Below are 57,219 nucleotides of genomic sequence, written 5' to 3' on the forward strand. Positions count from 1 at the left end.
AACGTCCGAACCAATCACGCCCACGCGGTGGTAGCCGCAGCGGCGACGCCGGAGCGCGTGATGAACGATTTCAAATCGTGGGCAACGCGGCGGCTTCGCGATTCGGGCCTCGTCGATCGATCGGCGAAGGTTTGGTCGCGGCATGGGAGCACACGCTACCTTTGGGACAAACGAGCCGTAGAGGCTGCTTGCTGCTACGTTGCCGAAGGGCAGGGGCCGGATTTGCCTTGAAACCGCGTTGGACGCTCCCTGACGGTCGCGGCTCGGCGAAAGGGTCTCTCGCCCAGCCGCGACGACCCAGCCGCGACGACCCAGCCGCGACCGACCGGCTCACCGACCTCTCCGATCCACCGTGGCTAGTCGACTTCCCTTCCCATGAGCCAACCGACCCCCTACCAACAGCTCGCCCTCTCCTCGCGCGTGCGGCTCGCGCTGGCCGCGGTGCTGGCGGTGGTTGTGTTCGTCCGCGCGTGGCAGCTGGCCGACCCGCCCGAGCCGCTGCGGATCTCGGAGGAAACGACGCTCATCACCGAGCCGCTCGCCGCCGACGGCTACCCCGACTACGTGGCCGCGCTGCTAGAGCGGATGGGCCGCGGCACGCCGCCGAGCCAGAACGCGGCGGTGGAGGTGTGGCGCGCGATCGGCTCCGGCGAGGTCGATCCGGAATACCGCGAAGCCCTCTTCGCGGAGATCGGATGCCCCGTGCCCCCCGAGGAAGGCCTGCTCGAAGACTTCCGCGGCGACGCCCTGCGGAACGAGATCGCCGACTGGCTAGACGAGGAGAACAAGGGGGCGTTCGACCGCGAGTTGTTGCTGGAACAGGCCGACAAGCTGCTCGACACCCTCACCCGACGCCCCCTGCCGGTCGACTGCCCGCCGCTCCAGGCGTGGTTCGACCGCAACCGCGAGGGTCTCGACCTGCTCGTCGAAGCATCACACAAGCCGGCCTACTATTCTCCGCCACCAAATCTGCTCACGAACCCGCCCGATCAGCTCTACGCCGCGCTGCTAACCGACAAATTCGGCTTACGTGATGCAGCGCAGCCGATCGCCTCGCGGGCCTCAATCCGCTTGGACCAGGATACGACGAGTGGTGCAATCGAGGGTACGTACGCCCTGCTTCTCCACGGCGACCAATTGATGCAACAGCCGCTGCTCGTAACCAACCTACTGGGCGTTTCAATCCGTCAATACGCCTTTAATTTTGCGAACATACTTGTTGATGGCTGCGATGACGCCGAAGTCCTAGAAGCTCTTTCAAACGTCGTAAGGGCGTCAGGTGTGCCGGATTTCGCAAAACGTGCCCTTGCCTTCGGGGAACCGGCCGCGTTGCTTGACGAAGTATCCGGCGTGCTTCTTCGACACAGACCGTCGGTTGATGAGTTGTTGACGCAGCAGCTACGCGCGTTGGACGAACTAGGCATCGAGCCAAACGTAGTCTTCGGCAATGTCCGCTCGTGGCTGAAACACTTGGAGTCGGCCGCTAGTTGCCCAGATCGGGTAAGGCGCAAGGAACTCGCCGAGCGTCGCGACGAAGAGTTAGACAGCATGATGGACCAGTTTGGAACCCGGAGCGGCATCCTAGCCCTGATCTCTCGCAAGAAACGCAGCGAGGTTGCCGCCCGCACAGTGATCGTTCTGCTTTCCCCAGTAGTCCGCGTAATCACCACCGCCGAAGACGAAACCTACACCCGCCAGCAGCTCACCCTCCTCGCCGCCGCGCTCAAGCTCCACCGCGTCGAGCACGGCGCGTACCCGGCCACGCTCGACGCGCTCGACCCCGAGCTGCTCGAATCGCTCCCCACCGACCCGTTCACCAACCGGCCCTTCCGCTACCAGCGCCGCGGCGAGGGCTTCGCCCTCTGGAGCCTCGGCCCGAACGGCATCGACGACGGCGGCACGGACGCGCGGGGCCACTTCGTCGACGGCGAGCACGCCCCCGTCGACTGGTACAACGAGCGCGAGCCCCGCGACGGCGCCGACGACCTCGTCGTCCGCCTGCCGATCCCGCCGATCGAGTTGCCCGACCCGCGGTAGGGCCTGCCCGGGGGCCCCGTGGTAGACTGTCGCGCCGGTTAACGGCCGCCAACTCCCCTCTCGCGGAGACTCTCATGCCGCGCTTGCTTGTGTTGACGCTGGCCGTCACGCTGTGTGTCGCTCACGCCGCCGCCGCGCCGACCGCGCGGAACGTGGTCCTCATCATGGCCGACGATATCGGCCTCGAGTGCTTCGGCTGCTATGGCAGCGAGCAGCACCACACGCCGCGGATCGACCGTCTGGCCGAGACCGGCCTGCGGTTCACCAACTGCTTCAGCCAGCCGCTCTGCACGCCCAGCCGCGTGAAGATCATGACCGGCCAGAGCAACGCGCGGAACTACGTCGGCTTCGGCTACATGGACCCTGCGCTCGAGACCTTCGGCCACCGCCTGCAAGCAGCCGGACGCCGCACACTCTGCGTGGGCAAGTGGCAGCTGCACGGCTTCAACTCGGCGCCCGCGGTGCGTCGGCTGGGCGCGGGGCTGCTGCCCGAGCAAGCGGGCTTCGACGACTACTGCCTGTGGCAGATCACGAACCGCCCCAAGCGCTACTGGAACGCGCTGCTCGAGACGCCACGCGGCGAGTTTGTCCTCGGCCCTAATGAGTACGGGCCCGACTACTGCGCACGGGTCGTGTGCGACTTTATCGACGCCCATGCCGACGAGCCGTTCTTCGTGTACTACCCGATGATGCTGGTGCACGCCCCGTTCCTCCCCACGCCCGACTCGCCCGACCGCGCCGAGCAGGACCGCCAGGAGAACTTCAAGGCCATGGTCGCGTACATGGACCGCCTCGTCGGCCGGATCGTCGACCGCGTCGAAGCAAGCGGCCTCCGCGAAGAAACGCTCGTGCTGTTCACCGGCGACAACGGCACGAACCGCAAGATCGTGTCGCGTCTGGAGGGCCGGACCATCCGCGGCGGCAAGGGCCTCACCACGAGCGCCGGCGTGCGTGTGCCGCTCGTGGCGAGCTGGCCCGGCGTGGCGCCCGCGGGCGGGGTGACCGACGCGCTGGTCGACTTCTCCGACTTCTCGCCGACACTGTCCGACCTGGTCGGCGCCGAGCACCCGGAGTGCGACGGCCACAGCTTCGCCCCGCTGCTCCGCGGCGAGTCGTTCGATGGCCGCGACTGGGTGTACTGCTACCACTGGCCCCGCCCGACCCGCCCCGACACGGCGCCGAAGCGGTTCGCGTGCGATGCGCGGTGGAAGCTCTACGACGACGGCGCCTTCTACGACACGTCCGCCGACCCGCTCGAAGAGACCCCACTCGACCCCGCCGACCTGCCGGTCGGCGCCAGCGCGGCCTATGAAAAACTCACCGAGGCGCTCGCCAGCATGCCGAGCGAGGGGCAGCGCGTCGTGCGCGCCGGGGAGTAGGGTGAGGATGTAGCGTGCCATCCCGCGAAGCGGGAAGGCGCCGCCTCGCTTACGGATAATCCCGTTGCTCAAACTCAACGAGCAACTGATCAGCCACTCGAATGTGAGCGAACGCCCCTTCTGTAACGTCGACTGACACGACGGCGTCGAAACCGCGACGATTAAGCTCGGCAACGGCGTCGTCGATCGAGCTGACACCAATCTCGATTGTGTGCTCATCCGTCGATAGAACGTGACGAACGAATGCGAACGACATACTACCGCGACTGAGGATGGCGTAGTCGTCCGTTGCCATATCGCCGGACTCGCTTGTCGTCACTGAAAAGCCGAGGACCCGTTCAAAGAATTCGACGTACGGCGTCGTTGTCCTTACACGCAACAGAGGTCGGCCGTAATTGATGTGCATTATTGTTCCCGAAACGGCCTGACTTCATCGGTGTAGGTCGTCATCCCGCGAAGCGGAATCGCACCATCCGTAAGGCAGAGCGATAATCGGTGCGATTCCGCTTCGCGGGATAGCACCCTACCAGTCACCGATTGCGTCGCTCAGTTCATCGCCACGTCCGGCGCGGTGCGGACCTTCGCGCTGTGGGCCTCGAAGTAGTCCGCCTGCTCGAAGCCGAACGCGCCGGCGATCAGGTTCGTCGGGAAGCTCTGGGCCAGCTCGTTCAGCTCGCGCACGTTCGCGTTGTAGAACCGGCGCGACGCGGCCAGGCGGTCCTCGGTGTTGGCCAGCTCGCGTTGCAGCGCGAGGAAGTGCGTGTCGGCCTTCAGGTCAGGGTAGTTCTCGACGACCGCCATCACCCGCTCGAGGCCGATGGCGAGCGCCGTCTCGTCGACGGAGCGGTCGGTCGCGCTGGCGTGCGGCGCCATCGCGCGGCTGCGGAGCTCGGCGATTTGGGCGAGCACCTCACGCTCGTGCTTCGCGTAGCCCTTGACGACCTCGACCAGGTTCGGGATCAGGTCGTACCGCCGCTTCAGCTCCACGTCGATGTCGGCCCAGCTCTCACGCATATGCGTGCGGCACCGCACGAAGCGGTTGAAGTTCACGATCAGCCACACCGCGAACAGCAGCAGCGGGAGCCCAACAACGGCGAGCATCACGATCGCGGGTTCCATCGCAACTTTCGATCCAACTGCGGGAGCGTTTGATCAAACTGTGGGAGGGGTCTCTTGACCCCGATTACGGTTCGCTAGCGGCTCTCGGAACCCCTGCCGTAATCGGCGCGTGGAGACGCCTCCCAGAGGGCGGATCAACTCCCTAGTACGTGACCTCGGAACTCAGGCGGTCGACCACGTGCCGCGGCCACTGGTCGAGGAACGCGCGGGTCCACGCGATGTTCGCCCGGAACTCGTCGGGCGTCCAGCAGCGGGTGTCGACGACGACCAGCAGCCGGCCGCGGTCCAGTTGCACCGAGCGGGGCGACTCGCGGAGCAGGAACTCGATCATCCGCGGGTCGATGACGTCGTACGCGAACCGCTGGTCGCGGCTCTTCACGTGGAAGCGGTCGCTGAAGGCCTTCGACTCGAAGTCGATGTCGTCGAAGCCGATCGCGCCGGCCACCTTGTCGAAGAAGTGCTCCTTACGAACCGCCAGCGTCGGCGTGGTGGCGAACGGCAGGTCGGCCAGCAGGTAGCTCAGGCGGTAGGTGGTCGTGGAGCGGTTCTTGCCGGAGTTGCGGGTGATCTTGTACCTGTAGTCGCCCGCGCACACGTCGACCGGCTTGCCGTGCATGCCGATCTGGCCGCGGAGCGTGTTGTACGCGGAGTGCGAGTGGCCTTGGTTGAGGTCCGAGAAGCGTCGCAGCCGGTCGGTCAGCGGGCCGTCGTGCGGGGGCTCGTACCGCCAGCCGACCTCGCCGGCCAGCCGCGTGAGCTCTTCGCGCCGCCGAACCGCTTGCACGTGCGCGTACCAAGCGATGAGGCCGCCTACCACGAGCAGGACGAGGATGACCGCGAAGGGCGCCACCGGCGGCATGTTGGTCGAAGGGAGGGGGCGCAGCGACTGGGACGACGCTGGTGATTCGTTGCGCGAGCGTGATTCTTGCCCGGGTTGCGGGGAGCTGCAACGGGTGATTCAGGCCGTGGGGCGGTTGGGTTAGACTTGCCAGGGGGCCGGCTCGGGCCGGCGCCCCTTCTCTCTTGACCTGTTCTCGTAAAGCCCTCGCTATGTCCCTTTGCCTGAGCCTCGGTCGGTTGCTGCTGCTTGTCGCGATGGTGGCCACGCCCGCCGTTGCCGCCACGGCCGGCGACGAACCGCCGAACATCGTGATCGTGTTCATCGACGACATGGGCTACGCGGACATCGGCCCCTTCGGCTGCGACGCCTACCCCACGCCCAACCTCGACCGGATGGCCGCCCAGGGGCGGGTGTTTACCGACTTCCACTCGGCGACGGCCGTGTGCAGCGCGTCGCGCGCGGCGCTGATGACCGGCTGCTACCCCGAGCGGGTCAGCATCCAAGGCGCGTTGTTTCCCGGCGCGCGGATCGGCCTGAATCCCGCGGAGGTCACGATCGCCGAGCTCTGCAAACAGAAAGGCTACGCGACCGCCTGCTATGGCAAGTGGCACCTCGGCGACCTGCCCGAATTCTTGCCGGCCGAGCAGGGTTTCGACGAGTACTTCGGCCTGCCCTACTCCAATGACATGTGGCCGTACCACTACGGCAGCCACGACCTGTCGGCCGGCGTCAAGCAGTTCCGCGGCGACGACTACCCGCCGCTGCCGCTCTACGAAGGAACCGAAATCGTCGACGCGGACGTCACGCCCGAAGACCAGGCGCGACTGACAACGCAGTACACGGAGCACGCCGTCGGCTTCATCGACCGGCACGCGGGCGAGCGACCATTCTTTCTCTACGTGCCGCACACGATGGTCCACGTGCCGCTGTACGTGTCGGACAAGTTCGCGGGCAAGAGCGGCGCGGGCCTGTACGGCGACGTCGTCATGGAGCTCGACTGGTCGGTCGGCCAGATCCTCGCGGCGCTCGAGCGCGGCGGCGTCGACGAGAACACGCTGGTCGTGTTCACCTCGGACAACGGGCCGTGGATCAACTTCGGCGACCACGCCGGATCCGCCGGGCCGTTGCGGGAAGGCAAGGGCACGATGTTCGAGGGGGGCTACCGCGAGCCGTGTGTGATGCGTTGGCCCGCGAAGATCCCTGCCGGCGGCAAGACCGACGAGCTGGCCACCACGATGGACCTTCTCCCGACGATCGCCGCTCTGATCGGCGCCGAACTGCCCGAACGCAAGATCGATGGCAAGGACATCCTGCCGCTGATGACCTCCGACGCCCCCACGCCGCACGAGGTCTTCTATTGCTACTACAACCGAGAGCTCCGCGCGGTGCGCGACGCACGCTGGAAGCTCCACCTGCCCCACCAGTACCGCACGCTCGACGGCCGCGAGGGGGGCGCCGGCGGTGTGCCGGTCGCTTACGACCAGGCGACGATCGGCCTCGAGCTGTTCGACCTCAAGAACGACGTCGGCGAAACCACCGACGTGGCGGGAGACCACCCGGAAGTGGTCGAGCGCATGCTCGCCCACGCCGAGAGGGCGCGGGCCGCGCTCGGCGACCGCCTGACCGACCGCGACGGATCGGAAGTCCGCCCCGCGGGCCACGTGCCGCTGCCGGAGCTAGAGCAGGCGACGGCCGGCGGAGAGTAAGGGGGGGCGGGGAGTAGGCCGGCTAGGGCGGGCGCGGTAGGTTGACATCTTCGCGCAATCCAATCGCCCTTCTGCGCAACGCGGCCAACCCGCCCTGCGCCCCACGCCCTATGCTCAAGCCCGAACAACTCCGCGGCGCCCACGTCGCGCTGGTCACGCCGATGAAGCCGGTCGGCGCCCTGATGGGGATCGACTTCGACAAGGTCTACACGCTCATCGACCGCGTGCTCGACGCGGGCGTGGCGGGCGTGCTGTTCGCGGGCACGACCGGACAGTCGGCCACCCTCAGCCACGACGAGCAGGTCGACCTCTGCACCCGGGGGATCGAGTACGCGCGGGGCCGCGCGGCGGACCTCGGGCGGAAGGTCGTGTGCCTGGCGAGCGCGGGCTCGAACTCGACCGACGAGGCGCTGCACCTGAGCGAGCGGATCACCCGCGCGATCCAGCCGGACGCGTTGCTGCACGTGACCGGCTACTACAACAACCCGCCGCAGGAGGGCCTCCGCGCGCACTTCACCGAGGTGGGCGACCTGGCCCAGCGGCTCGGCACGTCGGTCATCCTCTACAACATCCCGGGGCGGACCGGCAGCCGGATCGAGCCGGCGACGATGATCCGCCTGGCCGCGCACCCGGCGATCGTCGCCGTGAAGGACGCCACCGGCGACCTCGCGTCGCTCGACACGATCCGCGCCGAGACCGACCCCGACGCGTTCGCCCTGGTTTCCGGCGAGGACCACCTGGTCGTCGAGGTGATGCGCCGCGGCGGGGTGGGCGTGATCAGCGCGTCGGCCAACCGTTGGCCGGCCGAGTTCCAGCGGCTCACCGAGCTCGCCACGTCCGGCGACTGGGACGCCGCCGCCGAGCTGCAAGCGGCCCTCCAGCCGTGCGTCGACGCGGTGTTCGGCGTGAAGAACCCGATCCCGCTGCACCACATGCTCGGCGTCGGCATGCGGCGCCCGCTGATCCCGGTCGAAGAACTCGACCCGCCGAACCGCGACCGCGCGCTCGAGCTGATCAAGAAGGCCGAAGCGATCCAAGGATTTCCCCACGCCGCGCCGGCGGCGGTCTAGCTCAGGCGAACCCGACGCGGGTCGAGCGGGCAGCCGCCGATTCACCGCGTTCTCACCCGCGTCGGTCCTCTCAAATCCGCGTGAATCCGCCTCCCAACTTCCCATGACGGACATCCAATCTCTCGCCGAGCGTATCGACAAGGTCTGGGCCGACGAGGAGGCCGCCGACCTCGGGCCGGTCTTCGTCAAGCAAGCGCTCGACCTGCTCGACGCGGGCGAGGTGCGCGTCGCCGAGAAGCGTGGCGGCCAGTGGGTCGTCAACGAGTGGGTCAAGAAAGCGGTGCTGCTGCACTTCCGCTTCACCAACAACCGAGAGATGACCGCCGGGCCGATCGAGTGGTTCGACAAGGTCGGACTCAAGACCGGCTGGGAGCAGGCGCGGGTACGCAGCGTGCCGACCGCCATCGCGCGCTACGGCTCGTTCATCGAGCCCGACGCGGTGCTCATGCCCTGCTACGTGAACATCGGCGCGCGGGTCGGCTCGGGCACGATGATCGACACGTGGAGCACCGTGGGCAGCTGCGCGCAGGTCGGCAAGAACTGCCACATCTCCGGCGGCGTGGGCATCGGCGGCGTGCTCGAACCGCTCCAGGCCAACCCCGTCATCATCGAAGACGACGTGTTCCTCGGCGCACGCAGCGAGGTCGCCGAGGGCGTGATCGTCGAGGAGGGCGCGGTGCTGGCGATGGGCTGCTTCCTCGCGCAATCGACCAAGGTCTACAGCGTGCCCGAGGGCCGCGTGATCGAGCCGGGGCGGATCCCGGCCCGCAGCGTGTGCGTGCCCGGCTCGCTGGCGAGCAAAGACGGCTCGCACCACACCTACGCGATCATCATCAAGAAGCAACGCGACGCGAAGACCGACGCCCGCACCGCGCTGACGTCGATCCTGCGCGAGGGCCCGGCCGTCGCGTCGGAGTAGTCTTCTCTTTGTAGGGGGGCCCACGGATCGATCGAATCGCCGCGGATGAGACCCGCTTGGATTCGGTGGATTCGCGGGGGTAACCGAGTCCCGTGTGAGTGAACGCTCCGTGTCGATCCCACTCTTCCTCGCCGGTTTGCCGGGCAAGATGGCCGCCGAGGTAGCCACGCTAGCCGCCGCGTCGACCGACTTCCGCTTGCTGCCGCAAGGGCTCACCAGCCCGGTCCACGAGGGGGAGCGGCTCGCGCTGGGCGCCGACTGGGTCGAGCTCATCGGCGACGACTCGAGGGCGAGCGTGTCGCTGCCGGCCGACACGGTCGCCGTCGACTACACCACGCCCGACGCCGCCCTGGACAACGCCCGCTGGTACGCCGAAGCGGGCGTGCCGTTCGTGATGGGCACGACCGGGTTCGACGCGGCCGCCGTACGCGAAACGGTCTCACGCTCCGAGGCGTGCGCCGTCGTCGCCCCGAACATGGCCCCGCCGATCGTGCTGCTGCAAGCCGCGGCCCGTTGGCTCGCCGAGTCGTTCCCCGGCGCGCTGGCGGGGGCCGAGTTGTCGGTGCGCGAGAGCCACCAGCAGGGCAAGCGCGACACGTCCGGCACCGCCAAGGCGCTGGTCGCTTCGCTCAACGCGTTGGGCGTCGGGTTCTCGGTCGACGCGATCGACAAGGTGCGCGACCCCGAGCTGCAAAGATCCGAGATCGGCGTGCCGGAGGAGCACCTCACCGGGCACGCGTTCCACCGGTACGACCTCTCGGCCGCCGCCGGCACGGTCGGCCTGGTGCTCGAGCACAACGTGCTCGGCCGCCGCGTGTACGCCGAAGGGACGCTCGCCGCGGCGCGGTTCCTCAGCCGCCAGATCGGGTCCGGCGCGCGGGGGCGCGTGTTCTCGATGGAGGACGTGCTGCGCGGCGGGTAGCCATTCCGCCCCGCAGCAGCCGCCGTGGTATACTACGGACATGACCACCGCATCGCTGCTGGACCGGGTCTTCGACCCCCTCGCCGACGCCCTCACGCCCGAGGCGGCGGCGCGAATCGTCCAGATGCGAGCGGACGACGCGGTGCAGAACCGAATCGATCACCTCGCCGAGAAGTGCAACGAGGGCTTGCTCAGCGAGGAGGAGCAGCGAGAGTACGACGCCTACATCCAGGCGATCGACCTTATCAGCATCGTGCAGTCGAAAGCCCGGCAGGTGCTGAAGAGGGATCCCACCTAAATGGACTCGGCACGGCGCGACGACGTTCGAGAACGCGCCGGCCACCAGTGCGAGTACTGTCGCCTGCCTCAGTCGGCTCAGCCGTGGGCGCGGTTCCATATCGAGCACGTGATTCCGCGTCAGCACGGGGGCAGCGACGAAGCCGACAACCTGTGCCTCGCCTGCGGCCACTGCAACCGACACAAGGGACCGAACGTCGCCTCGATCGACGCGGTGACACAGCGGCTAACTCGGTTGTTCGACCCGCGCCGAGATAAGTGGACGGACCATTTCGAGTTCGCAAGCAACCTGGTTGTAGGAAGGACGGAAGAGGGGCGGGTAACGGTCGCTCTGCTGAAAATGAATGCTCCCAATCGCGTCCAGCTGCGCGTCGAGCTGGCTAGCGAAGCGCGAGAAGCAGACGGGGGTGTATGAATCGCCAAGGCGCGTCGCGCGAGTGCGGAAGCTTCTCATAACCGCGCCGTAACGTCGCTTCCTGCTGCCGTCCGGGGCGCCCCGACTGCTCGCACCGTTCGAGCTGACCGACACATTGCAGGTCAGGTATCTTTGGCGGAACTCCAAACGCCGGCTAATACCCCGACCTTCCCATGCCACAACCTCCCTTCCCACCCGGCGTCGTGCCGGTCGGCCATCCGAACCACGGCCCGCCGCACAAGCCCTTCTTGATCGCCTGGGGCATGTTGACGGTCGTTATTTGGTTCATTGGCTTCGGCCTCATGACGCTCGCCGGCGCGGCGGCGGTGGCGATCGACCCCGGCGGCGCGCACCGGGAGGCCTTCACCGGTTGGCGGTGGGGCGTCGCGCTGGGGGCGGTGCAACTGGTCCTCTCTTGCGTCGTTTTCCGCTGGATCGTGCAGAAGTTCGTCCTGCCATCGGCGTAGGCCGCCGGGCTGTGGCGCGCCGAATGCGTGGGGTGGCGCCCATCGCGACCCAAGGCCTTCGCCCCATCCCTGCCATGCTCACCTACCCGTGCCGCTGCGGCGCCACCCTGTTCTTCGAGAACGTCCGCTGCCTGGCGTGCGGGCGCGACTGCGGGTGGTGCGACGCGTGCCGGCGGGTGGTCGCCGTTGAGCCAACGGACAACGGCGCCTGGCGCTGCGCCGGCCAGGGCTGCGGCGCGACCCTGGCGTTCTGCAAGAATCGCACGCAATACGACGCGTGCAACGCGCTGGTCGACTCGCCCGGCTCGTTCTGCCGCAGCTGCCAGGCCACGACGCTCGCGCCGAACCTAGACGACCCCGAGCTCTTGGGCCGCTGGCGCGCGATGGAGACCGCCAAGCGTCGGCTGCTGTACGGCTTGGACACGCTCGGCATCGGGTGGGAGGCGAGCAACCCGCCGCTCACGTTCCGCTTCCCGGCCGACACCGCCGACGAGCACCACACCACCGGCCACCAGGACGGCGTCGTCACGATCAACCTCAAGGAGGCCGACTCGGTCGAGCGCGAGCGGGCGCGGCAGCGCTTCGGCGAGCCCCACCGCACGCTGATCGGCCACCTCCGCCACGAGGCGTCGCACTGGCTGTGGCAGGTCTTCGTCCAGGGCCAGCGCGAGGGGGAGTTCGGGTTCGTGTTCGGCGACCACAATCGCCCCCCCTACGCCGAGGCGATGCCCCGCTATTACGAGCAGGGCCCGCCCGACGACTGGCAAGAGCGTCACATCAGCCGCTACGCGGCCAGCCACCCGTGGGAAGACTTCGCAGAGACCGCCGCGTTCTACCTCGACATGCGCGCCGTCCTCGAGACGGTCGCCCACCAATTCGGCTACCACCCCCCGGCCGGCGACGACGCCGGCGCCCTGCTGGCGACCTACCAACAACTCGGCGTCGGCCTGAACGAGGTCAACCGCGCGCTGGGCCTCACCGACGCGTTGCCCGAGGTCGTCAGCAAGCGCGTGGCCGACAAGGTCGCCTGGGTGCACGAGTTGCTCTCTCAAAACACACCGGCTTGGCCCAACGGGGCCGGCACGGGCCGCGCCCCCGCGCCTGCCGCCGGGCCGTCGCGACGCGGCGCGGCGGGGCCGGGCCGGTAGCGCGTCGCGGCGCGCGACGGCCGGTCAGCGCGCGCCGCCGCGGCCGCTGCGGTCGTGGCAGGCCACCCCCGACACCGCCCGAGGAGGAAGGATGTCTTTGCTGCTGTACGCGGCCGCCGTGGTGTTGCTCGCCATCGCGCTGTGGGACGCGTTCGTCACGGTCTTCAGCGCGCAGGGCTGCGGCCCGGTCACGGCCTTCTGGACCAGCCGCCTGTGGCGCGCGGCGCTCGCGGTCCACGAGCGGCGGCCGATGCACCGGGCCCTCTCGATGATCGGGCCGACGATGCTCGTGCTGTCGGTCCTCGTGTGGTACACGCTGCTCGCCAGCGGGTGGGTCTGCCTGTTCATGGCCGACGCCGACTCGCTGATCGAAACGCCGAGCAAGGACCGCATCACCTCGTGGGGGCAAACGGTCTACTTCGTCGGCGTGACCCTGGCGGGCGTCGGGTACGGCGACTACGTGCCGGCGCACTTCCCCTGGACGCTGCTGAGCAACCTCGCGGCGTTGTCCAGCGCGGTCGTGCTCACGGTCGCGTTGTCGTACATCCTGCCGGTCGTGTCGGCGAGCATCGAGCGCAAGTACCTCGCGCGGCGCGTCTTCTCGATCGGAGATACGGTCGAGGCCTTCATCGACCGGTGTTGGTGCGGGCCAGACAGCGGCGCTCTGGACGACTACCTGCTCGACGTCGTGGGCGAGATCGACCGTCACGCGCACAAGCACCTCGCCTACCCGGTCCTCCACTACTTCCACAGCTCCGACCCGAAGGAGTCACCCGGCAGGGCGGTGCTGCTCCTCTCCGACGCCGTCTTCTTGATCGGCGCCGGTTCGGCCCGCGCGGCGGGCCCGCCCCGCTCGATGCTGAGGGTCATCAACTCGGGCATCGACAACTTCGCCGATCTGGCCACGACCGGCGCTTCCGGCAAACGCCCGCGTAGCGAGCGGGCCGAGCTCCCCGACGGGCTGAGCGTGCTGGAGAAACTGGGCCTGCCGACGGTCGATCGGCGGGCCTTCGACGAGCGGGTCGCGCAGCACGCGGCGCGCCGGCTGCGGCTCGTCGGACTGTGCCGTGGGGACGGCTGGCGCGACTGCTGATCGGCGGGTTCGCGACCCGTTCGCTTCTAGCGGCGGCTCCGGCGCTTGCCGGCGATCGCCTCGGTCGGCAGCGCGAGCAGGTCCACGGCGATGTCGGCCACGATCGCCCGCCCCTTGGTGAGCCACGCCGCGGCGAACGCCCACACCGCGACCCACTCCATCCAGAACAAGAAGTTGTAGCGGTTGAGCCACTGCTTCAGCCCGCCCGGCGGCAGCAGCAGGTAGCCGGCCATCGCCAGCGTGCTCAGCAGGATCACCACGCCGCTGCCGACGTACACGAGGTTCCGTTCTCGCTCGTGGGGGGCGGGCTCGCGCCGGTCGCCGCGCGACGTCGGGAAATGGTACAGCGAGTAGAAAGCGAGCGTCGTGAAGAACACGCCGCCGGCGAGCGAGTGGACCCAGCCGACCCAAGTGCCTTGGTAGAGCGGGTCGGCGCCCGCGTCGAGCGGGAACAGGGCCACGCCCAAGGCGGCGAGGCAGCCGACGTTGGCCGTCCAGTTCTCGATCCAGTCGTAGCCCTCGTAGCACCACAGGAAGATGCCGATCGCGAACAGCGAGCCGACGAACACGTCGCGCATCGGCGTGTGGTAGTAGCTGCTGAGGTTGTCTTGGATCTCCACGCCGTACAGCAGCCAGCCGAGCGGCCCCAAAGCGACCGGCAGCAGCAAGCCCACCGCGCCGATCGCGCGTCGCACCGCGCGGTACGACACCACCAGCGGGCCGGCGCCGGGCGGTAGGGGGGGCATGCGGCGAGGGACGGGGGACGAGGGACGGGGGACGAGGGACGGGGGACGAGAGCGGTGGCCCGGGCGGGCTGCGGGTGCGCTGCGGGTGGGGTGGCCTTTTGATGGGGCGGCGCGTCGGCCCGGCGGGATAATCTTGGGCCGCGGGGGGCGCGCTGGGCGGCGGTTGAGGCTTTACTCGCGCCGGGGGTGTAACGCATGCGCAAGGGCTTGCCTAGCAAGCGTTTAGGGTCGATTTCGTTACAGTTTAGCGTGACACCGACGTTTCGGAGTGTGTGTCGCGTTTCAAACGAAACGCAGGCCGCTTTTTTGCAATTGGTCAGTCTGTTCGCTACGGCGCGATGCGGTAGGCCTCGACTTCGAACGGGTTGTCCCGATACGCCCGCCCGCCCCGCAGCCACACCCAGACCGACGCGCCGAGGTACGCCGGGCCCATCAGCGGGCCCCAGCGTTCGAACTGACGGACATGGACCAACTCGTGCGTGTGGGCGAAGTCGAGCGAGTCGATCGTTTGCCCGAGCACGGTGTGGCCAAGTGTGAAAGCGGCCGTGTTCTTGCCGGTGGGCAAGCGGCGGACCACCCACTTGGCGAACCCGCCGGAGAACTCGAGCACGCCGTCGAGCCGCCGGACCCGACCGCCGGTCGCCAGCGCGACAAGGCCCACCGCCAAGCCGAGCGCCGTGTACGGCGAAGCCCACGCGTACCGCCCCGCTCGGCGGATCACAGCCCGTGCTCCTGAGCCAGGCGGGCGAGCAGCTCGTCGCTCGGGTACTCGCTCAGGCGCCAACGCTCGGGGTACAGGTCCATCGGCTCGAACCGGTCGGCGAGCTGTTCGCGGAACCGATCCCACGGCACGCGGGCCACCGGCTTGAGCCGTTGGTCGCTGAGCACCACGTACTCGACCTCCGGCAGCCACGCGCCGAGGCCGTACGCGAGCACGGCGAAGGTCTCGAGGCCCCCCTGCCGCTCGACGGCCTGGTAGGAGCTCACCATGGCGTCGGCGCCGTCGGCCTGGAGCTGCTTTTCGAGCCGGGCCTTCTGCTCCTGGTAGTCGCGGCCGATCGACTGCACCTGGAGCAGCCGCCACGCGGCGTAGGCCGGGTGGTCCTCGGCGGGCAGCCACGGCGCCCAGCCGTCGTCGGTCAGGCGGAACAGCCGGCCGGTGATGGCCCGCTCGTGCTGCAGGTCCTGCTCGACCAGCGCGGCCAGTTCGACGAGGCCTTGCTCGTCGTCGGCGCCGACCACGTACAGACGCTCCCGGTTGGGCACGGCGGCGATCGCCGGGCCGTCGGTCTCCATCTGCTCGATCAGGTCGGTCAGCAGCAAGCGGCTCGCGTCGTACGCGTCGCCCACGGCCAGCGCATAGAGAGAGCCGAGTTGGGCGTACTGGGTGGTGGTCTCGGCCAGGTTGTGCCGGGCCACCTCCATCGCCTCGTAGAACGAGACCCCCCACTCTTGGAGCTGCTCGGCGCTGACGGTCTGCATGGCGTGGGGCAGGTCGTACACGAGCGTGGCGGCGAGGTGCTCGCCGACGACCTCGTAGGGCAGCTCGGTCTGCTTGTCGCCGCCGGCGAGCAGCTCTTGCAGGGCCACCGCGTACGACCGGGCCCGCAGCGAAGGGAGCAGGTCCGCGCGCACGTCGGCGAAGTCGGCGGGCGCCTCGAGGCCGGCCGTGTGCCAGGTCGCCAGGAAGGTCCGCAGCACGGCCTCGCGGGCGCCGCGGTCGGCCCGACAGTACTCGGCGTACAGGTTGCCCAGGTAAGTCTGCCGCGACTCGCCGCGGAGCTGGAACGCCTCGCGGTCGTACTCCAGCGGCCGATTGTCGCCGGATTGGCGGATCCGCTTGATCGCCAGCTTCGCGAAACGGTCGGGACTCGGGGGCCGATCGGTCAGCCGGCGCCAGAAAGCCATCGGGTCTCCTCGGAGGGCGGGGCGGGCGTCGATGCGACGCGACGGGGGCAAGGCTTCACGACGGCCACAGCAGCGTGAACGCGGCCGCGGTCGCCGCCGCGTAAGCGACTCCGTCGACGAGGTCCATCAAGAACTTGCGCCGGAACCAGATGATCGTAGGCACGCCGGCCGCCGCGTGGGTGAGCACACCGGCGGTGAAGGTGAACCGGAACACGTCGACCGGCGCGGCCTCGCGCGGCAGAGCGATGCTCGCCAGGTAGCCGATCAAGAACGCGGCCAGAAGGAAGAAGCCGAGGGTCATCGCGATGTTCCTCGCCATGCTCGGCTGGCGCCGCCAGAGGATCAACATGCCGCGGCACTTGGCCGGGTCCTTGTCGTCGGCCGCCCCTTCGGACAACAGGAACTGGTCGCCGGGCCGGGCGCCTTGGTCCTGCAGGGCGGCGCCGAGCGGGCCGCCGGCCGGCAGGTGGCGCCACTCCGGCCGGTGGTGCGGCGCCACGGTCCAGGCGAGGGTGCTCAGCACGTGGACCGCCAGGGCGGCGGCGAGGATCGGCAGCCAAAGGTCCGAAGGGCTCAGCGGCGTCATGGGCGAGGGCTCCAACCAATAACGGCCGGGGGGAGACGGGAGGCCGACGCGGCCGCCGGTCGGCCATCATGAGCCATACGCGGCCACCCGGCCACTCCGCCGCCAGTTTACGGCCGGCAACAGTTCGACCTAGATTTGTGGGTCGGGCGGCCCGCCGGGCTGCTTTCCCGAGTCGACCACAGAACCCAGGACCCGCCACTATGACTCGCCCCACTTCCACGAGCTTCGCCGCCACGGCTGCGGTCCTGCTCGTCGCCGCGATGCTCGCCAGCGAAGCCGCCGCCCACTGCCAGGTCCCCTGCGGCATCTACGGCGACCAGCGTCGCTTCGAGGAGATGCTCGAAGACACCGAGACCATCACTAAGGCGATCGGCCAGATCGAGGAGCTCTCCGGCACGCACGACGCGACCGGCCACAACCAGCTCGCCCGCTGGGTCGTGACCAAAGAGGACCACGCCACGAACATCCAGCGGATCATCGGGGATTACTTCATGGCGCAGCGGATCAAGTCGGACGCGTCGGGCTACGGCAAGACGCTCGCGGCGGCCCACAAGGTGATGGTCGACGCGATGAAGGCCAAGCAGGCCGCCGACCCAAAAACGGCCGACAGCCTGAAGGAGTCGATCCTCGACTTCTACAAGGCCTACACGGGCAAGGAGTACCAAGCGGCCCACACGCACTAATCCACGCCGCCGCGCGGCCCACGCCGCCAAGGAGCCGCTGAGCGTGCCGAAGGTCTTGCACGTTATCGAGGACCTCGAGTGCGGCGGCCACGCCGAGCAGCTCCGCCTGGTCGCTTCGGCAACGCGGGCGGCCGGTGAATCGGTCGCCGTGGCGTCGCTGCGGCGGCCGGGGCCGGTGGCGGCGCCGCTCTGCGCGGCCGGCGTGCCGGTGGAGTGGCTCGGCTGGCGGTCGGCCGTGGACCCCTACGCAGCGGTTCGCCTGCGGCGGCTGGCCCGGCGGCTGCGCGTCGACGCGGTGCAGACCTGGGACGCGGCTTCCGACAGGGCGGTGAGGTGGTCGCGCGCCGGCCGGGGTAAGGCCGTGTGGGCGGCCGTCGACCGCGGTGGCGCCGCTGGCCCGCGGCGGCGACTGGCCGGGGCAGACCTTGTGTTTGGGCCGTACGAAGCCGCCGACGGCGCGGCCTCGGCAGCCGGCCGCTTGGTCCGCACGCCTAACGCGGTCGACCCGACGATCGCCGGCGCCCACACCGATCGGGCCGCGGCGCGCGAGCGGTTGCGGGCGGGGGGGATAAGGCTGGGCGACGACGCGGTCGTGATCCTCGCGGTGGCTCGCCAAGAATCGCCCGAGGCGGTCAGGCAGCTGGCTTGGGCAGCCGACCTGATCCGGGTGGTGAATCCGGCGATCCGGTTGCTTATCGCCGGCGGCGGACGTGGGTCGGCTGCGGCTCAGCGGTTCGCCGCGGCCGCGACCGAGCCGGGGCTTGTCAGCTGGCTAGGGCCGTGGCCCGATCTGCGCGACCTGTACGCCGCTGCCGACGTGGCTTGGTGCTCTGGGTCGGGCGGACCGCAGTCGACGCCGGCGCTGGAAGCCTGCCTGGCGGGCCTGCCGCTGGTGGTCGCCGGCGCCGCCGCGGCGCCGATCGACGGGATAATCGTGGCGGACTTGGCGGACCGTGCTGGCTGGGCGCGGGCCACGCTGGCTGCGTTGAAGTCGCCAAGGACGGCGCCGCCGGCAGCCGCCTTGGCGGACCACGCTCCAGACGTGGTCGCCAAGCGGCAAGTCGAAGGGATAGCGGAGGCCATGAGCCGGCCCCGCTGTTGACGCGACCCGTGGATTAGGTGGTCGCGTCAGAAGTGCGGGCGAGCACACGGAAGTGCGAGGTGTCGATCACCGGCGGGCTCCAGACAGAGTCCTGCTCGTCGGGCAGCTGGTCGCCGACGAACCGGCGCCGCTTCTCGCTGCGGGTCCAAGCCGAGCGGATCGAAGCGCACGCCTGGGCGATCTCGGCGGGGCTCGGTAGGTAGTCGATTCGACGCATGTCGTCCGTGGTGGGGTTGGGCTCGTCTAGGTGCTTGCAGCTAGCTCGCATCATCGTGCCTCCTGGCCTTCTCGGTCCGGCGCCTGCCATCGGGTGAGGGCGAGGGTCGCGTCTGCGGTTGCGGTTGCGGTTGGACTCCGCGGCGGCGTTGGGGGTTCCCGTAGCGGTTGAAGATCCGGTTGGCCGCCGAGGCGGGCCGGCTATTGCGAAAAGGATGCCGAACGAATGTGACGATCGTGTGTAGACAGCACGATAAGCGTGTGAAGTCTCCGGCTCGACCACCGGCTTGGCTATCGTCCGTGGCCGGGATGACAGCGGTGTGTCACGCTGCGGCGGCCGCCGGTCGATCTCCCCTCGTCTGTGCTGGCGGCGGGGGATCGGTAAACTAGGGAGCGGTTGGCGACCGACTTACACCGATGGCGGCGGACTCTTCTTCAGCGGCGTTCGCTGTGCGAGCCCGGTTTCGCTGGTCGCGACGCGACAGCAGCGCAGCCACCGCCGAGCAAGGAATCTCTATGAACGACGTCTTGGCGGTGGTTTTGGCCGGTGGCAAGGGCTCTCGCTTGGAGCCTTTGACCCGCGATCGGGCCAAGCCGGCGGTCCCGTTCGGCGGCAGCTACCGGATCATCGACTTCACGCTGTCCAACTGCCTCAACAGCGGGATGCGGCGGATCTTGGTGCTCACGCAGTACAAGGCGATGAGCCTGGACCGGCACATCACGCTCGGCTGGCGGGGGTTCTTCTGCCGCGAGCTTGGCGAGTTCGTCGACGTGGTGCCGCCGCAGCAGCGGATCGACGAGAAGTGGTACCAAGGAACCGCCGACGCGGTGTACCAGAACATCTATTCGCTAGAGAAAGAACGCCCCAGCCACGTGGTGATCTTGGCCGGCGACCACATCTACAAGATGGACTACGCGAAGCTGATCGACAGCCACAAACAGAGCGGCGCCGAGCTGACGATCGCCGCCCTGACGGTCACCCGCGACGAAGCGCGGGCCTTCGGCGTGATGCAGGTCGACAGCGAGAACCGCGTCATCGGCTTCGAAGAGAAGTCGCCCGATCCCAAGACTATCCCCGGCGACCCGGACCACTGCCTGGCGTCGATGGGCATCTACGTGTTCGACGCGCCGTTCTTGTTCGACGAGCTCTGCCGCGACGCGACGCTGCCCGAGTCGCACCACGACTTCGGCAAGAACATCATCCCCGCCATCATCAACGACCGCCGGGTCTTCGCGTACCCGTTCCGCGACGAGAACCACGGCGGCCAAGCCTACTGGCGCGACGTCGGCACGATCGACGCCTACTACGAGTCGAACCTCGAGCTGACGAACGTCGAGCCGCAGTTGAACCTGTACGACGATCACTGGCCGATCCGCACCCACCAGCCCAACCTGCCGCCGGCAAAAACGGTGTTCGCCGCCGGCCCCGAGGCGGGCGGCGAGCCGCGCCGCGGCGAGGCGCTCGACAGCATCGTCAGCCCCGGCGTGATCCTCTCCGGCGGCGAAGCGCGGAAGTGCGTGATCGGCCCCAGCGCACGGATCAACAGCTACGCCCACGTCGAAGCGTCGATCTTGTTCGCCGGCGTGAACGTCGGGCGGCGCTGCCGCGTGCGGAGGGCGATCATCGACAAGGGGGTCGAGCTGCCCGAGGGAACCGAGATCGGCTACGACCACGACGCCGACCGCGCGCGGGGCTTCACCGTGTCCGAGGGGGGCGTGGTGGTGATTGCCAAGACCGACGGCGTGTTGCCCGTCGGCTAGCAGCCGGTCGAGAATCGCCTTCCTGGCGTTTCTCAACCTCGCCAAGCTCGGAGCAAGCTCTTCGCGGCAGGCAAGACGTCCGCTCTCGGCCGACGTTCCGGCGCCGCCGTCCTGGGGGGCGACCCAGGCCGCTGATGAGTCAGCAGCCCGCCAAGGGCGCCCGACGGTCAAGCCGACGCGGTCAACGCACCCGCTTGCCCGGCGCCACGGCCACGCCGTCGGCCGCCGCGACGGGGTGCAGGGTCTCGATCAGTTCGCGGACCGGTCGGCTCGGGTCGTCGGCCCCGGTCTCCGACGAAGCGATCGTCGTGGCCAAGGCGATCGCCCTCTCACCGGCCGCCACGTGCGCGCGGTTCCAGATCGCTGGGCGGCCGTCGATCGCGCCGACGGCGGTCACCTCGACGAAGGTCAGGCCCGCCGCGTTCGCGCCGCGATCGCCCGAGGTGAACTGCTGAAGCTGGTCGCCGAGGGCCGAGCGGACCTCGTCGCGTAGGCTCTCGAGGGTGACAGGGGAATCGCCGCGCGGGGTGAGTGTGGTGATAGCGGCGATCCGCTCGCCCTCGACGCGACGCAGCGTGGTCGCGTCGCGGCCGCTGGCGACGACAAACCAGTCCCGGTCCGCCAGCAGCGACCAGCGGCCATCGCCGGTGGTGATTAGCAGCCGCGGGTCGAACGTGGCCCGAGCCGCCCGGTCGACGACCGCCGTCGCGATGGGCTCGTCGGCGGGGCCGAGCGGCCGCACCGCGATGTTGAGCTTCGCGCGGGCCTCGATCGCCGGCGTGGCCGGGCCGACCACGCGGCGTTCGTCCCAGGCGAAGTTGGCCTTCGTGAAGGAGTGGGCCGCGCGGTCGAACAACGCCGCGCCGCGCAGGTCGATCTCGACACTCGCCCCGTCGACCAGGCCGTGGACCGCGCCGGCGAGCTTCAGGAGCGCAAAACGATCGTTCGCGTCGGCGACCACGCCGGTTACTTCGCACAGCGTGACACGGTCCAGCCGCATCAGCCGGCCGAGCGACAGCGCGTCGAGCGACCAAACGCCGCCGTCGGCGAGCGGCTCGATCGGCGCGAGGGAGGGCAGGTCGAGCGGGTCGGCGCTGGGCTGCACGAGGTCGAGTTCGGACCGCTCCAGCGGCGCCCCGGCGGCGGCCACACGGACGCCCGTCACGCCGGGCTCGGCCAGCAAAACGCGGCGGTGCGCTCCGAGCGGGTCGGCGTTGCGGGCGTCGCGGCAGCGGTCGACGACACGCACGTACCGCCCGCCGCGGTCGTCGACGGCGGCCTGGCGGTACTCCAGTTTGAGCTGGCCGTTGGACTTCGCGGGGTGCTCGGAGGCCTCGGCGGTGGCGGTCGCCTCGTAGCGGAGGTCGACACGCACGACCGACGGCGGAGCAACCCGTCCGGTCGGCGAGAAGTCGATCGTTGGGGCGCCGAGCGTCGGCCCGCCCAGCGCGAGCAGGCAAACAGCGGCTATCGAGGGCAGATTCCGATGAGCGAGGGTCGGCATGGCAAGTGCGGCCCAGGGCGTGCAGGGCGAGGAAGGCGAGGATGGCGAGGCGTCGGCCCGCCGCTGGCGACGAACCCGAGACCGCCGAAGGGAGTCTCACTTGGGTTCATCGGCGAGCCGCTCGAGCCCTCATCAGCACCGCCCCGCGAGCGAGCGGGGATTGGGGGTGAAGCGACGCGATCGAGAAGCGGGCAATGTGAAGATGGGTAATTTGCAGGTTGCACGGCGTGCGACTTTCCCGCGAAACGAAGTTTCCCTCGACCCAAAGCAGAAACGCCGCGTACAACTACCGTCCGCTGGCGCCCTGCCGACGCGCTTCAAAGTGAGTCAGGGTTTTGAGTTAACGCGTTCCGGCGAGTGGACCAGGGGACTTTGGGAAAATCCGAAGTAGTGAGAGGAACCAGCCGTCCGGCTGCTGATCTAAATATGCAACGCGCTTACCGCATCGACGCCATCGACGAGATCCGCCGGCGACAGCTCCGCCGAGCGACCGCCGATGAGCGTCTGCGCCGGCTGGAAGAGGTCGAGCGAGCGATGGCCGAGTTGGAGCCCGGCCGCGAGTATGCGGTGGACCGAATCGTCACCAAGATCGGGTGCCGCGGCTGGGTGCGCCCCGACCGCGACAAGGCGGCCGGAGTTGACCTGATCCACGACCTGCGGCTGCTGGTGGAAGACCTGTCGGACTCGGTCGATTTGCCGGCCGAGGCGCTCGGCGAGCAGGTGTTGACGGTCGACGACCTGGCGAAGCAGTTCAACGTGTCGACCAAAACGATCGCCCGCTGGCGCGAGGCGGGCCTGGTCAGCCGCAAGCTGGTGTTCGACGGCCGCAAGCGGGTCGGCTTCTTGCGTAGCAGCGTCGACCGCTTCGTGCGGAACAACCAGCAGCGGGTCGAGCGGGGCACGCGCTTCCGCCAGCTGAGCGACTCGGAACGGATGGAACTGGTCTCCGACGCCCGCCGGATGGCGTCCGACGGCGCGACACGCGCCGAAGCGATCCGTTTGCTGGCGGACCGCACGGGCCGGACGACCGACACGGTCCGGGCTACGCTCACGCAGCACGAAGAGACCGAGCCGATCTTCACCGACGCTAGCGGCGCGCTCACCGAGCGGCAACGCGAGCAGCTGTACCAAGAGCACCGGGCCGGCGTGTCGATCGAGAAGCTGATGCGGCGGTACGGTCGGTCGAAGACCACGGTCTACCGCACGCTGACGGAGGTCCGCTACGAGCGGATCTTGGCGTTGACGCTGGACTTCATCCCGAACGACCGCTTCCGGCGGAGGGGCGCCGACGCGGTGTGCCTGGGCCCGATGCCCGAGGCCGAGACGACCCCGCGCAAGGCGCGGCGGCCCAGCGACCTGCCCGCGTACCTGGCGAGCCTGTACGAGGTGCCGCTGCTCACGCGCGAGCAAGAGGCCCACTTGTTCCGCAAGTACAACTACCTGAAGTACAAGGCGGCCAAACTCCGCGACACGCTCGACGCAAAGCGGCCCAGCGCCGAAGTGATGGACGAGATCGAGCGGCTGTACGCCGACGCGGTTGAGGTCAAGAACCACTTGTCGCGGGCCAACCTGCGGCTGGTGGTGTCGATCGCCAAGAAGCGGATGACCCCGAACCAGAGCTTCTTCGAGCTGGTCAGCGACGGCAACGTGTCGCTGATGAAGGCGATCGAGAAGTTCGACTTCGCCCGCGGCAACAAGTTCAGCACGTACGCCACGTGGGCCATCGTGAAGAACTACGCCCGCACGATCCCCGGCGAGTACAAGCACCAGGACCGTTTCCGCACCAGTTACGACGAGATCTTCGACAGCACCGAAGAGCACCGGGCGAACCCGACGCTGCGCGAAGCGGCCCAGAAGGACCGCGAGGAGAAGGTGCGCAAGATCCTCCGCCGGCTAGACGAGCGGGAGCAGAAGATCGTGATCTCGCGCTTCGGCCTGGACCACAGCCGCGAGCCGCTGACCCTCAAGCAAGTGGGCGCCGAGATGGGCGTCACGAAGGAGCGGGTCCGCCAGATCGAGGCCCGCGCGCTGACGAAGCTGCGTCAGGCGGCGGCCGAAGAGCGGGTCGCCTTGGAGCTGTGAGGCTCTCGCGCCGTCGCGTCGTGGTGGCCGACGGTGTCTTCGTGGCCGACAGGGGCTTCGTCTTCGTGGCCGAAAGGTCCTTCGTGGACGGCAGCCTCTTCGTGGCGAGGGGGGGGCGGCCGTTGGGGCGTGTGGGAATTGTCGGGCGATTCTTGCCCGGAAACCGCGCGGAAACCCCCGCCCAGTGGGCTTGCGGGCCTGGGCAGCCGCTGTATATTGGCCGATTCCCACGACTTTCCGGCTGCCGGTACGGAGTCACGTCGAGCGAACCTGGTTCGCCGGCCGGGCCTCTGAAGCCGGTGGCGGGTGGTCTGAAAACTGAGTTTCCACGCTGGCGGGTTGTGCCGGGGCAGCTCCTTCGGGAGCCGGCCGGTTCGTGAGCGGGCTAGCGTAGCTCAATTGGCAGAGCAGCTGATTTGTAATCAGCAGGTTGTGGGTTCAAGTCCCTCCGCTAGCTCTCCGAAGAGTTGTCCTCCTAGCGCTGTCGTCGGGCCGTTTCGGCCGGCGGGGTGGCAGGGGGGGCAGCGAGTCGGGCAGCGGGCGAGGGGGCTCGCGAGGGCGGCCGTCGGGTTGGCCGGCCTTAGCCGGCCGCCGTCGGGCGGGTCGCCTGCCGGATCGCAGCGAGGGGTCGAGCGTCGGCGAGACCCCCGTCGCGTGATCGGGGCGAGCCGGATAAGGTGGGTTACCGAAGCGGTCAAACGGGTCTGACTGTAAATCAGATGGCTCTGCCTTCGCAGGTTCGAATCCTGCACCCACCACTGGTTTTCGGGCGGCTCCGCTCGGCTAGCGCCGAGACGTCGCTCGCCGAGTTTATCGGGCGGCTCCGCTTGGCTGACGCCGAGACGTCGCTCGCCGAGAGGGCAATTCGGAGCGGCTCTGCTCGGCCACGTCCGGGGGGCGCTGCTCGGCAAGAAACAGAAGCTCGCTGAGAGGAGATTCGAACTTACTTACCTGTTGTGGCGCCAACTTGGGGCGGGTGGTTGACTGAGGGCGGTGTTTGCTCGGGGCATTAGCCGCCCGATTCCGCAATCCGCAATCGCCGATCCGCATTCGTTTGCGGGTGTAGCTCAATGGTAGAGCAACAGCCTTCCAAGCTGATGACGAGGGTTCGATTCCCTTCACCCGCTTTGACCCGAGCTGCCGGCCTTCAGCGTTGGGCCGCCAGCCTCGACGAGACCCATCGCCCGCACGGGCGAACACGCCAAACGACGGGGCATCGACGCCACCCAAACGAGAGCTGACTGCTGATCGCTGACAGCTGACCGCTCCAACCATGCTGCTGTAGCTCAGTCGGTAGAGCGCGTCCTTGGTAAGGACGAGGTCACGAGTTCAAGTCTCGTCAGCAGCTCTGCGGCGCCTAGCCGCCCGCGAATCAAGCAACGACCACACAGCACCCCCAAGCACAACCGAGCGAGCCAGAGAAAAAGATGGCCAAGGACACCTTCGAGCGGACGAAGCCGCACGTCAACGTCGGCACGATCGGTCACATCGACCACGGCAAGACCACGACCACCGGCGCGATCATGGCGGTCCAGGCGGCGAAGGGGCTCGCCAAGTTCAAGTCGTACGCCGACATCGCCAAGGGCGGCACGGTGCGCGACGAGACCAAGACGGTCACGATCGCCGCGGCCCACGTCGAGTACGAGACCGAGAACCGCCACTACGCCCACATCGACTGCCCGGGCCACGCGGACTTCGTCAAGAACATGATCACCGGCGCGGCCCAGATGGACGGCGCGATCCTGGTCGTGTCGGCGCCGGACGGCCCGATGCCCCAGACGCGGGAGCACATCCTGCTGGCCCGTCAGGTGGGCGTGCCGAAGATCGTGGTCTACCTGAACAAGTGCGACCTGGTCGACGACGAGGAGCTGCTGGAGCTGGTCGAGCTGGAGGTCCGCGAGCTTTTGAGCACGTACGACTTCCCCGGCGACGAGGTCCCGCTGATCCGCGGCAACAGCAAGGCCGCGTACGAGAACCCCCAGGACCCGGAAGCTCAGAAGTGCATCACCGAGCTGATGGAGGCGATCGACAGCTACATCCCCGAGCCGACTCGTGAGACCGACAAGCCGTTCCTGATGGCGATCGAGGACGTGTTCTCGATCGAGGGCCGCGGCACCGTGGCGACCGGCCGGATCGAGCGCGGCACCGTCAAGGTGGGCGAAGAGGTCGAGATCGTCGGCCTGTCCGAAGCCCCCGTCAAGACGACCTGCACCGGCGTCGAGGCGTTCAACAAGACGATGGACCAGGGCCAGGCGGGCGACAACGTCGGCTGCCTGCTGCGTGGCGTGAAGCGTGAGGACATCCAGCGCGGCCAGTGCTTGGCCAAGCCCGGGTCGATCACCCCGCACACGAAGTTCGAGGGCGAGGTCTACATCCTCAGCAAGGAGGAAGGCGGCCGGCACACCCCGTTCTTCAGCGGCTACCGCCCGCAGTTCTACTTCCGCACGACCGACGTGACCGGCACGGCCAACCTGGCCGGCGACGCCGAGATGTGCATGCCCGGCGACAACGCGAAGATCATCGTCGAGCTGATGAAGCCGATCGCCATGGACGATGGCGTCCGCTTCGCTATCCGCGAGGGTGGCAAGACGGTCGGCTCGGGCGTGGTCACGAAGATCCTGGAGTAAATCGATCGCGGCTCGTGACCCGTGGCTAGTGGCTTGTTCGCCGAACGAGTCACGAACCACGGGCCACGGGCTGCGGACACACAGGGGCGTAGCTCAATTGGCAGAGCACCGGTCTCCAAAACCGGGGGTTGTGAGTTCGAGTCCCACCGCCCCTGCTCGATAGCCGGTGGGAGAGACCGGGTCTGCCCAAGGCTGGCCCACGGGCCGGAGCGCCCAAGCGACGCGAAACACGGTGAGCGGCCCGAGGGAGCGGCCACTCCGAAACGACTACCATCGCCACGGCCAAGGCCGACGGATACGCCCGGTGACCGCCTACCTCCAAGAACTGTTCCAGCTGCGGCTGTTCAAGCCGAAGCAGGGCCGCCACGCACGGCAAGCGACGCTCATCGCGATCGGCGCCGTGTTGGCGGCAGGGGCTTACTCGCTGCGGAACTCGCTGGTGGCCGAGGGCTACGGCCCGAGCGTCGCGTTGGGCGTGCCGCTGGCGGTGCTGCTGGTGACCGGCTGGGCCGCCTTCAGGTTGATCCAGCTGCCGAAGTTCGCGGAGTTCTTGATCGCCGTCGAAGCGGAGATGAACAAGGTCTCGTGGCCGACCCAGAGTCAGCTGCTGAAGGCCTCCGGCGTGGTGATCTTCGTCATCTTCGGGTTGGCGATGCTGCTTTACCTTTACGACACGATACTCAACTACCTGCTATCGGGCCTACGCGACCTCGTCGCCACGTGGTTCTAAAGCAAGTGGTTCTAAAGCAAGCGGCTCTGAGGCAAGCGGCTCCGAGGCGGATGTCTCTGCCAGGGGGTGGTTGCGAAGCAACCCCGGCGAGACCGCCCAACGCCGACGTCCAATCGCAATACCAACCGAGCAATCGTTCTTGAGCGACCAAACGCGACCCGCCGAAGCCGAGGACACGCAGCGCGACGCCGCCGCGATGGCCGGCGACGCGCGCGAAGCCTCGGACGCCCCGGACGCGAGCGCCGCTCAACCCGAGCCCCAGGCGCCGGCGCCGCGAGCCGCCGCTCCGCCCGACGCGGACGTGCTGGGCGCAAAGCCGGGCGACCAAGTCGGTGTCGGCCACGAGGGCGAGCAGCACGCCGAGGTGGTCGCAGAGGCCGAAGAGACCAGAGCCGAAGAGACCAGGGCCGAAGAGCCCGCGGCCAATCAGGTAGGGGCCGAAGAAGCGGAGGCCGCGCCCGCACACGAGGCAGAGGCGGACGCCGCTCACGACGGCGATGCTGACGACGGCGATGCTGACGACGACGACGATGACGACGACGAGCCCGCCATGGTCGCTCCGATGGGGCCCATCGAGGAGATCAGCGACGAGGAGCTGGCCGAAGACATCAACATCGACTGGTACATCCTCAAGGTGCAGAGCAACCGCGAGCGGACCTCGGCCGAGGCCCTGAAGCGGAAGGTGGCCATCGAGGGGCTCGACCGCTACTTCGGCGACATCATCGTCCCGACCGAAAAGGTCACCGAGTTCAAGAACGGCAAGAAGAAGACCGTCGAGCGGAAGATCTGGCCGGGCTACATCGCCGTGCAGATGCACGTGAACGACGACACCTGGTTCGCGATCCGCGAGACCTCCGGCATCGGCGACTTCACCGGCGCTGCGGGCAAGCCGGTGCCGATGACCGCGACGGACGTCGAGAAGATCCTCCCCAAGGAAGAGGGCGAGGAGAGCGAGGACGACACCCCCAAGCTGAACATCAAGTTCGCCGAGGGCGACAAGGTGAAGGTCACCGACGGCAACTTCGAAAACTTCGAGGGCGAGGTCGACGCGATCGACCAGCAGAGCGGAAAAATCACCGTCATGATCAGCATCTTCGGGCGGAGCACGCCCGTCGAGCTGGAGTACTGGCAAGTCGAGAAACTCTGAGGCGGCAGGCTTCAGGCTTAAGGCTCTCAGCCTCAGGGGGAATAATCCGATGGCGAAGCAGTTAGTCGGTCAAGCGAAGTTCCAGATCCCGGGCGGGCAGGCGACCCCGGCCCCGCCGGTCGGCACCGCGCTGGGTAAGTTCGGCATCAACCTCGGGCAGTTCGTCCAGGCGTTCAACGACGCGACGCGCGAGGCGAACGGGATGATGATCCCGGTCGTCGTCAGCGTGTACAACGACCGCTCCTTCGAGTTCGAGACCAAGAGCCCCCCCGCGGCGGTGCTGCTGAAGAAAGCAGCCGGCCTGGCGAAGGGCTCGGGCGTGCCGAACAAGACCAAGGTCGGCAAGGTGACGCAGGCCCAGTTGGAAGAGATCGCCACCACGAAGATGAACGACCTGAACGCCCGCGACGTGGAGCACGCGTCGCGGATGATCGCCGGCACGGCCCGCAGCATGGGCCTGGTCGTCGAGGGCTGAATCCGACCCGGCGCCGATAAGCGGCGCCGATAAGCGACAAGAGTTCACTAACACAAACCGAAGGTGGGACGCCGGGCCAGTGAGCCGGGCGGTTTGGACCACACTTCACCCGCAGGAGTGAAGCAACCGATGCCCAAGCTGAGCAAACGACTCAAGGCCGACCGTTCGAAGCGCCCCAAGGAGGCGCTGCCGCTCGACGCGGCCGTTTCCGCGTTGAAGAGCTACGACAAAGCGAAGTTCGACCAGTCGGTCGAGGTCGCGATCCGGCTGGGGGTCGACCACACGCAGGCGGACCAGATCGTGCGTGGCTCGATCGTGCTGCCCAACGGCATCGGCAAGGATCAGCGGATCGTGGTCTTCGCCAAGGGCCCCGCCGCCAAGGCGGCGGAGGAGGCCGGCGCCGACCACGTCGGCGACGACGAGCTCGCCAAGAAGATCCAGGGCGGCTGGACCGACTTCGACGTGTGCATCGCCACGCCCGACATGATGAAGACGGTCGGCCCCCTCGGCCGGGTGCTCGGCCCCCGCGGCCTGATGCCCTCGCCCCGCGCGGGCACGGTCACCCCCGACGTGGCGACGGTCGTGGCGGAGTACAAGGCGGGCAAGGTCGAGTTCCGCAACGACAAGGGCGGCAACGTGCAGGCGATCGTCGGGAAGCTGAGCTTCGACGAGGCCAAGCTGGCCGAGAACATCCAAGCGTTTGTCGACAAGGTCGTCGGCTTGAAGCCCGCGGCGGTCAAGGGCGTCTACATCAAGTCGGCGCACCTCTCTGCGACGATGAGCCCGAGCGTCCGCCTCGCGGTCTGAGCCGTCGCGAGCGGCCCGTCGATAAACCCCCCACCCACTCGCAGCAGCGGATCGCCGAAGCCGCCTTCCGCCTAAAGCCTACAGCCCGCCATGAGCAAGTACGTCAAAGAGTTGATGACCGATGAGCTGGCCAGCCGCTGGGACGGCGTGAGCGAGCTGATGCTGGTCGACATGGTCGGCATGGACGCCAACGCGGCGGTCGCCCTCCGCAGGCGGCTGCGCGAGAAGGACATCAGCGTGATGGTCATCAAGAACAGCCTCGCGCGGCGCGCGACCGAGGGCACGGCCCTCGCGCCGGCGTTCGAGGGGCTGACCGGATCGCAGGCGGTCGTGTGGGGCGGGGAGGACGTCGTGACCCTGGCCAAGGAGGTCATGGCGCTCGCCACCAGCGACGACTTCAAGCAATTCGAGCCGACCGGCGGGGTGCTCGACGGCGCCAGGCTCTCGGCCGACGACGTGAAGGCCGTGAGCAAGTGGCCGAGCCGAGCGGAGATGCTGAGCACGATCTCGGGCCAGATCATGGGCCCGGCGATGACGCTCTCCGCGCAGCTGCTCGGCCCGGCGAAGATGCTCGCCAGCCAGATCAAACAGAAGGGCGAGGAAGACGGCGAAGAGGGCGAAGAGGGCTGAGGGCCCTAAGCCCATGGGTCCTGCGTGCTGTGGGCCCTGGTGCTGTGGGCCCCAGAGCGATGGGCCCCGGCTCCGCCAAAGAAGACCGCCGCGCGAGGGAACGCCGGCTTCGAGAGGCACACGGCGACGGACCGCCGGACAATCGAGCGAGTGACAACCCAGCGAGTCGGTTGAGGCGCAGCCCTGGTAGCGTTTGCCCGGCCGGTAGCGAGTCGATAGCGTTAGCCAACCCGATCGGGGCCGGCCGGCCCGACCCAACGATTAACCGAGAGTGAAAAGATGAGCGAAGAAGCCACAGCCGAAGCGACCGCGGACGCCGCCTCGTTCTCCGACGCCATCAAGGAGATGGGCGACAAGATCGTCGGCCTGACCCTGAAGGAAGCCAAGGAGCTGAGCGACTACCTGAAGGACGTCCACGGCATCGAACCGGCCGCCGGCGGCGGCGCGGTGATGATGGCCGCCCCGGGCGCCGGCGACGCCGGCGGCGCGGCCGCCGCCGAGGAGCAGACCGAGTTCGACGTGGAGCTGACGTCGTTCGGCGACAACAAGATCGCCGTGATCAAGGTCGTCCGCACGGCGACCGGCTTGGGCCTGAAGGAGGCCAAGGAGGCCGTCGAGAGCGCCCCCACCAAGCTCAAGGAAGGCGTGTCCAAGGAAGACGCCGAGAAGCTCAAGGCCGACCTCGAGGGAGCGGGCGCGAAAGTCGAGATCAAGTGATCTCGCTTCGTCAGCGACAGCGGGCGGCCGGGCCGGGGAGTCATCGGCCCGCCGCCGCCACGCTTTGAGTTGTCGCCCCCGCCTCCCTTGTGTCGCCTAGGATGAGCTTCGTTTCCGCGCACTCTCCTATCCAAACCGATGGGCGCCTCGCCCTGCTCGTGAAGCCCGGCCGCCAAGCCGGGCCCACGGGGATTCTGCGCCCCCGCACCGCGGTCCGCGGCGCGGGCCCGCATCGGTCGCGCCCTTTGGTGCGCCCGTTGTTGGTGCGCCCGTTGCTTCGCTTGGCGCCAGCGTTGTCGCCCGCCCGCGACACACGCTCGGCCGCCCGAGTTCTCCATCACCAGCGCCGGCCGTTGGCCGGCGTTCGCCCGCCGGTTGAAGTTTCGAGCGCGGACCGCGACCCGGTCGCCGCTCGCCCGCGTAGGCCTATCGCCCGCACCGGTAATCGCTAGGAGCCGCCCCCGCTATGGCTGTCCCCGCACAACGACGCCTGCAAACCCCCGATGTCCGCAAGTTCGGCAGCGACCGCGGCACCTACGAGGTGCCCGACCTGACGGCGATCCAGACCGCCAGCTACGCGCGGTTTCTGCAGTACGACGGCACGAACCCCGAGAACCGTAAGGACGACGGCCTCGAGGCGGTGCTGCGCGAGATCTTCCCGATCGAGAGCTACGACAAGTCGATCAGCCTCGACTACGTGCGCTACGAGCTGGGCAAGCCGCGCTACACGCCGGACGAGTGCCGGCAGCTCCGGCTGACCTACGGCCGGCCGCTGCGGGTGTGGCTGCGGCTGAACCGCGAGCAGCCGATCGAGGAAGAGGTCTACCTGGGCGACCTGCCGATCATGATGGGCGGCGGCGAGTTCATCATCAACGGCGCCGAGCGCGTGGTGGTCAGCCAGCTGCACCGCTCGCCGGGCATCGACTTCGTGTCGGAGATCGAGGCCGGCGACCGGAAGGTCTACTCGTGCCGGGTGATCCCGGAGCGCGGCAGCTGGATCGAGATCAACACGACCAAGAAGGACTCGATCACCGTCCGCATCGACCAGAGCGGCAAGTTCTCGATCGTCACGCTGCTGCGGGCCATGAGCCCCCAGATGGGCATGGACGCCGAGATCCTCAAGGCCTTCTACGAGGCGAAGAAGGAGAAGATCGTCGACGGGCGCAGCGTCGCGAAGATCGAGGGCAAGGTCTGCGTGGAGGACGTCGTGTACCCGGTCGGCAGCGAGCGGGCCGGCGAGATCATCCTCGAAGCGGGCAACCGGATCACCAAGAACACGGCCGAGGTGATCTGCACGTCGGGCGTGAAGTCGGTCGAGGTGATCGACCCGCCGCCGTCGCCGCACCTGCTCAACGCCATGGCGGACGACGTCACCAGCAGCCACGAAGAGGCCCTGCTGCGGATCTACCAGCGCCTGCGGCCCGGCAACCCGCCGCAGCTGGAGAAGGCGCGGACGCTGTTCGCGGAGAAGTTCTTCGACACCAACCGCTACCGGCTGGGGCGTGTGGGCCGGTTCCGGATGAACCGCAAGCTGGGCCTCAACGTGCCGGAGGACGAGATGGTCCTGCGGCCCGAGGACCTGGTCAACGCGGTGAAGTACGTGCTGGGGCTGGCCGGTGGCGACTCGGCGATGTACGTGGACGACATCGACCACCTCGGCAACCGCCGCTTGCGGACGATCGACGAGCTGGCCGCCGACGAGCTGCGGAAGGGCTTCCTCAAGCTGCGCCGCACGGTGCAGGAGCGGATGAGCCTGAAGGACGCGGAGGACATGACCCCGCGTAGCCTGATCAACCCGAAGAGCATCTCGGCGGCGATCGAGTACTTCTTCGGCCGCGGCGAGCTGTCGCAGGTCGTCGACCAGACGAACCCGCTGTCGATGCTCACGCACGAGCGGCGGCTTTCGGCGCTCGGCCCGGGCGGCCTGAACCGCAAGCGGGCGGGCTTCGAGGTGCGCGACGTGCACATCAGCCACTACGGCCGGATCTGCCCGATCGAGACCCCCGAAGGCACGAACATCGGCCTGATCAGCTCGCTGGCGATGTACGCGTCGGTCGACGACTACGGGTTCTTGGTCACGCCGTACCGGCGGGTGAAGAACGGCAAGCTGCAGGACGAGGTCGTGTGGCTGCGGGCCGACGAGGAGCACGAGGCGCACGTCGCGTCGGCCGACGCGCTCGTGAAGGGGGGCGCCATCCAGGGCGACACGGCCGACATGATCGTCGCGCGGAACCGGGCCGACTTCGCGCTGACGCCGGTCGACAAGATCGAGTACATCGACGTGGCGCCGAGCCAGATGATCGGCGTGTCGGCCGGCCTGATCCCGTTCCTCGAGCACGACGACGCCAACCGCGCGCTGATGGGCTCCAACATGCAGCGGCAAGCGGTGCCGCTGCTGGTGGCCGAGCCGCCGGTCGTGGGGACGGGCCTCGAGCAAGAGGTCGCGCGGCACTCCGGCATGCTGGTCCGCGCGGGCCACAAGGGGACCGTCACCTACGTCGACGCCGACCGCATCGAGATCGGCCCCGAGGTGCACCACCTGCGCAAGTTCGTCGGCCTCAACGAGCGGACGTGCCAGAACCAGAAGCCGATCGTCAAGCCGGGCGACAAGGTCGAGAAGGGCGACGTCATCGCCGACGGCGCCGCCACCTGGCAGGGCGACCTGGCGCTGGGGCGGAACGTGCTCGTCGCGTTCATGTCGTTCGAGGGATACAACTACGAGGACGCGATCATCCTCTCCGAGGAGCTCGTCCACAACGACACGTACACGTCGATCCACATCGAGGAGTTCGACGTCGAGATCCGCGAGACGAAGCTCGGCCGCGAGGAGTTCACCCGCGACATCCCGAACGTCAGCGAGAAGATGCTCCGCAACCTCGACGAGGGCGGGGTGGTCCGCGTGGGCACGTTCGTGCGGCCGGGCGACATCCTGGTCGGCAAGGTCTCGCCCAAGTCCAAGACCGAGCTGACCCCCGAAGAGAAGCTGCTGCACGCGATCTTCGGCCGCGCCGGCGAGGACGTCAAGAACGACTCGCTCGAGGTCCCCTCGGGCGTCGAGGGGATCGTGATCGACACGCAGAAGTTCTCGCGCCGGATGAGCCTCTCGGAAGAGGAGCGGAAGGAGTTCGAGCGCTCGCTGAAGACCGCCGAGGCGGACGGCGCGGCGCGCATCGCCGAGGCGTTCACCGAGCTCGTCACGGCCATCGAGGGCGTGCTGAAGAAGAAGCTCACCGACGACGACGGCGCTTCGCTCGTCCACGAGCAAGACGCCAAGTACGTGGCCGAGCAAGCGGTCAACTTCCGCTTGGAGCGGCTCGACATCCGCAGCCCCGAGAGGAGCAAGGAGGTCGAGAAGATCCACAAGCAGATGTGGCCCGCCGTCGAAGAAGCGATCGACGCCCGCGACCGCACGCTCAACAGCATGAAGCGCGGCGACGAGCTGCGCTCCGGCGTGCTGCAGATGGTGAAGGTCTACATCGCCACGAAGCGGGTGATCTCCGTGGGCGACAAGATGGCCGGCCGCCACGGCAACAAGGGCGTGATCAGCAAGATCCTCCCCATCGAGGACATGCCGTTCCTGTCCGACGGCACCCCGGTGCAGATCATGCTCAACCCGCTGGGCGTGCCGAGCCGGATGAACGTGGGCCAGATCCTCGAGACCCACCTCGGCTGGGCCGGCGCGAAGCTCGGCTTCCGCGCGGTCACGCCGGTCTTCGACGGCGCCACCGAGGAGGAGATCAACGACTGCCTGGAAGAGGCCGGCCTGCCGCGCCACGGCAAGGCGCGGCTCATCGACGGCCGCACCGGCGAGCCGCTCGAGCAAGAAACGACCGTCGGCTTCATCTACATGCTCAAGCTGCACCACCTGGTCGACGACAAGGTGCACGCCCGCAGCACCGGCCCGTACTCGCTGATCACGCAGCAGCCGCTGGGCGGCAAGGCGCGGTTCGGCGGGCAGCGGTTCGGCGAGATGGAGGTGTGGGCCCTGGAGGCCTACGGCGCCGCGTACATCTTGCAGGAGCTGCTGACCGTCAAGTCCGACGACGTCGAGGGCCGCACGAAGATCTACGAGTCGATGGTCAAGGGCGAGAACACGCTCGAGGCCGGCACGCCGGCGAGCTTCGACGTGCTCACGAACGAGATCCGCGGACTCGGCCTCAACATGCAGCTCGAGAAACGCGGCTTGTAGTTCCGACGATCAGAAGGTCTCACGCAAAGGCGCGAAGGCGCAGAGGGACGAGCGTGAGACCGCCGATGCAAAAACACCCTCTGCGCCTTAGCGCCTTTGCGTGCGACAAATCTCCCAGGAGTCGAGAATGAGCCTGCTTGAATCGTCCAACTACGATCGCATCAACGACTACGCGTCGGTGAAGATCAGCCTCGCGCGGCCCCACGACATCCGGAGCTGGTCGTTCGGCGAGGTCAAGAAGCCCGAGACGATCAACTACCGGACCTACCGCCCCGAGAAGGACGGCCTGTTCTGCGAGCGGATCTTCGGCCCCGAGAAGGACTGGGAGTGCGCCTGCGGCAAGTACCGCGGCATGAAGTACAAGGGGATGATCTGCGACCGGTGCGGCGTGAAGGTCACGCACAGCCGCGTGCGCCGCAAGCGGATGGGCCACATCGAGCTGGCCGCGCCGATCGTGCACATCTGGTTCTTCAAGGCGATGCCCAGCCGCCTGGGGTCGCTGCTGGCGATGAAGACCACGAGCCTCGAGAAGGTGATCTACTTCCAGGACTACGTGGTGGTCGACCCGGGCGACACGCCGCTGAAGCCCCAGCAGATGCTCACCGAGGAGGAGTACCGCACCGCCCGCGAGCAGTACGGCGAGGGCGCGTTCGACGCCGACATGGGCGCCGACGCGATCCGCAAGATGCTCATGAAGCTGGACCTGGTGAAGCTTTCGGAGGAGCTGCGCGAGGAGCTCAAGACCACCGGCAGCAAGCAGAAGGCCAAGGACCTGATCAACCGGCTCAAGACGGTCGAGTCGATCCGCGACTCGGACAACAAGCCGGAGTGGATCGTGATGGACGTGATCCCGGTGATCCCGCCCGACCTGCGCCCGCTGGTGCTGCTGGACTCGGGCAACTTCGCCACGAGCGACCTGAACGACCTCTACCGCCGGATCATCAACCGCAACAACCGGCTGAAGAAGCTCGTCGACCTCAACGCGCCGGAGGTGATCATCCGCAACGAGAAGCGGATGCTGCAGCAGTCGGTCGACGCGTTGTTCGACAACAACCGCTGCAAGCGGCCCGTGCTGGGCAGCTCGAACCGCCCGCTGAAGTCCCTCACGGATATGATCAAGGGCAAGCAGGGGCGGTTCCGTGAGAACCTTCTGGGCAAGCGGGTCGACTACTCCGCGCGGAGCGTGATCGTGGTCGGGCCCACGCTGCGGCTGCACCAGTGCGGCCTGCCCAAGAAGATCGCGCTGGAGCTCTACCAGCCGTTCATCATCCGCCGCCTGAAAGAGCTGGGCCACGCCGACACGATCAAGTCGGCCAAGAAGATGCTCGAGCGGAAGGACGAGGAGGTCTGGGACATCCTCGAAGAGGTGATCACCAACCACCCGGTCCTGCTCAACCGCGCCCCCACGCTGCACCGCATGGGGATCCAGGCGTTCGAGCCGATCCTGGTCGAGGGCAACGCGATCCGGCTGCACCCGCTGGTCTGCAAGGGCTTCAACGCCGACTTCGACGGCGACCAGATGGCGGTCCACCTGCCGCTGTCGATCGAGGCCCAGGTCGAGGCCCACACGCTGATGATGTCCACGCACAACATCTTCAGCCCGGCCAACGGCGCGCCGATCATCAGCCCGTCGCAGGACGTGGTGATGGGCTGCTACTACACCACGATGGACGCGCCCGAGGCGCCCGGCGACGGCATGCTGTTCGGCAGCTTCCCCGAGGTCGAGCTCGCGTACGCGGAGGGCAAGGTCCACACGCACGCGAAGATCCGGGTCCGCCTGCCCGCGGGGCGTTGCCTGCGCGAGGAGATGCGCGACCCGTCGAAGCGGGGCCGGGTGATCGAGACCACCGTCGGCCGCGTCTTCTTCAACGAGATGCTGCCCGAGGGGATGCCGTTCTACAACGAGGCGATGGTCTCCCGCGCCCTGTCGAAGGTGATCAGCGACTGCTACGAGTTCCTCGGCCGGCGGCAGACGATCACGCTGCTAGACGACATGAACCGCCTCGGGTTCAAGACCGCCACCAAGAGCGGCCTGTCGTTCGCCACCGACGACCTCGTCACGCCGGACACGAAGGGCAAGATCCTCGCGAAGGCCGAGAAGGAAGTCCTCAAGCGGAACAAGCTGTACCACCGCGGCATCATCACCGAGGGCGAGCGCTACAACGGCGTGCTCGACGCGTGGACCCACGCCCGCGAAGAGATCACCGACGAGATGATGGACGCGCTGATGACGGACTTCCGCGGCAACAACTACGTCAACCCCGTGTACCTGATGGCGCACTCCGGCGCCCGGGGCGGCAAGGAGCAGATGCGTCAGCTCGGCGGCATGCGGGGCCTGATGGCCAAGCCGTCCGGCAAGATCATCGAGACGCCGATCAAGGCCAACTTCCGCGAGGGCCTCACCGTGCTGGAGTACTTCTCCAGCACGCACGGCGCCCGAAAGGGCCTGGCCGACACGGCGCTGAAGACCGCCGACTCGGGCTACCTGACGCGCAAGCTGGCCGACGTGGCGCAGAACGTGGTCGTCACGATGGACGACTGCGAGACCACCCAGGCGATCACCAAGGGGGTCATCTACCGCGGCGAGAAGGTCGAGGTCGGCCTGGCCGAGTCGATCAAGGGCCGCGTGAGCCGGCAGAACATCGTCAACCCGGTGACCGACGAGGTCATCGTCAGCGAGAACGAGCTGATCACCGCCGAGGTCGCCCGCAAGATCGAGGAGCTCGGCCTGGAGAAGATCCAGGTCCGCAGCCCGATGACCTGCCAGGCGCCGCTGGGCGTGTGTCGCAAGTGCTACGGCATGGACATGTCGACCGGCTCGATGGTCGAGGAAGGCATGGCCGTGGGCATCATCGCCGCTCAGAGCATCGGCGAACCCGGCACGCAGCTCACGATGCGGACCTTCCACATCGGTGGCGTCGGAAACCGCGACGTGGAGCAGTCGGACATCAAGGCCGCCAAGGGGGGCAAGGTCCGCTTCGCGAAGCTCAACGCGGTCCAAAACCAGGAAGGCAACCTGGTCGTGCTCGGCCGCAACGGCGAGCTCGCGCTGGTCGACGACCGCGGCCGCGAGGTCGAGAAGTTCGAGATCCCGACCGGCGCCACGATCCGCCTCGAAGAGGGGCAAGAGGTCAAGGCGGGCGACACGCTCTGCGAGTGGGACCCGCACTCGATCCCGATCCTCGCCGAGGTGGGCGGCAAGATCCGCTGGGAAGACCTGATCGAGGGAGAGACGATCCGCGGCGAGAAGGACCCCTCCGGCCAGATCCGCTACATCGTCATGGAGCACAAGGGCGACCTGCACCCGCAGCTCGTCATCGAAGACCCCAAGGACGGCAAGGTCCTCGACTTCTACTACATGCCCGAGAAGGCGCACCTGGTCGTGCGCGAGGGCGAGGAGATCGGCCCCGGCTCGATCATCGCCAAGACGCCGCGCGAAGCAGGCGGCACGCAGGACATCACCGGCGGCCTGCCGCGGGTGACCGAGATCTTCGAGGCCCGCAAGCCGAAGGACCCTGCGGTCATCGCGGAGATCGACGGCGTCGTCGAGATCCTCGCCGAGAAGAAGCGCGGCAAGCGCGCGATCATCGTCCGCAGCGACAGCGGGATCGAACGCGAGCACCTGGTCGGCCACAACAAGCACCTGCGGGTGCACACAGGCGACCCCGTCAAGGCGGGCGACTCGCTCGTCGACGGGCCGCTGGTGCCGCACGACATCCTGATGGTCTCCGGCGAAGAGGCGGTCCAGCAGTACCTGACCCGCGAGATCCAGAACGTGTACCGCTCGCAGCGGGTCGAGATCAACGACAAGCACATCGAGATCATCGTGTCGCAGATGCTGCGGAAGGTGAAGATCGACTCGCCGGGCGACACCGACTTGCTGCCCGGATCGGTGCTCGACAAGTACGACTTCCGCAAGGCCAACGACCGGATCGGCGACTGCCTGAAGATCTCCGAGAAGGGCGACAGCGAGTTCGAGGTCGGGGCGATCGTGCCCAAGGCGGTCCTCGAACAAGCCAACGCCCAGATCGAGGCCCTCGGCGGCGAGCTGGCCAAGGGCACGAAGCCGAAGAAGGCCACCGCCAGCACACAGCTGCTGGGCATCACCAAGGCGTCGGTCCAGAGCTCGTCGTTCATCTCGGCGGCCAGCTTCCAAGAGACCACCAAGGTCCTCACCGAGGCGGCCCTCGCCGGGCGGACCGACCACCTGGTCGGCCTGAAGGAGAACGTGATCCTCGGCCACCTGATCCCGGCCGGCACCGGCTTCCGGGCCACCAACGAGTCGGAGGTCCGGATCAACCCGGCCGCGCTCGACGCCCTGACGGCCGAGACCGCGAGCGTGCTCGACCGCCAGTTCCCGCTGCTCGACGGGGGCGGCGACGGCGAGAGCCACGCCGCCGCCCGCCCGGCCGCGCCCGGCAGCCTCGACGCGTTGCTCGGCGGCGACAGCGGGGGGAAAGAGTGACCCGGGTCACTGCGTCAGGCGGCGGGGCGGCGCCGCGGGCGCCGGCTCGCCGATTGACAGCGGCCGCGATCCCCGTAAACTACGGGGCTCGCACAAGAAACCCCCGCCGGCCCTCCGGGCCGGCCGACAGAAACCAGCGCGTAGCGCCTCAGAACTAGCGCCCCCCCCCCCGCATGCCAACGATCAACCAGCTAATCCGCAAGAACCGCAAGACGAAGAAGGCGAAGAGCAAGTCGCCGGTTCTCGATCGTTGCCCGTTCAAGCGGGGCGTCTGCCTCAACGTGCGGACGATGACGCCCAAGAAGCCGAACTCCGCGTTGCGGAAGATCACGCGTGTGCGGCTGTCCAACGGCAAAGAGGTCACCGTGTACATCCCCGGCGAGGGGCACACCCTGCAGGAGCACAGCATCGTGCTCGTGCGGGGCGGCCGCGTCCGCGACCTGCCGGGCGTGCGGTACCAGGTCGTCCGCGGCGCGCTCGACACGCTGGGCGTCGACGGCCGCAAGCAGTCCCGCAGCCGCTACGGCGCGAAGAAGGGGTAGCGGGGGCTGCCGGCTGTCGGCTGTCGGCCGTCGGCGAAAGGACCCCGTGCAAGAGTTTACCGTCAGCCGAATGCTGACAGCTGACAGCCGAAAGCCGAGAGCCAATCAATGGGCCGCATCACCGCCAGCCGCAAGACGCTCAAGCCGGACCCCGTTTACGGGTCGCTCCTGGCGAGCAAGTTCGTCAATTGCCTGATGAACGACGGCAAGAAGAGCACCGCGCTGGGCGTGTTCTACGACGCCCTCGACATCGTCCGCGAGCGCGTCCCCGGCGAGGAGCCGATCGAGGTCTTCACCCAAGCGATCGAGAACGTGAAGCCGGCCATCGAGGTCCGCTCCCGTCGCGTGGGCGGCGCCGCGTACCAGGTTCCGATGCAGGTCAACCGCAACCGGCAGCAGGCCCTCGCGATCCGCTGGATCCTGTTGGCCGTCCGCGACAAGAAGGGCCGCCCGACCGCCCAAAAGCTGGCCGAGGAGCTGATCGCCGCGTTCAACCGCGAAGGGACTGCGATGACCCGCCGCGAGAACGTGCACCGAATGGCCGACGCGAACAAGGCCTTCGCCCACTTCGCTTGGTGATTGCCCAGGGGCGTATTGCCGAGCGAGGAGCGACGAGGGGCGAGGGGTTAGGGACAAGGGTTCTCGGTGTAGAATCCTAGTCCTTGGCTCCTCGCCCTTTTGCATGCGCCGGTAGGAAAGAAGAACCGCCAAGACGCCAAGAGCGCCAGGGAACGCCAAGAAGTGACCGACCCTTTGAAAACCATCACCGTCGTAGGCGTACATCGAGTCGCCAATCACCCGGAGGTTTTCATGGTAGAGATAGAGTTGTCCGATTCGGAGGATTCCGATTTCGGACAGGTAACGCAGAGCATCGACGGTGTGAATAGGGAGTACTGGCAGGTCGCGTACGATGAACAGCCCATACCGCAGGGTGCAGGGAACCACTACGTGTTCTTCTTTCACTACCTCTATCTTTGCAAACCACTGCTGACTCCATTCGGGCAAATTGACCTCCCAAAACCGACTCCGCTGCCGAGTCACCTATCTCAGCTCAACTACGAACGACCATAACTCCCTTGGCGGCCTTGGCGCTCTTGGCGTCTTGGCGGTTCCCTACAAGCCGATAGCTGACAGCCGATAGCCGAAAGCCCCTCCCATGGCCGCCGACCTCACCAAGCTCCGCAACCTCGGCGTCATCGCGCACATCGACGCGGGCAAGACGACCGTCACCGAGCGGATGCTCTACGTCAGCTCGGCCAAGCACCGCGTCGGCGAGGTCGACAAGGGGACGACCACCACCGACGACGACCCGGAGGAGGCCGAGCGCGGCATCACGATCTATTCAGCCAGCGTCCGCTTCCCGTGGAAGGACGTCGCGATCAACCTGATCGACACCCCGGGGCACGTCGACTTCACGGCCGAGGTCGAGCGGAGCCTGCGGGTGCTCGACGGCGCGGTGGTCGTTTTTAGCGCGCGGGAGGGCGTGGAGGCCCAAAGCGAGACCGTGTGGCGCCAGGCGAACCGGTACCACGTGCCCCGGATCGCGTTCATCAACAAGCTCGACCGCGAAGGGGCGAACTGGGAGGAGGTCCTGAGCGAGATCGAGCAGCGCCTCGGCGCGCGCCCGATCGCGCTGCAGATCCCCGCCGGCGAGGGGCCGCCGCACGTGGCCAACCCGTTCCGGGGCGTGATCGACCTCGTGAAGCAAAAGCTCCTCACGTTCCCCGGCGGCCGCGACGGGCGGGAGGTCAAGGAGCAGCCGATCCCCGAAGAGCTGGCCGTCGACGCGCAGCTCTACCGCGAGCGGATGCTCGAGCAGCTGTACGACTACTCCGACGAGCTGATGGAGCTCGCCCTGGGGGGCGAGCCGATCCCCGAGGCGCTGATCCACCGCGTCGTCCGATCGGCGACGGTCCACCTGCAGATCCAGCCGGTGCTCTGCGGTTCGGCGCTGCACGGCATGGGCGTCGAGCCGCTGCTCGACGCGGTCGCCGCTTACCTGCCGCACCCGCTCGAGATGCCCCCCGTGACCGGCCTCGACCCCTCCGGCAAGGCGGCCAAGGGCAAGTCGAAACGCCGCGCCGCCGCCCAGAACGCCGCCGACGACTCGGGCGAAGCGAAGGCGGACGCCAAGAAGCTCACCCGCAAGCCCGACGCGAGCGAGCCCTTCTGCGGCTTGGTGTTCAAGATCCTCCCCTACAAAACGGGCGACCTCTACTGGGTGCGGATCTACTCGGGCGAGCTGAAGCCCAACAGCCGCGTGCTCAACCCGGGCAAAGACACCAAGGAGAACGTCGCGCAGATCTGGCGGATCCACGCCAGCAAGAAGGACGAGCAGCTCGACCACGCCGAGGCGGGCGACATCGTCGCCGTGCTGGGCCTGCGCGACAGCGTGACCGGAGACACCCTCTGCGACCCCCGCGCGCCGATCCTGCTGGAGTCGATCGACTTCCCGGAGACCGTCATCTCGATGGCGATCGAGGCAGAGAACTCCGAGGAGAAGAAGAAGCTGTCGGGCGTGCTCGACATGCTCCGCAAGCAAGACCCCACGTTCTCCGCTAGCGAGAACGAGGAGACCGGCCAGACGCTCATCTCCGGCATGGGCGAGCTGCACCTGGAGGTGATCCAGCACCGGCTGGCACGCGACTTCGGCCTGAAGTTCAAGGTCCACCAGCCGCGCGTGAGCTACCGCGAGTCGGTAGCCAAGCCGGTCGAGGTGACCGGAGAGTGCCACCGCAACATCAACGGCGTGCAGCACACCGCGGCGGTGCGGCTGCGTGTCGAGCCGTTCACCCCGACCGGACCCCTCGCCCACGTGGCGCCGCCGGTGGTGGTCTCGGCCGACCCGGCCGCCGCCACGACGGGCGGGCTGACCGGCGATTGGGTCAACCTGGTCGTCGAAGAGCTCGAGACCGCTGCCGAGGGGGGCGGAACGCTCGGGTTCCCGTTGATGCGGCTCAAGGTGACCGTTCTCGGGGGCGAGGTCCACGAGACCGACTCGACCGAGATCGCGTTCCGCACGGCGGCGTCGCTAGCGTTCGACAAGGGCCTCCGCGAGGCCGGCGTGGTGCTGCTCGAACCGATCATGGCCCTCGAGATCACCACTCCCGAGGACCACATGGGCGACCTGGTCGGCGACCTGCAGCAGCGGCGCGCTATCATCGAGCGGACCGAGCAGCGGGGCGGCGACACCGTGCTGTTCGCCCAGGCGCCGCTAGCGAGCTTGTTCGGTTATTCCAGCGCGATGCGGTCGCTGAGCCAAGGCCGGGCCAGTTGCAGCATGACCCCGAGCAACTACGCCGCCGCGCCCGAGGAAGTGGTGAAGACCTTCCTCGGCGAGTGATGGCCAAGCCAGCGGCGAGATAGGCCAAGCGGCTCGGCGGCGGAGCATCCGGGCCTCCGCACGCAAGTCGTTAACTCGGCGATATTTACCGACGGCGCCAGCAGGCCCGGCGTGTCTTGACCCTGCGGGGAGCGGTTCCTACGATCCGCCCCGATTGTCGCCGGATCGCGGCTGCGCGCCCGCGGTCGGCTGCGTCCGCGTCCCCAGGCAAGGAAGCCTGTCATCGCCCGCCGAGACCGTTTAGCGAAGCGATCTACGGTCCGCCTGAGGGCGGCCTGGGGGGCGGTGTGGCTGGCGCTAGTGGGCGCCGCTCGGGCCGACGTCGAGCTGCCGCGTCCCGACGTGGCGACGCCCATCACGATCGACGCCCGGCAAGCGTGGCGATCGACCGACGGCGCGTACCCGGTGTGGCGCCTGGAGGGCGACGTGCGTCTGACCCAAGGCGCCAACCACTACCGCGGCGGCGAAGCGATCGTCTGGGTCGAGCAACCGCAGCGGTGGGACCAACCGACGAAGCTGATCGTCTACCTCGAATCGGCCGGCGAGGGCCCGGTGCGGCTCGAGTCGTCCGCCGGGGACTCCGACCCGGCCGCTCCGCCCGCTTCGCGGCAAGAGGCGCCCGACTGGTTCGGCCGCTTGTGGTCGACGGGCGGCGTCCAGTGGAGCACGCCGCCGCCGGGCGAGGTCTCACTGGCCGAAAGCGATCTGTTCCGGCGCGCCCGCGCGCGGCTGCACGCGACGGGGCCCGACACGACGGGGCCGGACACGGCGGAGCCGGACGCGGCGGAGCTAGCGCGGCGAGCCGACCCGGCGGTGACCCCGGCGCAGTTCGCCGGCGACCCGTTCGCCGCGGTCGCCCCCGCCCCCGCGCCCGCGGCGCCGCAGCCCAGTTTCCGCACGATCGAGCTCGACGCGCGGCAGGGAACCGGGCTACAGGCGGAGCGGCTGACCTCGCCGATCTCGGGCGACACGGCCATCGTCCTCAAGGGGGGCGCGCGGCTGGTCATCACCGGCGTCGAGGCGCCCGGCTTGCCCGGCGCGGTGGGGCCGCTCGACCGCGTCGAGCTGGAGACCGACCGGGCCGTCATCTGGAGCGGCGGCGGCTTCGGCCTCGCGCCGGGCGTGGCGAGCACGCAGGCGGGCGACACGCCGCTGGAGATCTACCTGGAGGGGAACATCGTCTTCCGGCAGGGCGAGCGCGTGATCTACGCCGAGCGGATGTTCTACGACGCGCGTCGCAAGACGGGCGTCGTGCTGGACGCCGAGCTGCTGACCCCTTTGCCCCGCATCGACGGCCTGGAGTACCGCGGCCTCGTGCGGCTCAAGGCGGGCGCGCTGCGTCAGCTAGAAGACTCCCGGTACGTGGCCGACGACGCGCTGCTCACGACCAGCCGACTGGAGGAGCCGACCTACAGTCTGCGGTCCGACCGGATCACCTTCGAAGACTTCCAGCGGCCCGTGGTGGACCCGGTCACCGGCCGGCAAGCCGTCAACCCGTACACCGGCGCGCCGGTCTTCGCGCGGGAACAAAGCGCGGCGGCCGAGGGGAACCGGGTCGAGCTGGGCGGCGTGCCGGTGCTCTACTGGCCGCGGCTAGAGACCGACCTCGAGGAGCCGAGCTACTACATCGAGGACTTCCGGCTCCGCAACGACGCGATCTTCGGCTTCCAGGTGCTGACCGAGTTCGACGTGCACCAGCTGCTCGGCTCGAAGGCGCCCAAGGGGGTCGACTGGACGGCCGGGCTCGATTACCTGAGCGAGCGCGGCCTCGGCTACGGGACGTCTTACGACTATGTGGTCGATAGCTTCGCGGGCGCACGGGGCCCGGCGATCGGCGCCGCCGACCTGTGGTTCATCAGCGAGAACGGCCTCGACAATCTGGGTTTTGGCCGCCGCGACATCGTGCCCGAAGAGAAGTTCCGCGGCAGGGCGTTCTGGGACCATCGCCAGGACATCCTCGACGGCGTGTTCGCCGGCTGGACGAGCCAAGCCCAGGTGGGGTGGATCAGCGACCGCACGTTCCTCGAGCAGTACTTCGAGCAAGAGTGGGACGAATCCGCCGAGCAGCCGACCGGCTTGCGCCTGCGGCGGCGGATCGGCGTGCAGTCGCTGTCGGTCGAGGCGAACGCGCAGGTCAACGAGTTCTTCACGGTGACCCAGTGGTTGCCGAGGCTGGACCATTGGGTGATGGGCCAGGACCTGGCGGGCCGGCGGCTGACCTGGTTCACGCACAGCCACGTGGGCTACGCGAACCTGAACACGGCGACCACGCCGACCTCGCCGCAGCTCGCCTCGCAGTTCTTCCTCTTCCCTTGGGAAGAACGGGTCGAGGGAGAGCGGGCGGCCACCCGGCAAGAGATCGACCTGCCGATCGACCTCGAGCCCTACGGCGTGCCGGCCAAGGTCGTGCCGTTCTTCCTCGGGGAGGTCGCCCACTGGGGCGACGCGCTCACCGGCGACGACCTCCAACGCGCCTACCTGCACACCGGCGTGCGTGCGAGCGCGCCGTTCTGGGCCGTGAACCCGAACGTGCGCGACCGGCTGTTCAACCTCGAGGGGCTGGCCCACAAGGTGGTGTTCGACGCGGAGGTCTCCTACTCGGACGTGTCGGAGGACCTGAACGACCTGCCGCTCTACGACCCGCTAGAAGACAACGCGCTGGAAGAGATCCGCCGCCGGATCTTCTTCCCCACGATCCCGGCGACCCAAGACCCGCGGTTCTACCTGGTGCGGACCGGCATGCAGGGCTGGGTCGCCGCGCCGACCACCGAGATCGCCGAGGACCTGACCGTCGCGCGGGTCGGGATGCGGCACCGCCTCCAAACCAAACGCGGCGCGCCGGGCGCCCAGCGCGTGGTCGACTGGCTCACCTTCGACACCAACGCGAGCCTCTTCCCGGAAGAGGACCGGGACAACTTCGGCGAGCCGATCGGGCTGGTCGACTACGACATGTCGTGGCACCTGGGAGACCGGTTTACGGTTCTCTCCGACGGGTTCGTCGACGTGTTCAACGACGGGCTACGCACGTTCTCGGCGGGCGTGTCGCTCAACCGCCCAGCGAAGGGCAACCTCTACGTCGGCTACCGCGCGATCCGGGGGCCGGCGACCTCCGACCTGCTGTCGCTGCGGCTGAACTACCGGTTCGGGCCGAAGTGGGTCGGCTCGGCGTCGACGGTCGTCGACTTCGGCGAGGCGGGCAACATCGGCCAGAACTTCGCGATCAGCCGCATCGGCGAGTCGCTCTTGTGGACGCTCGGCCTGAGCGTCGACGAGTCGAAGGACAACGTGGGCGTGAGCTTCCTGCTCGAGCCGCGTTTCTTGCCGCTCACGAACCTGAGCAAACGCACCGGGATCGATATCCCCCCGGCCGGCCTGTACGGCCCCGAATGACGCCTGCGTCCCGGGGCCGCGAGGCGAGCGACTCCGGATGGCACGAACGACGCTTTCACCAACGGCTTATCCGTGCTAAGCGTGTCACCGTGGTTACTCGGCCCCGTAGAAAGACCCCAGCATGAACGACCTCCGGCCGAAGACCTGGATCGGCAAGTTCTCCTGCGCGTTCCGCGGCGTGTGGGTCGGCATGCGTGACCAGAGCAGCTTCGCGGTCCACTTCCCGGTCGCCGCGCTGGTGCTCGCTCTGGCTTGGTGGCGGAGCGTCACTTGGCCGGAGTGGCTCGCGCTGCTGGTCTGCGTGACGGTCGTGCTCTCCGCCGAGATGTTCAACTCGTCCATCGAGCAGCTCTCCCGCGCGGTCACGAAGGAATACGACGAGCACGTGCGGGACGCGCTGGACATCGCCAGCGGCGCGGTCTTCGTCGCGGTGATCGGCGCGGTGACGGTCGGCGTGCTGATCCTGCTGGGGCGCCAGTGGCCGTGACGGTGAGTGCGCGTCGGCCGGATACCGTCGGTCAGTCCAGCCAGTCCTTCTCGGCGAGGCGCTCGGGCACGTAGGTCTCGGTCACGTAGCTGATGTCCTTGGATATCAGCGATTCGACTTCGAGCTTGCAGTCGTTCTTGAGCATCCGACTGATCTCCGCCTGCCAAGCCCGTTTCTTCTCGAACCACGGGTACTTGGCGATCTGTCGAGCGCGTTTCTTGTCGCTGTCGTTCATCGCGATCTTGACGCTGTCCAAGTCATAGCGCTCCAGGTCGATGCTTCGGAGCCCCAGGTACTTGGCCTCGGGGATCGCCATCCGCTGCGACTCGAACGCCAGGTTGATCGACCCTTGCTTGAGCACGCTGTAGATGTAGTAGCCCCACGGGTCGTTGTCGAGAACGCAGTAGACCGGCAACTTCAACTCGTTGTGCATCCGGTAGAGCAGCCTCCTCACGCCGCGCGGCGGCTGGCCGGCCCCGTGGGTCAGGATGCAGTTGTGCTTTTCCCAGAACCGGTCTTCGTTGAACCGTTGCCAGACCGTGCCCTTTTCGACGTGCAGGATGAAGTCGGCGTGGCACTTCTTGGGGTCGAGTTGGATGATGTCGGGTTCGACGATCGACGGTATCGCGTAGCCCCCCGACCCCATCCGGCTGCAGTCGATCACGTCCCCCTTGTCGACGACGGTGATCGCCCCGACCAACGCGCCCCGGTTCTCCGCGTAGAGATGAAGCTCTTCCCGGATCGCCGAGAGCAGCACCTCGGTGTCTTCGATGATCGTGTCGCACTCGTTCTGATCGTCGAACGTGTTTTCCTTCGAGCCCTCGATGGTGTGCTTGAGCATGTAGTACAGGCCCCGCAAGCTGGTCGTCTTCCCTTCGTCCAGCAGCCGCTTGCACCCGCTGGCGACCAGCATGGTCCGCATATAGGACTTCGCCTGCGACAGGTCGAAGAGCTGCCGCCGGTTCTTGCTCGTGCCCATCTCGATGATCCCCTTCCGCGGCGAGTACCGCACGTTCGAGAGCGTGCGGCTCGGGATGTCGAGGAAGGGGTCCCGCTTCTTGTCGGCCGCGCGGACGACCTCGTCGGCCAGGCCCACCAGGGCGGCCATCGTCTTCTTGTCGCGCGCGGTGAGTTCGACACGCTTCTTCTTGGCGGGGGCGGCTTTCTTCGCGGTCTTCTTGGCCATAGCGACATCATCGGGGGTCGGTTGTTTCGGGGGCGACGATTCTCGCAGCCGACCGAACCGGAAGAAAAGGGCGCCGCGCGCAAGGCCCGCCAGCCACCGGCGGGAGCCGCCAGCCACCGGCAGGAGCAACGGGGGCGCCCGCAAAGCGGGGTCGCCCTCAGATCGACACGACCTTCTCGTACGGCTGCGCCGGCAGCACGAAGATTTTGCCGTCGCCCATGCGGCCGGTGCGGGCGATCTCCACCAGCCGCTCGACGACCTCCTCGGCCCGCGCGTCGTCGACCATCATGCCCAGCTCGACCTTCGGCAAGAAGTCGAAGCCGTCCTCGCCACCGGCGTACTGGTCGAGGTAGCTCTTCTGCTTGCCCACGCCCTTCACCTCGTGGACCCAGAGGGCCTCCAGCGGAGCGCGGCGTAGGCCCTCCAGGACCTGCTCGGCGAGGTAAGGCTTCACGACAGCGACGATCTGTTTCATCGGGCGAGGCGCTAGTTCGGGAGGGGCTAGGCGCTGGTTCTTGGGCGTTTAACCCAGGGGCAGGGTACCACGCCGCGGGGCGTTGTGCCGGGGTGGAACGGGCGTTCCCCGCTTGCCCAGCAAGCCGCCCGCCGGCTAGGCTCGACCGACTCGGATCAGCCTCTCCCCCCCCGACGCACCGCGACGCGATGGACCGCCAGTACAGCAAGCACGTTCAGAACAAGATCAAGAGCTTCTACGACAACCGCGAGGCCTCGGGCCTGCAGCGGTTGCAGGAGCTCGTGACCGAACTCTACCTGGCCGAGGGGAAGAAGCGGGCGACCACGTGGGGGTACATCGAGAAGGCCCTGGCGAAGACCGGCATGAAGGCCGACCGGATCGCCCACCTGCGTGAGAAGGACGACCCGCAGCTGCTCGCCAAGGTGGTCGAGGAGTTGATTGCCAAGTGAACCGCAGCGGCGATCGGCGCCCGGCCGGCGGCGCCAGTGGGGGGCAATAGCGATGGCGGACTCCGCGGCCGGCGACCTGCAAGCCCACATCGACGAGCACGCGCCCGGCGCGATCCGCGAGCGGCTCGAGCTTGGCGTGCGGCACAGCTACCTGAAGGACTTCGTTTATGGCGCGATCGACGGCGCCGTGACCACGTTCGCGGTCGTGTCGGGCGTGGCCGGGGCGGGGCTGTCGCCGGGGATCATCATCATCCTCGGGTTCGCCAACCTGATCGGCGACGGCTTCAGCATGGCCGCGAGCAATTTTCTCGGCACCCGAGCCGAGGAGCAGCTGCGCCGCCGCGCGCGTCGGGAGGAAGAGGCCCACATCTCCCAGTACGCGAAGGGCGAGCGGGAAGAGGTCCGGCAGATCTTCGCGGCGAAGGGCTTCGAAGGGCCTGACCTGGAGAACGCGGTGCGGGTCATCACGAGCGACCGCAAGCGGTGGGTCGACACCATGCTGCAAGAGGAGCACGGCCTGCCCCTGCACAGCCCCTCGGCCTGGCGCGCGGCCTGGACGACGTTCGCCGCTTTCGTTGCGGTCGGGCTGATCCCGCTGTTGGCGTTCCTGGTCGAGTTCGCCGCCGAGGGCGCCGTGCCGGCGCCCTTCGCAATCAGCTCGGTGCTGACCGGCGCGGCCTTCTTCGCCGTCGGAGCGGCCAAGGCCCGCTTCGTCGACGAGCACTGGGCCGTCAGCGGGCTGGAGACCCTGGCCGTCGGCGGCGCGGCGGCCGTGCTGGCCTACGTCGTGGGAGCGCTGTTAAAGGGAGTGGTCGCCGCGCCGTAGCTCCGCGCCGCGCGGGGTATTTCGAGCAGCCGCCTTGGCGGCGGTTCGGCAAAGGTTAGGATGGACGCCATGCAGCAGTACCTCGATCTCCTCCGCCGCGTGTACGAGCACGGCGCCTGCAAGGGCGACCGCACCGGCACCGGCGTGCGCAGCGTGTTTGGCCACCAGATGCGGTTCGACCTGTCGCAGGGCTTCCCGCTGGTCACGACCAAGAAGCTGCACACCAAGTCGATCGTCCACGAGCTGCTCTGGTTCATCCGCGGCGACACGAACGTGGAGTACCTGCAGCAGAACGGCGTGAGCATCTGGGACGAGTGGGCCGACGACGACGGCGACCTCGGCCCGATCTACGGCAAGCAGTGGCGCTCCTGGCGCGTCGCGCCCGAGGACGAGCACGGCGAGCGGACGATCGACCAGCTCGCCGAGGTGATCGACGAGATCCGCGGCGACCCCGACTCGCGGCGGCTGGTCGTGAGCGCCTGGAACGTGGCGGACCTGCCCGACATGGCCCTGCCGCCGTGCCACCTGATGTTCCAGTTCTACGTGGCCGGCGAGAAGCTCAGCTGCCAGATGTACCAGCGGTCGGCCGACGTTTTCCTCGGCGTGCCGTTCAACATCGCTAGTTACGCGCTGCTCACGATGATGGTCGCCCAGGTCACCGACCTCCAGGCCGGCGAGTTCATCCACACCCTCGGCGACGCCCACCTGTACGACACCCACCTCGAGCAGGCGCAGAAGCAGCTCGAGCGCGAGCCGCGGCCGCTGCCGCAGATGCGGATCGACCCGTCGGTCAAATCGATCGACGACTTCCGCTACGAGCACTTCACGCTCGAGGGCTACGACCCCCACCCGCACATCCCCGCGCCGGTGGCGGTGTGAGGAGCAAGGCGACCGATGGCCGAGGGCGTGGGGAAGGGCCCCTCGTTGTTTTGGTTGTCGCCGCTGCCGAGAACGGGGTGATCGGACGCGACGGAGAATTGCCCTGGCGCTTGCCGGCCGATCTGCGGCGGTTCAAGTCGCTCACGATGGGCCACGCGATCGTGATGGGCCGCAAGACCTTCGAGTCGATCGGCAGGCCGCTGCCCGGCCGCGTGTCGGTCGTGCTGACCCGCGACACACGGTGGTCGGTGGGCGAGGAGGTTCGAGTCGCCCACGACTTGCCCGAAGCGATTCGGCTAGCGTCCACCGCCGAGGGAATGCAACGCGACGCGGTCTACGTGATTGGCGGCGAGCAGGTGTACCGCCTCGCGGCGCCGGCAGCCGACCGCGTGCACCTCACCCGTGTGCACGCCACCGTCGAAGGCGACGCTCGCTTCCCGCCGCTCGACCCAGCCGAGTGGCGCCGAGTCGAAGCCGAAGCGCACCCGGCCGACGAAGAGAACGAGCACGCCTTCACGTTTGAGGTTTGGGAGCGCGTCGGTCAGTAGGTGTCGAGGAACGCCGTCACCTCGCCGATGCTCGCCGCGCCGGTCGCGAGCATCACCAAGCGGTCGAAACCAAGCGCGACGCCCGCACACGGCGGCAGCCCCGGGTCGCTCATCGCCGCCAGCAGCTCCTCTGGCAAGGGCACGGCGGGCCATCCTTGGGCGACGCGACCGCCGTTGGCCCTTTCCAGCCGTTCGCGGAGTTCGGCCGGATCGGTCAGCTCGTGGTAGCCGTTGGCCAACTCGATCCCCCGCCAGTACAGCTCGAACCGCTCGGCGACCTCGGCGCCTTGCTCGTCGCGCGTCGTCGCGGCGAGGGCCGACTGGCCAGCCGGGTAGTGGTAGAGCAGCTCGGGCGCCCCGTTGCCGAGCGTTTGCTCGACGCAGAGCGACAACAGAAAATTGAGGCAGTCGTCCCGCGAAGCTTGGCGCCAGACACCAAGGTCGAGGGTGGGCTGGCCACGAGCGACCCGCTTGAGTTCCGCCGCGGTAGCCAGGTGTGGGTCGACCCCGAGCGTCCGGCGGAACGCCTCGCGGTACGAAGTGCGCACCGCCGGCGGCGCGCCGAGGAGCGACTGCATCAGTTCATCGGTCAGCGTCATCGCCGCGTCCAGGTCGTCGTCGGGCCGGTACCACTCAACGATCGTGAACTCGGGGTTGTGCAGCTTGCCCCACTCTCCGCCGCGGAAGGAGCGCGTCACCTCGAAGATGGGGCCCGACCCGGCGCAGAGCAGCCGCTTGTGGTGCATCTCCGGCGACGCCTGCAGCAGGCGTTCGTCGCGGAGCAGTTGGTAGAGCCGGATGTGCTGCTCGGGGATCGCTTCGCGGGCGGCGAGCGGCGTTTGGACTTCCAGAAAGCCGCGCTGCTTGAAGAAGGCTCGGAGTCGGTCGAGCAACTCGGTGCGGCGGCGGAGCAGGTCGAGGTTCATCGCGCGACCACCCGTTGGCCCGGCAGCAGCGGGGGCATCGGGCAGTCGAGCAGGTCGCTCACGCCGCGCAGCAGCTCGGCCTCGGCGACGGTGACGTGCCGGTCGGCGCAGATCACGGCCGCGGCCGCGTCGATAACACGCTGGCGGAGCCTCTCGTCGATCCGGGCCAGAGCATCGAGCGCCTCGCGGACCGCGTCGAGCCCGCACTCCTGCGGCGGCGCCACCCCGCCGGCGGCCTCGGGCAGCAGGGCCTTGCCGGTGGCGTAGGCCGCATCGACGTGCCCCGGCGAGCCGCACGCGTGCGCGAGGGCCGACAGCAGCACCTGGCACTCCCGCCCGTAGGATGCCAGGGGCCGACGCACCAGGCGGGGCGACGTGACGCGCTCGAACTTGGGCCGCAGGTGCCGCAGGAGGACCTGGGAGAGCACCCACTCGAACAGGTCGAGCCGCTCATCGGCCACGACCAACGCGCGGAAGCTGCGGCAGAACCGTTGGTACTGCGGGTACGACATCGCCGCGAGCGACGGCAGAGCCATGTCGATCAGCGGCAGCCGCATCCGGGGCTGGAGGTTGTCGATCGGCCCTTGCAGCCGCTCGGCGAGCAGTCGCACGACGGCCGGGTCGGCCGTTTCGGCGAGCGCCGCATACTGGTTTTTCCTGACCGCCACGTTGCGGTCCATCAACAACCCGTACACGACGGCCCGCGCGCCCATCGGTTCGCCGATCGCGGATCGGACGGCGGCGGGGATGTCTTTCACGAGGGCGGCGGCGTACCGCTGGTGCTCCTCGAGGGGGTCGCCGATCTGATCGACCGCGCGGCCGACCTCCTCGGCCGTGTACTCGTCCGAGTCGTAGCCCGGCCCGGCGAGCCCCATCGCGCTGTCGAGCGCCACGCGGGCGGTCCGGTGCGACGCGTCCGGCAGGGCGCCGTCCCAGCTCGGCTCGATCGCGCGGATGCGGCGCGGCAGCGGTGGGTGCGTCGCCATGAGCGACGTGAAGCCTTCCCACACGCCCGTGACGAAGTACATGTGGCTTAGCTCGGCGGCCCGGGGGTGGCGTATCCGGCCCCGGCGGGCCGAGGCGAGGATCCGCTTCAGCGCGCCCGCGATGCCCGATGGGTTGCGGGTGAACTGCACGGCCGACGCGTCGGCCAGGTACTCCCGCTGTCGGGAGACGGCCGCCTTGATCAGCCCGCCGGCCAAGCTGCCGATCGCGCCGATGACGACCAGCGCCGCGCCGATCGCGAGCACTGCGAGGACCCCCGCGCCCCCCTTGCCGGAGCCGTCGCTCCCGGATCGCCGCGAGTCGTAGTGGCCGCCGCTGTGGAATATGGCCCGCAGCACGAGCCGGCCGACGAGGCCCAGCAGCAGCAGCCCGTGGAGCACGCCGATCAGGCGGATGCTCATCCGCATGTCGCCATTGAGGATGTGGCTGAACTCGTGCGCGACGACCCCCTGCAGCTCGTCCCGGCTGAGGGTCTCGACGCACCCGCGTGTGACCCCGATCACCGCGTCGCTCGGCGAGTATCCGGCGGCGAAAGCGTTGATGCCGTCGTCCTCAAGCAAGAAGACCGGCGGGGTCGGCGTGCCCGACGCGATGGCCATCTCTTCGACAACGTTTAGCAGCCGGCGCTGCGAGGGGTCGCTGGTGGTGTCTTGCAGCAGCCGCCGGCCGCCGAGCCCCTCCGCGACGCCGCGCCCCCCGCCAGCCCGCAGCGCGGCGACCTTGTAGAGCGATCCGGCGCCGATCAACGCGGCCGTGCCGGCCGCTGCGCCCGTGGGGAATTGCCAGTCGATCGGCTGCGACACGAAGCCGGTCTCCGGGCCTTCGTGCTGCACCGTAACGGCCAGGTACGCCACGACGAACACCGCCGCGGCGGTGGCGAGCACCGACACGCCGAAAGCGCCCAAGAGCCAAGCCGTCGAGCGTCGAGCGGCGGCTTGGCGCTGGAAGAAGTCGGTCGCCATGTCGGGCTCCGCGGCGGAGCCGGCCGTTCAAGGGGCAGGGGCGAGAACCACCGGTCGGCGGCGCGGAGGCCGAGTCGGGCGGGGCTAGAAAGAGACCTGCGGCGCCTGGTTGATCTTCTCGTCCTCGAAGTCGAGGAGTTCGGCGTCTTGGCTGTGGCCGAGGATGCCCGCGAACACGATCGGCGGGAAGGTCTGCTTGTACGTGTTGTACTCGGTGACCGAGTCGTTGTACGCCTGCCGGGCGAACGCGACCTTGTTCTCGGTCGAGGTCAGCTCCTCGGTGAGCTGCGCCATGTTCTGGTTGGCCTTCAGGTCGGGGTAGGCCTCGGAGACCGCGAACAACCGGCCTAGCACGCCGCTGAGTCCCTGCTCGGCCGCCGCCAGGTTGGACATCGCTTGGGGGTCGCCCGGCGCGGCGGACGCGGCCTTCAACGCGCCGACGGCTTGGTTTCGGGCGGAGATGACCGCTTCGAGCGTTTCTCGCTCGTGCGACATGTATCCCTTGGCGACCTCGACCAGGTTGGGGATCAGGTCGTGACGCCGTTGCAGCTGGACCTCGATCTGAGAGAACGCGTTCTGGAAGCGGTTCTTCAGCGTCACCAGGCGGTTGTAGATCCCGACTCCGAACAAGAACACCAAGCCGCCCACCACGGCGACCACGATCAACACGACCAGCCCGATGCCCAAACCTGCCATGACTGATTCTCTCCGGGGCGGAAACGGATTGCTAAACCCCGGCCCACAGCGGCAGCCGGGCGGGACAGCGACTCATTCGGGTGCGTTGGTCCGCTCGACGTACTCGCCGGTCCGTGTGTCGACACGCAGCCAGTCGCCCTCGTTGATGAAAGCGGGCGCGAGGATCTCGGCGCCGCTCTCGAGCTTGACGGGTTTCTGCACGCCGGTCGCGGTGTTGCCCTTCGGCGCGGGCTCGGCGAACACGACCTGCAGGACGACGTGGTTCGGCGGGGTGATGGCGATCGGGTTGCCGTTGAAGGTCATCACCTGGCAGTCCATGTTCTCTTTTAGGAAGCCGGCGGCGTCGCCGACCTGCTCAGCGGCCAGCTCGTACTGCTCGTAGTCCTGGTTGTTCATGAACACGAAGTTTTCGCCCTGCCGGTACAGATATTGGGCGGTGAATTCCATGACATCCGCTTCTTCCAGGGTCTGGCCCGCCCGGTAGGTGCGGTCGACGACCGTGTTGCGGAGCAGATTCTTGAGCTTGCACTCGTACAAGGCGGTCCCTTTGCCCGGCTTGCGGAAGTTCATCTCGACCATCAAGAAGGGCACGCCGTCGATCTGGATCTTGAGTCCCTTGCGGAAGTCGCTTGTGCTAACCGTTCCCACGCGTGGTTCCTGCTTGTCTAATAGGACGCCCCGGGTGGCTCTCGGGAGCCTGGCCCGTTGAAACTGTGCCTGCCCGCAGGCCTCGCGAGACGCCCCGAACAGAGATGCCGAGTCTAGCCCATAGCGAATCGGGTGTCCGCCCCAGCCAGGACGAGCCGGGCGCGGCCCGGGACGGCCCCGGCCACGGCGGGGGGTGGCAGCGGGAGTTGGCCCAAGCGATCCGCGACCCGGTGGAGCTCTGTGCGGCGCTCGGTTTGGACCCGGCGATCGGGCGATCGGCCGCCGAGGCCGGTTTCTCCACGCTCGTCCCGAGGCCGTTTCTCCGCCGCATGCGGCACGGGGACCCCGCCGATCCGCTGCTCAGACAGGTGCTGCCGTCGCCGCTCGAACAGGCCGCCGACGGCCTGCCCGCAGACGCCGTCGGCGACCTGGCCTCGCTCCGCGCCCCCGGCTTGTTACAGAAGTACCACGGTAGGGCGCTGTTGATGGTGTCGCCGCGGTGCGCCGTGCACTGCCGCTACTGCTTCCGGCGGCATTACCCCTATCAGACGACGCCCGCAAGCGAGCCGTCCTGGTCGGCTGCGCTCGACGCAATCCGCGCCGATCCGACCGTGTCCGAAGTGATCCTCAGCGGCGGCGACCCGCTGACGGTCGGCGATGGGCCGTTGCAGCGGCTGTTCGACCGGCTCGAAACCGCGCCCCGCGTCAAGCGAATCAGGCTGCACACGCGACTGCCGATCGTGATCCCGTCGCGCGTCACGGAGGGGCTCGCCGCGACGATCCGAGGGTCTTCGAAAAGGGTGGTCGTCGTGGTGCATGTCAACCACGGCCGGGAGATCGATTGTCCTACCAGCGACGCGCTGCATCGCCTGAGGGGGGCCGGCGCGTTGCTGTTGAACCAAGCCGTGCTCCTCCGCGGCGTCAACGACAGCGTCGACACGCTCGCCGACCTCAGCACCACGCTCGTCGACGCAGGCGTGACGCCGTACTACCTGCACCGGCTCGACCGCGTGGCAGGCGTCGGCCACTTCGGCGTCGCCGAGGGCGAAGGCGAAGCCCTCGTTCAGGC

Annotated in this window: 50 protein-coding genes and 5 tRNA genes (1 of these 55 only partly in view); 40 read left to right on the forward strand and 15 right to left on the reverse strand. The window is 68.2% G+C overall.

What is annotated here, in order from left to right:
- The 3 genes from RIC11_RS14970 to RIC11_RS14980 all read left to right on the forward strand — a co-directional run.
- Positions 1-231 (forward strand): hypothetical protein (locus RIC11_RS14970; RefSeq protein ID WP_350212693.1); only part of this gene is annotated, 231 nt, incomplete at its 5' end.
- A 144-nt stretch (positions 232-375) separates the two neighbouring features.
- Entirely contained in the window at positions 376-2,037 is a 1,662-nt protein-coding gene (locus RIC11_RS14975) for a hypothetical protein (protein WP_350212697.1), read from the forward strand.
- Positions 2,038-2,111: 74 nt separating this feature from the next.
- A complete protein-coding gene (locus RIC11_RS14980; protein WP_350212698.1) occupies positions 2,112-3,416 on the forward strand; it encodes a sulfatase family protein in 1,305 nt (434 codons plus the stop codon).
- A gap of 49 nt (positions 3,417-3,465) precedes the next feature.
- Here RIC11_RS14980 and RIC11_RS14985 read toward each other — a convergent pair whose 3' ends face one another.
- From RIC11_RS14985 to RIC11_RS14995, 3 genes are all read right to left on the reverse strand, one after another.
- On the reverse strand, positions 3,466-3,822 hold the full coding sequence (locus RIC11_RS14985; protein ID WP_350212700.1) for a VOC family protein: 357 nt from the start codon (positions 3,820-3,822) through the stop codon (positions 3,466-3,468).
- 140 nt (positions 3,823-3,962) lie between these two features.
- On the reverse strand, positions 3,963-4,535 hold the full coding sequence (locus RIC11_RS14990) for a LemA family protein (RefSeq protein ID WP_350212702.1): 573 nt from the start codon (positions 4,533-4,535) through the stop codon (positions 3,963-3,965).
- Positions 4,536-4,677: 142 nt separating this feature from the next.
- On the reverse strand, positions 4,678-5,385 hold the full coding sequence (locus RIC11_RS14995) for a hypothetical protein (protein ID WP_350212713.1): 708 nt from the start codon (positions 5,383-5,385) through the stop codon (positions 4,678-4,680).
- A gap of 200 nt (positions 5,386-5,585) precedes the next feature.
- Here RIC11_RS14995 and RIC11_RS15000 point away from each other — a divergent pair, with 200 nt between their 5' ends.
- From RIC11_RS15000 to RIC11_RS15040, 9 genes are all read left to right on the forward strand, one after another.
- Positions 5,586-7,082: a sulfatase family protein gene (locus tag RIC11_RS15000; protein ID WP_350212714.1), complete on the forward strand. Its 1,497-nt coding sequence runs from the start codon at positions 5,586-5,588 to the stop codon at positions 7,080-7,082.
- Between the two features lie 110 nt (positions 7,083-7,192).
- Complete coding sequence (gene dapA, locus RIC11_RS15005; RefSeq protein WP_350212716.1) at positions 7,193-8,152, forward strand: 4-hydroxy-tetrahydrodipicolinate synthase; 960 nt, start codon at positions 7,193-7,195, stop codon at positions 8,150-8,152.
- 103 nt (positions 8,153-8,255) lie between these two features.
- Positions 8,256-9,071, forward strand: coding sequence for a 2,3,4,5-tetrahydropyridine-2,6-dicarboxylate N-succinyltransferase (locus RIC11_RS15010; RefSeq protein WP_350212718.1), 816 nt, complete (start codon positions 8,256-8,258; stop codon positions 9,069-9,071).
- 94 nt (positions 9,072-9,165) lie between these two features.
- Positions 9,166-9,993: a dihydrodipicolinate reductase C-terminal domain-containing protein gene (locus tag RIC11_RS15015; protein ID WP_350212720.1), complete on the forward strand. Its 828-nt coding sequence runs from the start codon at positions 9,166-9,168 to the stop codon at positions 9,991-9,993.
- 40 nt (positions 9,994-10,033) lie between these two features.
- Positions 10,034-10,291 (forward strand): hypothetical protein, encoded by a 258-nt coding sequence (locus RIC11_RS15020; RefSeq protein WP_350212722.1) that lies wholly within the window; start codon positions 10,034-10,036, stop codon positions 10,289-10,291.
- On the forward strand, positions 10,292-10,705 hold the full coding sequence (locus RIC11_RS15025) for an HNH endonuclease (RefSeq protein WP_350212724.1): 414 nt from the start codon (positions 10,292-10,294) through the stop codon (positions 10,703-10,705). It abuts the gene before it with no gap.
- A gap of 173 nt (positions 10,706-10,878) precedes the next feature.
- Positions 10,879-11,172 (forward strand): hypothetical protein, encoded by a 294-nt coding sequence (locus RIC11_RS15030; protein ID WP_350212725.1) that lies wholly within the window; start codon positions 10,879-10,881, stop codon positions 11,170-11,172.
- Positions 11,173-11,246: 74 nt separating this feature from the next.
- A complete protein-coding gene (locus RIC11_RS15035; protein ID WP_350212727.1) occupies positions 11,247-12,320 on the forward strand; it encodes a putative zinc-binding metallopeptidase in 1,074 nt (357 codons plus the stop codon).
- A gap of 91 nt (positions 12,321-12,411) precedes the next feature.
- Positions 12,412-13,413 carry an ion channel gene (locus tag RIC11_RS15040; protein ID WP_350212729.1) on the forward strand — a complete coding sequence of 334 codons (1,002 nt, stop codon included), beginning with the start codon at positions 12,412-12,414 and terminating at the stop codon, positions 13,411-13,413.
- A 26-nt stretch (positions 13,414-13,439) separates the two neighbouring features.
- On the opposite strand, the gene RIC11_RS15045 is transcribed toward RIC11_RS15040, so the two are convergent.
- From RIC11_RS15045 to RIC11_RS15060, 4 genes are all read right to left on the reverse strand, one after another.
- Complete coding sequence (locus RIC11_RS15045) at positions 13,440-14,159, reverse strand: hypothetical protein (RefSeq protein WP_350212731.1); 720 nt, start codon at positions 14,157-14,159, stop codon at positions 13,440-13,442.
- 328 nt (positions 14,160-14,487) lie between these two features.
- On the reverse strand, positions 14,488-14,880 hold the full coding sequence (locus RIC11_RS15050; protein ID WP_350212732.1) for a hypothetical protein: 393 nt from the start codon (positions 14,878-14,880) through the stop codon (positions 14,488-14,490).
- The gene (locus RIC11_RS15055) at positions 14,877-16,067 is read right to left on the reverse strand and encodes a DUF1444 family protein (protein WP_350212734.1); all 1,191 of its coding nucleotides are present in this window, start codon (positions 16,065-16,067) and stop codon (positions 14,877-14,879) included. Before RIC11_RS15055 ends, RIC11_RS15050 begins: the two co-directional genes overlap by 4 nt.
- 55 nt (positions 16,068-16,122) lie before the next feature.
- Positions 16,123-16,653 carry a hypothetical protein gene (locus RIC11_RS15060; protein WP_350212736.1) on the reverse strand — a complete coding sequence of 177 codons (531 nt, stop codon included), beginning with the start codon at positions 16,651-16,653 and terminating at the stop codon, positions 16,123-16,125.
- Between the two features lie 200 nt (positions 16,654-16,853).
- On the opposite strand from RIC11_RS15060, the gene RIC11_RS15065 reads away from it, so the two are divergent.
- Together RIC11_RS15065 and RIC11_RS15070 are read left to right on the forward strand one after the other, a co-directional pair.
- The gene (locus tag RIC11_RS15065) at positions 16,854-17,336 is read left to right on the forward strand and encodes a superoxide dismutase [Ni] (protein ID WP_350212738.1); all 483 of its coding nucleotides are present in this window, start codon (positions 16,854-16,856) and stop codon (positions 17,334-17,336) included.
- A 43-nt stretch (positions 17,337-17,379) separates the two neighbouring features.
- Positions 17,380-18,438, forward strand: coding sequence for a glycosyltransferase (locus RIC11_RS15070; protein ID WP_350212740.1), 1,059 nt, complete (start codon positions 17,380-17,382; stop codon positions 18,436-18,438).
- 13 nt (positions 18,439-18,451) lie between these two features.
- Here RIC11_RS15070 and RIC11_RS15075 read toward each other — a convergent pair whose 3' ends face one another.
- Positions 18,452-18,706, reverse strand: coding sequence for a hypothetical protein (locus RIC11_RS15075; protein WP_350212742.1), 255 nt, complete (start codon positions 18,704-18,706; stop codon positions 18,452-18,454).
- Positions 18,707-19,170: 464 nt separating this feature from the next.
- Between RIC11_RS15075 and glgC the strand changes: the two genes are divergently transcribed.
- Complete coding sequence (gene glgC, locus RIC11_RS15080; RefSeq protein WP_350212743.1) at positions 19,171-20,415, forward strand: glucose-1-phosphate adenylyltransferase; 1,245 nt, start codon at positions 19,171-19,173, stop codon at positions 20,413-20,415.
- Positions 20,416-20,596: 181 nt separating this feature from the next.
- Here the strand turns inward: glgC and RIC11_RS15085 are convergent, their stop codons facing one another.
- Positions 20,597-21,919 carry a hypothetical protein gene (locus RIC11_RS15085; protein ID WP_350212745.1) on the reverse strand — a complete coding sequence of 441 codons (1,323 nt, stop codon included), beginning with the start codon at positions 21,917-21,919 and terminating at the stop codon, positions 20,597-20,599.
- Between the two features lie 426 nt (positions 21,920-22,345).
- Here RIC11_RS15085 and RIC11_RS15090 point away from each other — a divergent pair, with 426 nt between their 5' ends.
- The 20 genes from RIC11_RS15090 to RIC11_RS15185 all read left to right on the forward strand — a co-directional run bounded on the left by RIC11_RS15090 (position 22,346) and on the right by RIC11_RS15185 (position 47,550).
- A complete protein-coding gene (locus tag RIC11_RS15090; RefSeq protein WP_350212747.1) occupies positions 22,346-24,001 on the forward strand; it encodes a sigma-70 family RNA polymerase sigma factor in 1,656 nt (551 codons plus the stop codon).
- A 384-nt stretch (positions 24,002-24,385) separates the two neighbouring features.
- Positions 24,386-24,458 (forward strand) — tRNA-Thr (locus RIC11_RS15095).
- A gap of 219 nt (positions 24,459-24,677) precedes the next feature.
- A tRNA-Tyr gene (locus tag RIC11_RS15100) sits at positions 24,678-24,759 on the forward strand.
- A gap of 298 nt (positions 24,760-25,057) precedes the next feature.
- A tRNA-Gly gene (locus tag RIC11_RS15105) sits at positions 25,058-25,128 on the forward strand.
- Positions 25,129-25,276: 148 nt separating this feature from the next.
- Positions 25,277-25,349: transfer RNA gene (locus tag RIC11_RS15110), tRNA-Thr, on the forward strand.
- Positions 25,350-25,428: 79 nt separating this feature from the next.
- Positions 25,429-26,628, forward strand: coding sequence for an elongation factor Tu (gene tuf, locus RIC11_RS15115; protein ID WP_350212749.1), 1,200 nt, complete (start codon positions 25,429-25,431; stop codon positions 26,626-26,628).
- 82 nt (positions 26,629-26,710) lie between these two features.
- Positions 26,711-26,783, forward strand: a tRNA-Trp gene (locus RIC11_RS15120).
- 149 nt (positions 26,784-26,932) lie between these two features.
- On the forward strand, positions 26,933-27,358 hold the full coding sequence (secE, locus tag RIC11_RS15125; protein ID WP_350212751.1) for a preprotein translocase subunit SecE: 426 nt from the start codon (positions 26,933-26,935) through the stop codon (positions 27,356-27,358).
- 139 nt (positions 27,359-27,497) lie between these two features.
- Positions 27,498-28,505 (forward strand): transcription termination/antitermination protein NusG, encoded by a 1,008-nt coding sequence (gene nusG, locus RIC11_RS15130; protein ID WP_350212753.1) that lies wholly within the window; start codon positions 27,498-27,500, stop codon positions 28,503-28,505.
- Between the two features lie 49 nt (positions 28,506-28,554).
- Positions 28,555-28,980, forward strand: a complete 426-nt coding sequence (gene rplK, locus RIC11_RS15135; RefSeq protein WP_350212755.1) for a 50S ribosomal protein L11 — start codon at positions 28,555-28,557, stop codon at positions 28,978-28,980.
- Between the two features lie 129 nt (positions 28,981-29,109).
- The gene (gene rplA / locus RIC11_RS15140) at positions 29,110-29,787 is read left to right on the forward strand and encodes a 50S ribosomal protein L1 (protein ID WP_350212757.1); all 678 of its coding nucleotides are present in this window, start codon (positions 29,110-29,112) and stop codon (positions 29,785-29,787) included.
- A gap of 90 nt (positions 29,788-29,877) precedes the next feature.
- A complete protein-coding gene (gene rplJ, locus RIC11_RS15145; protein WP_350212759.1) occupies positions 29,878-30,417 on the forward strand; it encodes a 50S ribosomal protein L10 in 540 nt (179 codons plus the stop codon).
- A gap of 279 nt (positions 30,418-30,696) precedes the next feature.
- A complete protein-coding gene (rplL, locus tag RIC11_RS15150) occupies positions 30,697-31,134 on the forward strand; it encodes a 50S ribosomal protein L7/L12 (protein WP_350212761.1) in 438 nt (145 codons plus the stop codon).
- Positions 31,135-31,600: 466 nt separating this feature from the next.
- Positions 31,601-35,323: a DNA-directed RNA polymerase subunit beta gene (rpoB, locus tag RIC11_RS15155; protein WP_350212763.1), complete on the forward strand. Its 3,723-nt coding sequence runs from the start codon at positions 31,601-31,603 to the stop codon at positions 35,321-35,323.
- Positions 35,324-35,450: 127 nt separating this feature from the next.
- Complete coding sequence (rpoC, locus tag RIC11_RS15160; RefSeq protein ID WP_350212765.1) at positions 35,451-39,788, forward strand: DNA-directed RNA polymerase subunit beta'; 4,338 nt, start codon at positions 35,451-35,453, stop codon at positions 39,786-39,788.
- A 173-nt stretch (positions 39,789-39,961) separates the two neighbouring features.
- Positions 39,962-40,330 carry a 30S ribosomal protein S12 gene (gene rpsL, locus RIC11_RS15165; RefSeq protein WP_350212767.1) on the forward strand — a complete coding sequence of 123 codons (369 nt, stop codon included), beginning with the start codon at positions 39,962-39,964 and terminating at the stop codon, positions 40,328-40,330.
- 108 nt (positions 40,331-40,438) lie between these two features.
- A complete protein-coding gene (gene rpsG / locus RIC11_RS15170; RefSeq protein WP_350212769.1) occupies positions 40,439-40,909 on the forward strand; it encodes a 30S ribosomal protein S7 in 471 nt (156 codons plus the stop codon).
- A gap of 577 nt (positions 40,910-41,486) precedes the next feature.
- On the forward strand, positions 41,487-43,673 hold the full coding sequence (fusA, locus tag RIC11_RS15175; protein ID WP_350212771.1) for an elongation factor G: 2,187 nt from the start codon (positions 41,487-41,489) through the stop codon (positions 43,671-43,673).
- Positions 43,674-43,973: 300 nt separating this feature from the next.
- Positions 43,974-47,063, forward strand: coding sequence for an LPS-assembly protein LptD (locus RIC11_RS15180; RefSeq protein WP_350212773.1), 3,090 nt, complete (start codon positions 43,974-43,976; stop codon positions 47,061-47,063).
- A gap of 121 nt (positions 47,064-47,184) precedes the next feature.
- The gene (locus RIC11_RS15185; protein WP_350212775.1) at positions 47,185-47,550 is read left to right on the forward strand and encodes a diacylglycerol kinase family protein; all 366 of its coding nucleotides are present in this window, start codon (positions 47,185-47,187) and stop codon (positions 47,548-47,550) included.
- 31 nt (positions 47,551-47,581) lie between these two features.
- Here the strand turns inward: RIC11_RS15185 and RIC11_RS15190 are convergent, their stop codons facing one another.
- Complete coding sequence (locus tag RIC11_RS15190; protein WP_350212777.1) at positions 47,582-48,736, reverse strand: DNA topoisomerase IV subunit A; 1,155 nt, start codon at positions 48,734-48,736, stop codon at positions 47,582-47,584.
- Positions 48,737-48,893: 157 nt separating this feature from the next.
- Complete coding sequence (locus tag RIC11_RS15195) at positions 48,894-49,211, reverse strand: P-II family nitrogen regulator (RefSeq protein WP_350212779.1); 318 nt, start codon at positions 49,209-49,211, stop codon at positions 48,894-48,896.
- Between the two features lie 188 nt (positions 49,212-49,399).
- Between RIC11_RS15195 and RIC11_RS15200 the strand changes: the two genes are divergently transcribed.
- The 4 genes from RIC11_RS15200 to RIC11_RS15215 all read left to right on the forward strand — a co-directional run bounded on the left by RIC11_RS15200 (position 49,400) and on the right by RIC11_RS15215 (position 51,913).
- Positions 49,400-49,660, forward strand: coding sequence for a hypothetical protein (locus RIC11_RS15200; RefSeq protein WP_350212781.1), 261 nt, complete (start codon positions 49,400-49,402; stop codon positions 49,658-49,660).
- A 52-nt stretch (positions 49,661-49,712) separates the two neighbouring features.
- Complete coding sequence (locus RIC11_RS15205; RefSeq protein WP_350212783.1) at positions 49,713-50,486, forward strand: VIT1/CCC1 transporter family protein; 774 nt, start codon at positions 49,713-49,715, stop codon at positions 50,484-50,486.
- 69 nt (positions 50,487-50,555) lie between these two features.
- The gene (locus RIC11_RS15210) at positions 50,556-51,365 is read left to right on the forward strand and encodes a thymidylate synthase (RefSeq protein WP_350212785.1); all 810 of its coding nucleotides are present in this window, start codon (positions 50,556-50,558) and stop codon (positions 51,363-51,365) included.
- A 50-nt stretch (positions 51,366-51,415) separates the two neighbouring features.
- Positions 51,416-51,913, forward strand: coding sequence for a dihydrofolate reductase (locus tag RIC11_RS15215; RefSeq protein ID WP_350212788.1), 498 nt, complete (start codon positions 51,416-51,418; stop codon positions 51,911-51,913).
- Here RIC11_RS15215 and epmA read toward each other — a convergent pair.
- The 4 genes from epmA to efp all read right to left on the reverse strand — a co-directional run bounded on the left by epmA (position 51,907) and on the right by efp (position 56,150).
- Positions 51,907-52,839, reverse strand: a complete 933-nt coding sequence (gene epmA / locus RIC11_RS15220; RefSeq protein WP_350212790.1) for an EF-P lysine aminoacylase EpmA — start codon at positions 52,837-52,839, stop codon at positions 51,907-51,909. The two genes, RIC11_RS15215 and epmA, sit on opposite strands and share 7 nt — an antisense overlap.
- Positions 52,836-54,806 carry a M48 family metallopeptidase gene (locus RIC11_RS15225; protein ID WP_350212792.1) on the reverse strand — a complete coding sequence of 657 codons (1,971 nt, stop codon included), beginning with the start codon at positions 54,804-54,806 and terminating at the stop codon, positions 52,836-52,838. The genes epmA and RIC11_RS15225 overlap by 4 nt, the downstream gene beginning before the upstream one ends.
- 84 nt (positions 54,807-54,890) lie before the next feature.
- The gene (locus RIC11_RS15230) at positions 54,891-55,502 is read right to left on the reverse strand and encodes a LemA family protein (protein WP_350212794.1); all 612 of its coding nucleotides are present in this window, start codon (positions 55,500-55,502) and stop codon (positions 54,891-54,893) included.
- 72 nt (positions 55,503-55,574) lie between these two features.
- The gene (gene efp / locus RIC11_RS15235; RefSeq protein WP_350212796.1) at positions 55,575-56,150 is read right to left on the reverse strand and encodes an elongation factor P; all 576 of its coding nucleotides are present in this window, start codon (positions 56,148-56,150) and stop codon (positions 55,575-55,577) included.
- 104 nt (positions 56,151-56,254) lie between these two features.
- Between efp and epmB the strand changes: the two genes are divergently transcribed.
- Positions 56,255-57,219, forward strand: partial view of an EF-P beta-lysylation protein EpmB gene (gene epmB / locus RIC11_RS15240; protein WP_350212798.1) — the 5' portion only. It continues 85 nt past the right edge of the window; only the first 965 of its 1,050 coding nucleotides appear in the window; the start codon lies at positions 56,255-56,257; the stop codon falls past the right edge of the window.

The organism is Botrimarina sp. (genome assembly GCF_040219535.1).
Lineage (GTDB): Bacteria > Planctomycetota > Planctomycetia > Pirellulales > Lacipirellulaceae > Botrimarina.

Bases quoted from the DNA above. Each gene is read 5' to 3' on its own strand.
- RIC11_RS15205 (WP_350212783.1), top strand. From the start codon at position 49,713: ATGGCGGACTCCGCGGCCGGCGACCTGCAAGCCCACATCGACGAGCAC.
- rpsG (WP_350212769.1), top strand. From the start codon at position 40,439: ATGGGCCGCATCACCGCCAGCCGCAAGACGCTCAAGCCGGACCCCGTT.
- RIC11_RS14985 (WP_350212700.1), bottom strand. From the start codon at position 3,822: ATGCACATCAATTACGGCCGACCTCTGTTGCGTGTAAGGACAACGACG.
- RIC11_RS14980 (WP_350212698.1), top strand. From the start codon at position 2,112: ATGCCGCGCTTGCTTGTGTTGACGCTGGCCGTCACGCTGTGTGTCGCT.
- rpoB (WP_350212763.1), top strand. From the start codon at position 31,601: ATGGCTGTCCCCGCACAACGACGCCTGCAAACCCCCGATGTCCGCAAG.
- RIC11_RS15185 (WP_350212775.1), top strand. From the start codon at position 47,185: ATGAACGACCTCCGGCCGAAGACCTGGATCGGCAAGTTCTCCTGCGCG.
- rplJ (WP_350212759.1), top strand. From the start codon at position 29,878: ATGAGCAAGTACGTCAAAGAGTTGATGACCGATGAGCTGGCCAGCCGC.
- RIC11_RS14975 (WP_350212697.1), top strand. From the start codon at position 376: ATGAGCCAACCGACCCCCTACCAACAGCTCGCCCTCTCCTCGCGCGTG.
- RIC11_RS15210 (WP_350212785.1), top strand. From the start codon at position 50,556: ATGCAGCAGTACCTCGATCTCCTCCGCCGCGTGTACGAGCACGGCGCC.
- rplA (WP_350212757.1), top strand. From the start codon at position 29,110: ATGCCCAAGCTGAGCAAACGACTCAAGGCCGACCGTTCGAAGCGCCCC.
- rpoC (WP_350212765.1), top strand. From the start codon at position 35,451: ATGAGCCTGCTTGAATCGTCCAACTACGATCGCATCAACGACTACGCG.
- RIC11_RS15030 (WP_350212725.1), top strand. From the start codon at position 10,879: ATGCCACAACCTCCCTTCCCACCCGGCGTCGTGCCGGTCGGCCATCCG.
- RIC11_RS15035 (WP_350212727.1), top strand. From the start codon at position 11,247: ATGCTCACCTACCCGTGCCGCTGCGGCGCCACCCTGTTCTTCGAGAAC.
- RIC11_RS15090 (WP_350212747.1), top strand. From the start codon at position 22,346: ATGCAACGCGCTTACCGCATCGACGCCATCGACGAGATCCGCCGGCGA.
- RIC11_RS15055 (WP_350212734.1), bottom strand. From the start codon at position 16,067: ATGGCTTTCTGGCGCCGGCTGACCGATCGGCCCCCGAGTCCCGACCGT.
- RIC11_RS15040 (WP_350212729.1), top strand. From the start codon at position 12,412: ATGTCTTTGCTGCTGTACGCGGCCGCCGTGGTGTTGCTCGCCATCGCG.
- RIC11_RS15065 (WP_350212738.1), top strand. From the start codon at position 16,854: ATGACTCGCCCCACTTCCACGAGCTTCGCCGCCACGGCTGCGGTCCTG.
- RIC11_RS15195 (WP_350212779.1), bottom strand. From the start codon at position 49,211: ATGAAACAGATCGTCGCTGTCGTGAAGCCTTACCTCGCCGAGCAGGTC.
- fusA (WP_350212771.1), top strand. From the start codon at position 41,487: ATGGCCGCCGACCTCACCAAGCTCCGCAACCTCGGCGTCATCGCGCAC.
- RIC11_RS15010 (WP_350212718.1), top strand. From the start codon at position 8,256: ATGACGGACATCCAATCTCTCGCCGAGCGTATCGACAAGGTCTGGGCC.
- RIC11_RS15200 (WP_350212781.1), top strand. From the start codon at position 49,400: ATGGACCGCCAGTACAGCAAGCACGTTCAGAACAAGATCAAGAGCTTC.
- dapA (WP_350212716.1), top strand. From the start codon at position 7,193: ATGCTCAAGCCCGAACAACTCCGCGGCGCCCACGTCGCGCTGGTCACG.
- RIC11_RS15060 (WP_350212736.1), bottom strand. From the start codon at position 16,653: ATGACGCCGCTGAGCCCTTCGGACCTTTGGCTGCCGATCCTCGCCGCC.
- rpsL (WP_350212767.1), top strand. From the start codon at position 39,962: ATGCCAACGATCAACCAGCTAATCCGCAAGAACCGCAAGACGAAGAAG.
- RIC11_RS15225 (WP_350212792.1), bottom strand. From the start codon at position 54,806: ATGGCGACCGACTTCTTCCAGCGCCAAGCCGCCGCTCGACGCTCGACG.
- rplK (WP_350212755.1), top strand. From the start codon at position 28,555: ATGGCGAAGCAGTTAGTCGGTCAAGCGAAGTTCCAGATCCCGGGCGGG.
- RIC11_RS15075 (WP_350212742.1), bottom strand. From the start codon at position 18,706: ATGCGAGCTAGCTGCAAGCACCTAGACGAGCCCAACCCCACCACGGAC.
- RIC11_RS15000 (WP_350212714.1), top strand. From the start codon at position 5,586: ATGTCCCTTTGCCTGAGCCTCGGTCGGTTGCTGCTGCTTGTCGCGATG.
- RIC11_RS15020 (WP_350212722.1), top strand. From the start codon at position 10,034: ATGACCACCGCATCGCTGCTGGACCGGGTCTTCGACCCCCTCGCCGAC.
- RIC11_RS15230 (WP_350212794.1), bottom strand. From the start codon at position 55,502: ATGGCAGGTTTGGGCATCGGGCTGGTCGTGTTGATCGTGGTCGCCGTG.
- tuf (WP_350212749.1), top strand. From the start codon at position 25,429: ATGGCCAAGGACACCTTCGAGCGGACGAAGCCGCACGTCAACGTCGGC.
- RIC11_RS14990 (WP_350212702.1), bottom strand. From the start codon at position 4,535: ATGGAACCCGCGATCGTGATGCTCGCCGTTGTTGGGCTCCCGCTGCTG.
- RIC11_RS15190 (WP_350212777.1), bottom strand. From the start codon at position 48,736: ATGGCCAAGAAGACCGCGAAGAAAGCCGCCCCCGCCAAGAAGAAGCGT.
- RIC11_RS15045 (WP_350212731.1), bottom strand. From the start codon at position 14,159: ATGCCCCCCCTACCGCCCGGCGCCGGCCCGCTGGTGGTGTCGTACCGC.
- RIC11_RS15025 (WP_350212724.1), top strand. From the start codon at position 10,292: ATGGACTCGGCACGGCGCGACGACGTTCGAGAACGCGCCGGCCACCAG.
- RIC11_RS15085 (WP_350212745.1), bottom strand. From the start codon at position 21,919: ATGCCGACCCTCGCTCATCGGAATCTGCCCTCGATAGCCGCTGTTTGC.
- epmA (WP_350212790.1), bottom strand. From the start codon at position 52,839: ATGAACCTCGACCTGCTCCGCCGCCGCACCGAGTTGCTCGACCGACTC.
- glgC (WP_350212743.1), top strand. From the start codon at position 19,171: ATGAACGACGTCTTGGCGGTGGTTTTGGCCGGTGGCAAGGGCTCTCGC.
- rplL (WP_350212761.1), top strand. From the start codon at position 30,697: ATGAGCGAAGAAGCCACAGCCGAAGCGACCGCGGACGCCGCCTCGTTC.